The following is a 57,671-nucleotide window of genomic DNA, read 5'->3' on the forward strand; positions in this document are numbered from 1 at the left end:
AAACAAGCTAACTTCTTAATAGAGAACAGACTTGTTGATGTAGCTATAGTAGGAAATGCTCAAAATTCTAATGAAGTACTTCAAAAGGTATTAAAAGCGAATAACGATAAAGAAATAGATTTATGTATAAACTGTGTAAACGTGCAAAATACTGAAATGAGTTCTATATTACCAGTTAAAGATGATGGGACAGTATACTTCTTCTCTATGGCAACGGCATTTACAAAAGCAGCTCTTGGAGCTGAAGGTGTAGGTAAAGATGTAAATATGGTAATAGGTAATGGATACACTAAAGGTCATGCTGAGGTAACTATAAATGCTTTAAGAGAAAGTGAAACACTAAGAAACATATTTAAAAAACTATATATATAATAGGGGGATATTATGAATAGAAAAATATTTACAGATATTAGTGAAGAATTATGGAATGATTGGAAATGGCAAGTTAAAAATAGGATAACAACTGTTGAGGACTTAAAAAAATATATACCACTAACAGAAAGTGAAGAAGATGGAATTATAAAGTGCTTACAAAACCTAAGAATGAGTATAACTCCTTACTATTTATCATTAATTGATCCAGAAAATCCTAATGATCCTATAAGAAAGCAAGCAATTCCAACATCAAACGAGTTATCAAGATCAAGTGCAGATTTAGATGATCCACTTCATGAAGATGGAGATTCTCCAGTACCAGGGCTTACTCATAGATATCCAGATAGAGCATTACTTTTAATAACAGACCAATGTGCAATGTATTGTAGACACTGTACTAGAAGAAGATTTGCAGGTCAAATGGATGATGCACAACCATTAAATCAAATAGATAAGGCAATAGAATATATAAGAAATACACCAGTAATAAGAGATGTATTATTATCAGGTGGAGATGCTCTTTTAATGAGTGATGAAAAATTAGAATACATTATAAGTAAGTTAAGAGAAATACCTCATGTTGAGATAATAAGAATAGGAAGTAGAGTTCCTGTAGTTATGCCACAAAGAATAACTGATGACTTGGTTAATATATTGAAAAAATATCATCCAATTTGGTTAAACACTCACTTTAATCATCCAAATGAAATAACAGAAGAATCAAAAGCAGCATGTGCTAAAATGGCAAATGCAGGTATACCTTTAGGAAACCAAAGTGTTTTACTAAAAGGGGTAAACGATTGCATGCATGTTATGAAAAAATTAGTTAATGACTTAGTAAAAATAAGAGTTAGACCATATTACATATATCAATGTGACTTATCTAATGGAATAGAGCACTTTAGAACTCCAGTATCTAAAGGTATAGAAATAATAGAAGGTCTTAGAGGTCATACTTCAGGATATTGTGTTCCAACATTTGTTGTAGATGCACCAGGTGGTGGTGGTAAAACTCCAGTTATGCCAAACTATGTTATATCTCAAAGCCATGACAAAGTTATACTTAGAAACTTTGAAGGAGTTATAACAACTTATACAGAGCCTTCTCATTACGAACAAACATGTGAATGTGAAGTTTGTAGTGGTGAAAAAACTGTTCATAAAGTAGGAGTTGCAGGACTTTTAAATAATGAAAGAATGGTACTTGAACCAACTGAATTAGATAGAAAGAAAAGAGAATTAATAAACCATTAGATAAAAGAGATTATAAGTTTTTATTATTAAAATATTAAGAAAGTTATACTTATCTGTAATGGATAAGTATAACTTCCTTAATATAAAAAAGGAATTAATGTTATGGATATACTAGAAAAAATATTAAAATATAAAAGTTTATCTATTATAGGCAATTACAAAAATGTTGGAAAAACAACAACACTAAACTATATAATAAAAGAAATATCAAAATATAATACAATCCTTGGTCTTACATCAATAGGAGTTGATGGAGAAAGTCAAGATATTGTCACTAAAACTAAAAAGCCTAGAATTTATGTAAATAAAGGAAGTATAATAGCCACAGCTAAAAGTTGTGTGTTAAATAGTGATATCACTAAAGAAATAATAGAAGTTACAAATATAAATACACCACTAGGTGCTGTAATTATATTTAGAGCTTTAAGTGATGGATATGTAGAATTAGCAGGACCATCTATAAATAATCAAATTAAATATATATGTGAAAGATTAAAATTATATGGAGCCAATCTAAGTATAGTAGATGGTGCATTATCTAGAAAAACTTTAGGATCACCAAGCATTACAGATGCAACTATCTTTTGTAGTGGTGCGATTTTAAATAAAGATATAAAAAAAGCAGTAGAACAAATTGCTTACGAAGCTAATGTATTAAATACTGATAACATATATGATGATGAATTTTTCAAAATATATAATGATATAAAAGAAAATAAAGTTAGTATAGTCAATAGAGATTATACACATAAAAGCCTTAATATAAGTACAACTTTAAATGCTCATAAAGAAGTTTATGATGCTATTGATGATGATACTAAGTACGTAGTTATTAATGGAACTCTTACAAATAGTTTAATAGATAACCTGATAAAAAGTGGCTATAAGTATAGAAATATAACTATATTAATTAGTGATAGTACAAAAATATTTTTAGATAAAGAAACTTATGATAAGTTTACAAAGCTCAAAGGCTGTATAAAAGTTGTAAGCAAAGTAAATCTAATAGGTATAAGTATAAATCCAACTTCTATTAATGGATACAGCTTTAATGAAGAAGATTTTATAAATGATATACAAAGTAAAACTAAATTAAAAGTATTTAATGTTATGAATTAAAGATAAAGTAAATTATAAATTTCACAGTGAATGTTTTGGTAAAAAAGAAGGTGGTAGTATTAAACAGTTTATAAATGATGAATTAAACATAGTCACATCATTTGGAAATCAAGAAAAAAAAAATATAAAGATGTTTAAAAAAAATAATTCTAATGATCTTGTAAAAGAATTAGATTATATAGAAGCTATAAAAAAAAGCACATTAGAAAATAAAGATACTTATGAGGAAATACAATATATATTTTGCAAAATAAAAGATATAAAAAATACTGTAAAAAGATTAGAAAATAAAGATATATTAGATGAAATAGAACTTTTTGAAATTAAAAACTTTGCAATAAATACTGTAGAAATAATCAAAAACTATAATAAATTAAATTTACAAATAGATTATATAAACTTTAAAGATTTAGAAAAAATAATAGAAATATTAGATCCAGATAACTTAAAATTATCAACATTTCATATATACGATTCATATAGTAATGATTTATCACAAATTAGAAAGTCAAAAGCAATTCTAGAAAATAAAATATTCACCGAAGTAGACATAGAAAAAATAGAAAAACTAAAAATAGAGCGATTAGAAAAAGTAGTACAAGAAGAAAAAGAACAAATTAAAATAAAAAAACAATTAAGTAATAGCATTTATTACTATATAAAAGATATAAATACAAATATTAAATCCATAGGTAAATTAGATTTTTTAATAGCTAAGACTAATTTAGCAATAAAATATAATGCTATAAAGCCAAGTATAAACAATGAAAATAAAATATACTTTAAAAATATTATAAATCCAAAGGTTAAAAGCATATTAAGTAAAGAAAACAAAAATTATATGCCGATAAGTATAGATATAAATAAGAAAATAACACTTATAACTGGTGCTAATATGGGTGGCAAAAGTGTTAGCATGAATACTATTGTACTTAATTTATATTTATTCCAATGTGGATTTTATGTATTTGGTGAAGAAGCTAACTTATGTGTATTTGACTTTATATATTTGATAAGTGATGATATGCAAGATATAAGTAAAGGGCTTAGTACATTTGGAGCTGAGATTATAAAGCTGAAAGAAATAACAAAGCTTATGAAGCATCAAGATGGGTTTATAGCCTTAGATGAATTTGCAAGAGGAACTAATCCAAGTGAAGGGAAAATACTTTTAAAATCAATTTGTACATACTTTAAAAGATTTAACTCTATAAGTTTAATATCAACTCATTATGATGAAGTAATGCAAGAAAACATTGACCATTATCAAGTAGTTGGACTTAAGAATGTAGATTTTGAAGGTTTAAAACGTCAAGTAAACTTAAAATTTTCAAGTAAAGGGAGCAGTAGTAAAAGTATAGGCATACTTCAAGAAAACATGGATTACAGGCTAGAAAAAGTAAATAAAGAAGCTAAAGTTCCAAAGGATGCTTTGAATATTTGTAAGCTACTTGGATTAAGTAATGAAATAATAGAAATAGCACAGAATATTCAAGAAAAACAATACAAGGGGGATAAAAATGAGTAAATTAAATTTGAATTTTGAGGTAGTTAAAAAAGCTCGTAAAAGTGCACAAAACATTGCACTAGATACACAAGAGTTTATAAATAAGCACACTACAGTAGCAGTTGAGAGAACTGTTTGTAGATTACTTGGAATAGATGGAGTAGATGAGTTTGAGGTACCACTACCTAATGTTGTAGTAGATAATATTAAAAACTCACAAAATAATAGTGGACTAGGATTAGGAGCAGCTTATTATATAGGTAATGCAATGTTAAATACAAATCTTACACCACAAGAAATAGCAGAGAAAGTTTCAAATGGTGAATTAGATCTATGCAGCCTTAAAGAACATGATGTATTTGAAGTAAAACTTAAAATAAATGAAATAGCTAAAAAAAGTGTAGCTAAAATAAAAGAAAATAGAAGCAAAAGAGAAAACTACCTTAATGAGTATGGAGATAAAACTGGACCATATTTATATGTAATAGTTGCAACAGGTAATATACATGAAGATATAATTCAAGCAAGAGCAGCAGCTAAACAAGGTGCTGATATAATAGCAGTTATTAGAACTACTGGACAAAGTTTACTAGATTATGTTCCATATGGTGCTACAACAGAAGGATTTGGTGGAACTTATGCAACAGGTGAAAACTTTAGATTAATGAGAGAAGCACTTGATGAAGTAGGAGAAGAACTAGGAAGATATATAAGACTTTGTAACTACTGTTCAGGATTATGTATGCCAGAAATTGCTGCACTTGGAGCACAACAAAGATTAGATGTTATGCTAAATGATGCCTTATATGGAATATTATTTAGAGATATAAATATGAAAAGAACTATGATAGATCAATACTTCTCAAGAATTATCAATGGATTTGCAGGAGTTATCATAAACACTGGCGAAGATAATTATTTAACTACGGCAGATGCAGTAGAAGAAGCACATACAGTATTAGCATCACAATTTATAAATGAGCAATTTGCATTAATTGCAGGATTACCAGAAGAACAAATGGGACTTGGTCATGCATTTGAAATAAGTCCTGATGTGGAAAATGGATTCTTGTATGAACTTTCACAAGCTCAAATGGCTAGAGAAATATTTCCTAAAGCACCTCTTAAGTATATGCCACCTACAAAGTTTATGACAGGGGATATATTTAAAGGTCAAGTACAAGATGCATTATTTAACATGGTAACTATTATGACAAATCAAAAATTACACCTACTTGGTATGCTTACAGAAGCTATACATACACCTTTTATATCAGATAGAGCATTATCAATAGAAAATGCAAAATATATCTTTAGCACAATGAAAGACTTTGGAGATGAAATAGAATTTAAAAAAGATGGAATTATGTGTCAAAGAGTAGATGAAGTTTTAAATAAAGCTTGTGATTTAATTCATGAAATAGAAAAAGAAGGATTATTTAAAACTTTAGAACAAGGTAAATTTGCAGGAATAAAAAGACCTATAGATGGTGGAAAAGGATTAGATGGAGTATTTATGAAAGAAGCTAATTACTTTAATCCATTTATAGAACTTATGCTAGGAGGTGGCTTCTAATGAGCGGACTATATTCAATGCAAGCAAAGGAATTTGATAAAAATTTAGACTTAAAAAATTTAAAACCTTATGGAGATACTATGAATGACTCTAAGGTACAAGTAAGTTTTACTCTACCTATAAAAGATGATGAACAAGGCATAGAAGCTGCAAAACTTACTGCTAAAAACATGGGGCTTAGTGATATTAACGTTGCTCATCATAAAGCTTTAGATAAGGAATTTACTTTTTATGTTGTGTATGGAAGTTTAGAAAACGGTGTAAACTATGAAGAGATCCATGTTGAAGTTGCACAAGAAGAAACTATGGATAAATACCAAGTAGAAGAATATATAAAAGAAAATATAAAAAGAGATATAGTAATAGTTGGAGCAAGTACAGGAACAGATGCTCATACTGTAGGAATAGATGCAATAATGAATATGAAAGGTTATGCAGGTAATTATGGGCTTGAAAGATATGACATGGTAGAAGCTTATAACCTTGGTAGTCAAGTTCCAAATGAAGAATTTATTAAAAGAGCAGTAGAACTTAAGGCAGATGTGCTTTTAGTTTCTCAAACTGTAACTCAAAAAAATGTTCATATAGAAAATTTAATAAACTTAGTAGAATTACTAGAAGCAGAAGGACTTCGTGACAAAGTTGTATTAATTTGTGGAGGTCCAAGAATTAGCCATGAACTTGCAAAAGAATTAGGATATGATGCAGGATTTGGGCCAGGAAAATTTGCACAAGATGTTGCAAGTTTTGCAGTAGTTGAAATAATAAATAGAAAGTTAACATAAAATTCAAAAAAGTAACATAATTATCAGAAGATTTAGTATAATTAAATAAATATATTTATTTAAAAATTTAATTTTAATTAGGAGGAAATATTTTGGAAAAACAGCCAAAAGTTAGTAGAAAGGCAACCGTAGGGGAGGCAGCGATAGTAATAGTATTTTTAATATCAGTATTAGCTTATTCATTAATTAAATTAGATGCAGACCCTCAAATACCACTTATACTAGGGTCACTTGTAGCAGCGCTTATAGGAATATTTAGGCTAGGATTTACATGGAAAGAATTGGAAGAAGGTGCTCTAGATACTATAAGAATGGCAATGCAAGCAATACTTATACTTTTAGTAGTAGGGACGTTAATAGGAACTTGGATACTAAGCGGTACAGTACCATCTATGATTTATTGGGGACTTAAAATACTATCACCTGGAATATTCTTATTTGCAACATGTATCATATGTGCAATAGTATCACTTGCAACAGGTTCTTCATGGACTACAGCAGGAACAGTAGGTATTGCACTTATAGGAATAGGCCAGGGATTAGGAATACCAGCACCGATTGTAGCAGGATCTATAATATCTGGGGCATACTTTGGAGATAAAATGTCACCATTATCAGATACTACAAATTTAGCACCTGCAATGGCAGGAACAACACTATTTGAACATGTAAAACACATGATTTATACAACAGGACCATCACTTTTAATAGCACTTGTGTTATATGCAATTATAGGTATGAAATATGCAGGTAAAGAACTAGATATAAGTCAAATAGAACTTATAAGAACTACATTAGAAGGAAGTTTTAAGACGTTATCACCAGTGCTTTTAATACCTCCAGTAGTAGTTATACTTATGGTTATATTTAAAATGCCAGCTATACCAGGCCTTATAGTAGGTACATTATTAGGCGGAATATTTGCAGGAATTTTCCAAGGTTCAGATCTAGCAACAATAATAGATGCATCTCACTATGGATATGTATCAGAAACTGGAGTTGCAGCTGTTGATGATTTACTAACTCGTGGAGGATTAGATAGTATGATGTGGACAGTTTCACTTATACTATGTGCATTAACATTAGGTGGAATACTTGAAAAAACTGGAATGCTTGAAGCTTTAACTGTAGCATTACTTAGTATGACAAAAGGAACTTTTGGTTTAGTATTCGCAACAATAATATCTTGTATAGGAGTAAACTTAGCAACAGGAGAGCAGTACTTATCAATAGTTTTACCAGGAAGAATGTATAAAGATCAATATAGAAAAAGAGGATTACATCCTAAAAACTTATCAAGAGCTCTTGAAGATAGTGGAACATTATCATCTCCACTTATTCCATGGAACACATGTGGAGCTTATATGTTTGCAACACTAGGAGTACATCCACTTGCTTACTTACCATTTGCATTCTTAAACTTAATAAATCCATTAGTATCACTTTTCTATGGTGCAACAGGTATAACTATGGAAAAATTATCACCTGAAGAAATGAAAATAGTAGAACAAGAAATAAAAGACGGTTTATTATAAAAAATTTGATTACATAATATAAGAGAAATATTTCACATAAAAGAGAGAGTCACTTTAATGAATTTAATCATTAAGAGACACTCTCTTTGTTTTATCTCCTAGAATTGTATATTTTTTCAATAACATTTAAAATCTCATACATAACCCAAGCACAAAATGCTAAAACAAATACTCCCATCATAACTAAATCTAGCTTAAATACTTGACTTCCATAAACTATCAAATATCCAATACCATATCTTGAAACTAAAAATTCACCAACTATAACTCCTACCCAAGCCATACCAATATTAATTTTTGTAAGATTTATTAAATTACCAATATTTGAAGGTATTATTAATTTAAATAATATTTGAGACTTTTTAGCACCAAAGCTTCTTAACATTTTCACTTTTTCTTCATCAACATTTGTAAAATAATTATAAGAAGATAAAATCGTTACAACTACTGAAATAGTAACAGCAGTAACAACAATACCAGTAATACCAGCCCCTGCCCAAACTATAATAATAGGAGCTAGAGCAGTTTTAGGAAGTGCATTAAGTACTACTAAAAATGGATCTAATATTTTTGATAATTTCTCAGACCACCACAGTGCTATAGCGATTAATATACCTAAAACAGTACCAATGACAAGACCTAAAATAGTTTCATAAACAGATACACCTACATGTTTTAGAAGTTCTCCATTTTGAAGATAGGTAACAAACAAGTGGTATATATTACTAGGTTTGCTAAATAAGAATGTATTTATTATTTGAAGATCAGCAAGAAATTCCCAGAGTACTATAAATCCTAATAGTAGTAGCAATTGATATATTAATACTTTTCTTTTTTGTTTTTTAGCATTTTTAAAATATTGAATATATCCATCAGTATCTTTACTTAGTTTCATGAGAATCAAGCTCCTTCCAGAGTATGTCAAAGTATTTTTGGAAATCTAAAACTTTACGAGTTTGTAGAGGAGTTAAATCTTCATTTTTTCTAAGTTCTATATCATGAATACTTTTTACAGTTGCAGGTATCTTAGATAAAACAATAACTTTATCACTCATAGATATAGCTTCACTTATATCATGTGTAACTAGTATTGCAGACTTATTTTCATTTTTAATGATTTTGTAAACATCATCACTTACCAAAAGTCTTGTTTGATAATCAAGTGCCGAGAAAGGCTCATCAAGTAGTAATACATCAGGATTTACAGAAAGAGTACGAATAAGAGATACTCTTTGTCTCATACCACCAGAAAGTTCCTTTGGATACATATTTCTAAATTCCCATAGTCCGTAAGTTTTTAGAAGTTTTTCAACTTGTGCTATTGATTTTTCGTTTTTGTTATTTTGAATTTCAAGGCCAATTGTTATATTATCCATAATATTTCGCCATTCTAGTAAATGGTCTTTTTGAAACATATATCCGATTTTTCCGTTTATGTTGACTTCACCGCTAGTTGGTTTTAGAAGTTTTGTTAGTATGTTTAGGATGGTTGATTTTCCACAGCCACTAGGTCCAAGTAGAGTTAGGATTTGACCTTCGTCTAGTGAGAAATTTATGTCTTTTAGGACTCCTAGTTCTCCATCTTTGGTGTAAAAGGTCTGACACAGGTCAGCAACTTTTACTATTTCATTCATATGAGTCACCCCCAAAAAGATTTTTGCTATATATTATAGTATTAAGGTTTTTGAGGATTTGTACCAAGTTTTATACATATATTAAAAATATATAACCTTAGTATTATAAAAATTAGATGTATTTAAAACATGAAAACTATGTATTAAATACATCTAAAATGCAATATGGAATATATGTTCTTTTAATGCTTAAAAAAATATTCATCTATATTTTATTATTAAAATTTCTATTTGAATGCTTAAACTTAAGTTCAACAAATTTAACAGGAACGTATTCGCAACTAGCTATATATTCACTACGACGCCCCATATACTTATCAAACACGTTATCATCTAATAAAAGTTCAGCGCCAAAAGAATTGGCTTCAGTTTCATATTTTTCTAACCTAAAATTAGTATATGTAGCTAAAAATAATGCATTCATAGTAGGATGAAGTACAGCATGTCCTAACTCGTGTGCATACACCTCACGCTTTTGATATTCATTTAAGTCAGGATGTATAAGTATTACCTTAGTTCCATTAATCATACCATAAGAGCCCCTTATTAACTCTATATCGGTATAATCTGGTAAATACCCTAATTTAATCCCCATACTATCTATTAATTCTTTTGGGTATGAAGTATCATAGCAGTATGTAACTCTTCTAACCATTTCTTTTATATAATTTATATTTATGTAAAAACCACCTTATAAACCCTTCTATCCTAACTAGCAAATACATACTAAGGGCAAGAGGGAAACCTACAGAAGCTATGAGAGTTTGGATTTCTGAATTCATCATGAAACACATCCTTTCTGTATATTAGAAAAGCTATGCATAAAGGGGGAGTCCTTAAGCATAGCTTTTGAATTTAATACTATCCTATAACTAAGTCATAAGGAGTAGTATCTGTAACAACAACTTTAGCTTCAACAGCTGCCACTAAATCCATTCCATTTGGAGCAAATATGTTTTTAACAACTATTAAATCCATAACAGCTTTTATTTCAGCTTCTGTTATATCTTCTCTAGGATCATCTACAGATAAAGATATTTTTTTCTCATCCTCATCTTTAAAAGTCATAAGTAATCTTCTAGTAAGTTCCATGTGTAAGTCCTCCTTTCATTAAAATTTAACTTAAATACTTAGGCACCAAGTATTGTATTATCTTGCTTGATTACATCCATTACAGGATATGCTTGAAGGATTGTTTATTTCAATAACAGCCATATAGTTTTACATCCTTTTAAATTTTTTAGAAGTTTGGTTGCTTCTTGATATAAGTATAGGAAATTAAGATTTTAGGAGATATTAAAGTATTTTAGAAAAAAAATTTATAGGAAGTTATTAATGCTATTAGGTATCGTAGACTTCAACCAAAGAAAATTGCATATATTAGGCGTCATAACTTAACAGTAATGATGTTGCAAAAATGAGTAGTAGTTTATAAATATATTCTTAGAGTATAGTATTAATTTACTCCAATTATTACTAAGGTTATAATGTAACTATAGTTCGAAATTGTTATATATTGCGAACAAAAAAGAAAGTCTAAAATAAGACTTTCTTTTCTAATAAGATATAATTTTATTTTGGATAAAACATTAACACAAAGGCTTTAGCTATAGTATCTGTTTCATTGAAATAATAATGAGCTTTATCAGCTACAAAATGTATTACTTCTCCTTCGCTTGCTGTAAATTTTTCCCCATTTAAATTTAAAGTTAATGTCCCTGAAGTTATTAGAGCATATTCCTCAACCCCTTCGTAGTGAGCTGCTTCCTCTGTTTTAGATTGTGAAAGATATTCATTAAAATATATTTCAAGCCTCTTATCCTCATCAAAGTTTATTAAAGGATAGGCAGAATATCCATGTTCTCCAATAGCATTTTCTTCTGCAATTTTATATATTCTCGCTGTATGTGCATTTTCTTCTTTTAAAAAATAATTCAAAGGCATTTTTAAACTATTTGCAATATTCCATAGAATCGTTATAGATGGATTTCTAATTCCTCTTTCAATTTCACTTATCATACTTTTACTTACACCTGCATTAATAGATAGTGTATCTATAGTTAATCCTCTAGTTTTTCTTATCTTTTTTAGATTTTTTCCAATGTTAGTATTGATATCTCTCATAAAGTAATCTCTTCCTTTTAAATTTATTAAAACTTGACAAAAGTATTTTACTGTTTTACAATTCGATATATAGAATAAAAATACGTTATATCGAATTATGATTTATATTTACTTTTATATAATAAACTATAATCATTTTTTTGTAAAAAATAAAAATTAAAAGATAATAATATTATTGTTTTGTTTTCTAAATTAAACTCTCATTCTTTTATTATATATTTTTTCAATAAATTTTCAAATTATAGTTTTAGTATGATATATACAAAAGGAGATGAATTTAGTGCAAAAAATATTATTTGTAACAGATTTATATTATGAGGCAAAGGGTAGGCTTTATTATGAAGAAGATTTATTCCTTACTTCTGAATTAAGAAAAGATTTTAATTTAGTTATCTGCTATCCTAAGGATATGAACAATTTTAATGAAGATTTTGATTTAACTATATTTAGAAATGCAGGACCAGCATCTAATTTTAATGAGGAATATGAATTATTCCGTAAAAAAATAGTATCTAATAATCTTAAAACATATAATTCTTTTAACGGTAAAGGAGATATGAATGGAAAAGACTATTTAATTGAATTAACAAATAAAAATTTTCCTGTTATCAAAACTATTGATAATTTGAGTTCTTTTAACAATCTTCCAGAAGTAGAAACGTATGTTGTAAAGCCAAAAGATGGTGCAGATTCTATTGGTATGGAATTTGTATCGAAGGAAGAACTTTTCAAAACAGTTGATTTAAATGATAAAAATACTTTAATTCAACCATTAATAAATTTTAAATATGAAGTATCATTCTACTTTATTGATAAAGAGTTCCAATATGCGCTTTATGCTCCAGATAAAGCAAAAAGATGGGATCTTAAAGAGTATACTCCAACTAAAGAAGACTTAGAATTTGCTCAAAGTTTTATTGAATGGAATAATTTAAATCATGGAATTCAAAGAGTTGATGCTTGCAGAGATGAACAAGGTAAACTTTTATTAGTGGAGTTAGAAGATTTAAATCCTTATCTTTCACTTCTAGAAATTTCTTCTGAGTTACGTGATAAATTTATTAAAGAATTAAAAGTATCTCTTCAAAAAGTACTTTAAAATATAATCTGTAGTAAACTTACTTCGCAATATTATTAAATTACGAATCAAGACAGCAATAACATTAAAAATTATTACTCTCTTTTTAAGTGTTCAAAAAAACATTCCTTTTACTGTACATATAGGCTAATTGCATATTTAGAGGGAGTTTTTTACTACTTAAGATATGCCCCTTCTAGATTATTTATAAAAAATAAGTTTCTAGGTAGTAAATAATTATTTAAAAGGATATTATCTAGAAATAAAGAATATATATAAGCCATATATTTAAGGTGGGGGAGATGATAATATGATTTTAAAGTTGAAAGATGAGCATAGAAATATAGTCTTAAATTATGTAGCAAAGGAGCCTAGCCTAAATTTATTTATAATAGGTGATATAGAGCAATATGGATTTGATAAAGATTTTCAAGAAGTATGGGGAAATTTTGATGATAAAAATAATTTAAAAGGTATTTTATTAAGGTATACAAATAATTTTATACCGTATATAGAAAATTTAGATGAAGATGTATCTGAATTTAAAGAAATTATAAGCTCATATAAAGGTGAAAAATTTATATCAGGTAAAGATACTATAATAGAGAAATTCAAGGATGTACTAAATAATTATGAAGAAAGAATTACATATTTTTGTGAACTAAGAGATAATAAAAAACTTCTACCATGGGATTATAGTATAAAATTGGCAAAAGAAGAAGATGCAGAGAGAATAGATGATTTATTAAGCACAATAGTAGAATTTTCTGTACAAGATAGTGTTGATACAATAAGAAATAAAATTAAAGATAATAGTAAAATAGCTTATTATATAGAAAATGATAATAAAGAAATGATAACTATATCACAGATAACAGCAGAAAATAGTAAATCTGCTATGGTAGTAGGTGTAGCAACTAGGAAAGAATATAGAGAACAAGGATATATGAGTAAATGCTTATCAAAATTATGTAGTGATTTCATAGAAAGAAATAAGTCTTTATGCCTATTCTATGATAATCCAAAGGCAGGAAAAGTATATCATAAAATAGGATTTAAAGAAGTAGGAATATGGACTATGTTAGTTGAAAAAATATAGTTAGTTTGAAAGTAAGACTCAGGAATTAAAAAATGAAAATATATAGCACCTTTATATGTGCTTTTATAATATAATAAAAAATATTTAGGTGTTATAACTTAACGGTATTGGTATTAGTAAATACTATGTTCTTTTGTTGTGCTACAATTCAATTAAAGGGGGGATTTCTAATGAATATAGTCATAAGGCCTGTAAGGATAGAGGATTCAGAAGATATAAATGAACTTAGAAGAATGAAAGGGGTTATGGAAAATACATTAGCAATGACTAGTGAAAGAGCCTCAAGAACTAAGAAATTTACAGAAAATCTTAGTAATGATGACTATGTACTTGTTGCAGAGGTAGAAGAAGAAAATATAAAAAAGGTAGTAGGATTAGTTGGTTTACATTTAAATACATCTCCACGATTAAGGCATAGTGCTAGTATAGGAATAAGTGTAAATACTCAATATCAAAGCAAGGGAATAGGTAGAAAGTTATTAAATGAAATTTTAGATATAGCAGACAATTGGCTTATGTTGGTAAGAATAGAACTAGGTGTTTATTGTGATAATGAAAAAGCTATAGATTTATATAAGTATCTAGGATTTGAAATAGAAGGCATAAAAAAATATTCATCTATTAGAAATGGTAAATATGTTAACGAATATATTATGGCAAGGTATAATATAAATGAACTTATATAAAAATTTAGTAAATTAAGAACAAAGCCTATAATTTTGATATTCCATAGTTCACAATTTTATTAAATTAAGAATAAAAAAGCAGTAATAATATTAAAGATAATTACTGTTTTTTTGTGTTCAAAAAAGCATCACTATTCACGCACAAAACCTTAAATAGCAATAATGAAGCATTGATAAGTGGGGTCGATATTAGCTAAATTAATAATAGTTTAAGCATACTCAAAAGGATATAGGTAAATTTGTTTCTACACAAATTGATATGCTCCATTAAATTAATAAAATCCAAATATCTTATATGTAAAAGATATCTGGATTTTTATTTTAATTAGATATATCCTCATTTTTTGTTAATGCTACACCATTTTCTATTGAAGGTTTATTATATAAATCATTTTTAAACCCTTGTATGAATCCATTTGGCATTCTGCTTAAGAAAAATACTACCATTATACAAGAAAGTGGCTTATCAACTATATTACTGATAATTCTAGGAATGAATGCTGATGTGAATAGGCTTTGCCCTGTTTGCATCAGAAAACCAACTAAGAAATCAGCTCCACTACCACTTATTCCTCCAAACATTAAAACAGCTATTGGAGTGCCAACAAGTGGACATACAACTGCTAATATAATACCTACTATAATAGCTTCTTTATACCCAAATCCTTTTTTCTTTGCAGTATATCCTACTACAACACCTAATACTATATTAACTAAACCAAAAGGAATATTTGTAGGTCCTGATATAATTCCCAATACAAGGTTAGTACATCCTCCTATTAAAGCTGCTGAAAATGGTCCTAGAACTATAGCTCCTAAAATTGTTCCTACTGTGTCTAAAAACAACAATGGTATATTTAGCATATCTACAAACATACCAAAAGCTATATTTACAACTATACACATAGCGCTAAACGTCAATGCTTTTGTTTTCATAATTTTGCCTCCTATTAAAATTTAATACTAAACTAGATCAATTTATGTAACTAAGGTTCTATAGAAATCAAACTATAATGCCTTAGTATATAAAAAAATTATTGCTATATAATTGTATATCAATGCGAATAATTTAAAAAATAGTAAATATCAATATCTATATGTATAATAATAGACATAATCTATAAACTACAAATTACTTTAAGTTGTATAATTATTTTATAAATTTAAAAAAAAGGATGAAGAATATGAAAAGAGATAAAAATATAGTTGTAGTTTGTCATTGTATATTAAATTGTAACTCAAAGGTAGAGGGTTTGTCTGAGTATAGAGGAGCGCTGGATTTTACTAAAAAATTAGTTGATAGTGGTATAGGTATAATTCAACTTCCTTGCCCCGAAATGATGATTTATGGTATTAAAAGATGGGGACATACTAAGGAACAATTTGATAATTTATTTTATAGAACTCAATGCAAAAATATGTTAGAATCATATGTTATGCAGTTTGATAGTTATATTAAAAGTAAATATAATATAAAAGGTTTAATTGCAATAGATGGAAGTCCTAGTTGTGGTTATAATAAGACATGTTCTTCACGTTCATGGTTTGGAGAGTTAAGTGGCTGTCCAAATTTAATTGATAAAATTCATGACGTTAAATGTATTGATGGTATGGGTATATTTATGGAGGAACTTGTGAATATGCTAAAACAATACAATCTTGATATCCCTATAATTGGCCTTGATGAAAGTAATTTAGAAAAAAGTGTAGATAATATAATTAGAAAACTTGATATATAAATTAATTAGTAATTAATAGATTTATATAAATAATCGATCGGATATCGACCGCTGCATAGATTTGATGGGCGGTCGATTTGTTTTTATGAGGTTAAAGAATCTTTTAATGGTAATTATAAAGAGTTATCAAGAAAATTTGGTATAAGTGAAGTTCAGGTTAGAAATATTATAAATTTTAAAAGTTAGTTAAACTAGATGATTTCTAGTTAGCTCATTGGTTATTCGAAGAGATTGCCCCTCTATATTAGGACAAATATCAAACTTGTATTGTGATAATTATTATTTATAAAGTGTTTAAAAATAACTACAAAGGGGTATATATACGATAAGTAGGCATCCAGAGCATGAAAGTGTGATTAAAGAGAGTATTAGTAATGTGAAGTATGAAATTCAAAGTTTGGTTAAGCTTTTTGATAATAAGCCTACAAGTGAAGGAGAGAAGGTTGTTTTTAAAATATACTCATGATGTGGTGGCTAGTTTGCAAGTAGCACTGTGTAAGTTTGTGAGGGAAACAGATATCGATTACATAGAAGATTTAGAGTAAAGTGTATTATAATGGTATTATTTTTATTAATATTTACAAAATACTGCGATAGGGATAGAGCTTAGGAGGAGAAAAAATGGCATATAAATGGTCTAATGATTTACAAACAGGTAACATGCAAATTGATACAGAACATAAAGAATTGATAAAAGCAATCAATGATTTGTTGGAAGCTTGTAGTGAGGGTAAGGGTAGAGCTGAAATAGAAAAAACAGTAAACTTTTTATCTTCTTATACAAAAACTCATTTTAGACATGAAGAAGTGTTACAAAATAAATACAACTACCCTGATTACAATAATCATAAAAAGTACCATCAAAGTTTTATAGAGGCTGTTGAAAGTATACGTGAAAAACTTTTAGCAAATGGTCCAAGTATTGTTGTAGTTGGTGAAGTTAATTCTAAAGTTGGAAACTGGATAATTAACCATATAAAAAGAGAAGACACTAAGGTGGCAGAACATATAAGAAATAATACTAAATAATTGAAGAAAAATAGATATGATAGAAATATAAATAAAAGAAGCTTCGGATGGAAAGTATGTTTAACCGTATCACAAGTGAGTGATACGGTTTTTTAAGATGTATATGGAGGCTTAATAAAAGTTATTGTAAATAAACATAAAAGAAGCGTGGTTTAACAATATTTAAATTAGAACATAATAATTTACTATCCTCCTTGGGGGGGAGAACGGTGAATCATACCATAAATAACTACGATTTTTTGAATAAATCTAAGATTAAAGGTAAATGTTAAAATTAATTATTTGTTGAATTTTAGGTTATTTTAAAATAATATGTTAATATATATAATTTAGGAAGGATTGGAAGTAAAATGAAAGAATTTAGGGAATATATCAATATTACATTAGAAGAATTAGTATTTGCTTTTTCAAATGTATTAAATTTGGTAGACATAAGGCTGCACGACCATCATAAACAGGTGGCTTATATTGCCTATGAAATAGCAAAAGGATTAAAGTTACCAGAGAAAAAGATTAAAGAAGTAATAATGCTTGGTTTAATCCACGATATTGGAGCATTTAAACAAGAAGAAATAGATAATATAATTAATTTTGAGGATAAAAATGTTGAAGCTCATTCAATTAGTGGCTATTTACTATTAAATACAATAGATTCTCTGAGTTACATGGCAGAAACTATTAGATGGCACCACAGACGCTGGGAATATGGAAAAGGTTTCAAAGGTATTAATACTCAAACTGCAATGATAAGTCAAATTATTTACCTTGCAGACAGAGTATCTGTTTTAATAGATACAATACCACAAAATATTTTATTCAAGTCAGAGGAGATTTTAAATACAATAGAATATGAAAAAGATAGTAAATTCAATCCTGAATTAGTTGATACGTTTAAAAAAATTTCTAATCAACCTTCATTTTGGATAAATATGGTCACTCAATACAAAGAACCTATTTTAAAGAATGTTTTAAATTTTAAAAATTCACAAGTAACTTATGAAGAATTCATGGATTTGAGCAAATTATTTATCTACAGCATAGATTTTAGAAGCAGGTATACGGCAGCCCATTCAATTGGGGTTGCAGCAGTAGCTGAAAGATTATCAAAATTATGTGGCATGTCTGAAAATGATTGTAAGATGATAAAGATAGCAGGGTATTTTCATGATATTGGTAAACTTGTTATACCTGTTGAAATATTAGACAAGCCAAGTAGACTGACAAAAGAAGAGTATAATATTATAAAGCAGCATACATATTATACATATCACATATTAGATAACATTAAAGGAATGGAAAAGATAAGAGATATTGCAGCTTATCACCATGAAACGCTAGATGGAAAGGGTTATCCATTTGGAATAAATAAGCACATGCTTAGTAATGAAAGTAGGTTGATGGCTGTGGCTGATATATTTACAGCATTAACTGAAAAACGACCTTATAGAGAACCTATGAAAAAAGATGAAATTGCCAATATTCTAAGAAATATGGTGAATAAAAACAAAATAGAGAAGGATGTAGTAGAAATAGCTATTGATAATTATGAAGAACTCTATGAACATAATAAGATTAATCAAAGTGAGGCAATAAAAGATTTTTATTCTATTCAAAATAGATTTGGCAGTGACTTAAAGACACTCGATGGATTTGCTGTAACTTCCAGTACATAGGAGGAAGAAATCAAATAGAGATACTTTTTATTTCTATACATTTTTATTTGCCATTTAATGCACCTTTCTATGTAGTATTTACACTTAAAGTACGGATATGTATAATAAACAATATATAAAATATATCTAAAGATTATGATAGATGTGTTTATTACAAGATATAAGAAATTTATTAAAAGCATATACAGACATAAGTGGATGATTTGTTTTTGTAAAGCAGGATGTATATGAATGACATAATAACTGTAATTTTCAACTTATTTATGCTTCCATTTGAGAAATTATCACTACATAAAAGAAGAAAAGATATAATTTCAAAAGTAAAAGGTAATGTATTAGAAGTAGGATCAGGTGGTGGAGTGAATTTTAATTACTACGATAAAGAAAATGTACAGAGTTTAACAGTGATGGATTTGAAATTTAACAAATTTATAAAAAATCATGAGCTAAATAATGAAATTAACATCAACTACCTGTTAGGAAATATAGAAATAATTCCTTTTGAAGATAATACATTTGATAGTGTAGTAGGTACGTTGATATTTTGTTCTGTTGAAAATCAAAAGCTTTAAAAGAGTATTAAAACCAGCAGGTAAGCTATATTTCTTAGAACATGTAATGCCAGAGGCGAAGCATTATAGAAAGATAGCTAATGCTTGTAATGGCTCATGGAAGAAGATAGGAAAATGTAATATAAATAGAGAAACATATAAGCGTATAAGAGAAGCTAATTTTAAAATAGAAGAATTTGAGATGTTTGGAAAGGAGTGTTTTATATTTGTAAAGGGTATAGGTATAAAGCCTAATAACTAATAGACCCTAAAGTGATACAATATTGATTCCTAATAATTCATTTATGGGAAGGGAAATGTGTAGTTAGATAGTTTATGCCAGTGTTCAGAGTATAAGTTCCAATTTGAAAGAATTTAAACTTGAGGATTTTGGATGTTTAGTTATAGATGCTTGTGTCATAATAGGACTAAATACGGGAAAGTTAGATGGAATAGGGGTTTAGATGTGATTAAATGATTTATTAGCCCAATAAATCATTAAAATATTGAGAAAAAAGCGAGGTATATCCATCTCGATTGCCTCACAATCAGGTGACACTCTTTTGAACATAAAAGAATCCCCTAGTAGTATCCAGATTTTATGATTTAATCTGTTAACTTTAAGGGGATTATAACTTATTGTTGTAAAGAATACACGATTTAAAGTAACTTAATCAGCTCTTCTAACTCTTCAGATAAAATTTTTGCAAGCTCAAAATCAGTATCTATTAAAGCCAATGCTATTTTCGTTTCAACTGATTTTTTCTTTTGTTCAATTTCTAAATAGTCTTTATCAAAATGGCTAGCATAAATCATCTTTCTAAATTTTCGCATACTCATTTTTCTAATTGTTTTATCTTCAATCATTAAAACATAATCCATACAGTTAATTATAAAATGGTAATCATGAGAAATCATGAGAATCGCACCAGTATAGCTTTCTATGGCTTTTTCAAGTGCTATTTGTGAATAGGTGTCTAAATGACTTGTCGGCTCATCTAGAAGCAACATATTTGCTTTGCTAGCAGAAACTTTAGCCAATTGAAGTATATTCTTTTCTCCACCAGATAAAGATCCTATCTTTTGATCAATGACATCTTCCTCAAAACCATAGTTTGAAATATATGATCTAACATCTCGATAAGTTTTAAATCCTGCATCGAAGAACTCTTCAAGTATTGTATTAGACTCATTTAGTATTTCTCCTTGCATCTGAGATAAATAAGCCACTTCAACGTCATTATTTATTTCAATGGAATCATGATTATTTTTAAAGATTTCTCTCAATAAAGTCGTTTTTCCGACACCGTTTGTACCAATAAGAGCTACTTTATCAGTAGATTTAATCTCAAAGTTAACATTTTCTAAAAGCATTTCATCAAAGGCAACACTGTAATCATTAACTTTTAAAGCAATAGTTTCTTCGATTTTATTATCAGTAGCTAAATTGATATCAGGTTGCTTAATATCTACAAATGGCGCTTTAATTCTACGTTCTTCTAATCTTTCTTGGATTTTAACTCTAGCTTTTAGAGCTCTCCCATTAGAAGCTTCAGCATTATTAGTTGCGATAAATCTTAGTTTATCGATCAAGATCTCGTTTCTCTCAATTTCTTCATCATCAGCAATAGCGAGTTCTTGTAACTCAATTTTAGTTTGAAGTAATGAGAAGTTATAATCAATATATCTTCCATCAAATTCTTGGAGCTCCATGTTTTCAAGGTGCACAATTTTGTTAAAACAATGATTCAATAGATATCTGTTGTGCGTAATAATTAACATTGTTTCTTTGTGAGAATTAATTAGACTTTTAAGAGAATTCAGGTTTTCAAAGTCTAAAAACACATCTGGTTCATCCATAATCATCAAGTCTGGTTTATTAAGCATTTCCTTAATCACTTGAATAAGTTTGAATTCCCCACCACTAAGTTCAGATATCATTCGATCTTTATGCTTGATTAGGTTTGCAAGATTTAGTTTCTTATTAATGTTGCTTTCGAAATCATCCCCATCAATTGCATCAAATGCGTCTAAAACTTGTTGGTACTTTTCTAGTAAAGTATCAATATCCGAAGATGTTTCCATTTCAGTACAAATAGATGTTATTTCATTTTGTAGCTTAATAAATTCTTCCCCTATATATTCGAAAACTGTAGTTTCTTTTGTTTTGTCTAGTTGTGAAAACTGACTTACATACCCAATTCTACAATTTGGGTCCATCTCTAACTTACCATCGAACATATATCTTTCTGGATCCATAATTATATCTATCAGTGTACTTTTTCCACTACCACTTGTTCCTATAAAAGCGCAATGTTGACCATCTTCTAATGTAAATGAAATCTTATTATATAGATCTTTTTGCGGAAATGAGTAGGACAAGTTATCAACCTTTATCATATTATTACCTCTCTTTATCATTTAAAAAGAGCCTATAAAAATAAGCTCTTCAATATATAATCAATCTCAATTTTGCAATTGATTATATATGCAGTAACGACATTATTTTTGGATTTACTTTTGATAGCATAACACTTTTTACAACTAATTTCAATCCTAAGTTTACCTTAGGAATGACAGCTACTCCAGAGAGAAGTGATAATAACAGTATATTTGATTTATTTTATAATAATGTGGCATTAGAAGTTAGATTACATGAAGCTTTGGAAGAAGAACTTGTTATACCTTTTCATTATTTTAGACTTACTGATATAGATGGTGTAGATTTAAGTGATGTTGATATAGATGATATAGTAGAGCTTACGAAAAGATTAAAGGTAAATGAAAGGGTAGATTTTATTATAGATAAGATGAACTTTTATGGCTATGATGGAGAGCGTAGAAAATGCTTAGGATTTTGTATAAGTATAGATCATGCTAATTACATGGTTGATGAGTTTAATAAAAGAGAAATAAAAAGTGTATGCCTAAGTGGATCAGACTCATCTGCAAAAAGACAAGAAGATGATAATGGCCTTTTAGAGGTTATATTTACTGTAGACATATTTAATTAAGGTGTTGATATACCAGAAATTATAGATTTAAGCATTAAACAAGAAGATAAAGATGTTAATGAAGAAGTAAGTTACAAAATGGAATTAGGAAATAAGCTAGAGGATTTTGTAGCTCGTGAGTTTAGTTTAAAACAAGTAAGAAAGTTAGGAATATAAATGGCATACTTAAAAATGATAAATATCCATTTGCACTAGCTAATATTGATAGAGCTGTTGTTGGTGAAAAAGCATTCTTAGAATGTACGGTCACAAATAGCTATGGTAAGAAGATGTGGCAAAAAGAAGTTCCGATACATTATCAAATACAAGTATTTCACTATATGGCTGTAAGTGGTGCTACTCATTGTTATATAGCAGCATTAATTGGAAATGAAGAACTTATAATTCATAGGTTAGATAAAGGTGAAGAAATTATAGATGAAATTATGAAGTTAGAAGAAATGTTTTGGGACAAGTGTGTGCTAGGTGAAAATATACCTTCGCCAGATGGTAGTTTAGATTATTCAAAAGTTTTACAGAAATTATATAAAGATAGTAAAGAGGAAGATTTTATTTTTTCTAAAGAAGAAAGTTTTTCCAAGTTAATCACATCCTTAATTATATATACGCTGATTATAGATTATTTTCCATAAAATTACAATTGAGGAAGCACAAGCAGATAATGAAACTTTAAACTAAGATATAAATATTAGATTATATAAATTAGTACACTATGGGGAAAAAGAAAAACAAAAAGAAAAAGGAGAGGGAGAAAAAATGCATTGGAGTATGGAAGATGAAAAATTATCAAAAGATGGTATAAACCGCATACGTAAGTTTAAGATTTTATATGAACAAAATGTAGGTTTAATTAATGGTATTGTTGGTGAATGGTTATTTGAGATTTTAGAAACTGTGGATTATGAGTTATTTAAAAAAGCTATAGAAATTGCTACTGATAGAGGTAGATGCAATAAAGGTTATATTAATGGGATACTTAAGCAATGGAATGATAACAACATAAAAAGCATTGATGATTTATGTGCATATGAGATAAGTATTAAAAATAGGGGAGAGAGTGGTTATGGAAAATATAAGAGTGAGCCTACAAAGTCTAAATGTGCCAGAGAACTTGAAGCAGAGGATGGTCAATTTATCAAAAGCCAAGTGAAGAACAACTGGCAGAAGCAAGAGAGTGGATGCATAGATAATGAGTATAGGTGTGTTAAGTGTAGAGACTTAACTTTTATACTAGAGGATGGAGTTGCTACTGTCTGTGAGTGTAGAGCGCTTAGAGAAGCTGAAGACATACTTAAAAAGAGTGGAATAAGTGATGAGTTTAGGAATAAGAGTTTTAATAATTTTAATTATGCTTATGATATTCAAACTATTGATGCTTATAGAAAGGCTAGTGGTTATGTTAAGGAATTTGAAAGTATTAAGAATAGTAGGAATAATTCTATAATGTTTATGGGACAGGTTGGGTCTGGTAAGACTCACCTGAGCCTTGCTATTGCTAATGTGTTGATGGATAGTGGTGTTGGTGTTGTTTATATGCCTTTTGGGGATGTGATTATTAAGGTTAAGCAAAATATCATGGATGATGTTTATTATCATAGGGTGATGAATAGGTATAAGAATGCTAGGGTGCTTTTGATTGATGATTTATTTAAGGGTAGATTGAGTTCAAGTGATATTAATATTGTTTTTGAGATAATTAATCATCGCTATTTTAATAATTTGCCTATTATTGTTAGTACGGAGAAGAGCTTTGATGAGTTAATTGAGATTGATGAAGCTGTAGGTAGTAGAATCGTTGAGATGTGTAAAGGTTATTTGGTGCAGATGAAGGGTAAGAAGTTGAATTACAGGATTTATGGGCAATAAAAAACAGGCTCCGATGCCTGTTTTTAAAGGAATTTAAAATATGAAGTTTAAGAAAAAATATAATTTTGATTAGTTTCAATATAAAGGATTATTTAGATTATATCCTAATACTTGAAAGTTATACATTTATTGCTAAAAAAGCTATGCCTAAAGGGGGAGTCCTTAAGCATAGCTTTTGAATTTAATACTATCCTATAACCAAGTCATAAGCAGTAGTATCTGTAACAACAATCTTAGCTTCAACAGCTGCCACTAAATCCATTCCATTTGGAGCAAAGATATTTTTAGCAACTATTAAATCCATAACAGCTTTTATTTCAGCTTCTGTTATATCTTCTCTAGGATCATCTACAGATAAAGATATTTTTTTCTCATCCTCATCTTTAAAAGTCATGAGTAATCTTTTAGTAAGTTCCATATGTAAGTCATCCTTTCATTAAAATTCAACTTAATGGTCTAGGCACCAAGTATTGTATTATCTTGCTTGATTATATCCATTACAGGATATGTTTGAAGTCCCATTATAGCAGTACCTACATCAAATACATCTTGGGCAAAAGCATCGTATTTTAATGAAGGATAAGATTTACTTCTAGTTTTAGTTTTACCATCTACCATACCTAAATCTAATTTTACTTTTAAGCTTGAAGGATTGTTTATTTCAACAACAGCCATATAGTTTTACATCCTTTGATTTTTTTAGAAGTTTGGTTGCTTCTTGATATAAGTATAGGAAAATAAGATTTTAGGAGATATTAAAGTACTTTAGAAAAATTTTTTATAGGAAGTTTTTAATGATGTTAAGAAATTTAAGCTTTACTTTGAAATTGGTGCATAACATATGAATTAAAGTGATATCAATGTATTGGTAAAATAAGAAAGTGACAAAAACATAAGACGACAACGACAATGTTACCTATTTGGGTATCAGTTCAATTATAGGTAATTTTTTGTACAAAAAAATTAAAAGTGCATATATATAATAAATAGATATTATAAAGGAGAAGATATTATGACTAAAGATTTACCCAAAATAGAGCTACATTGCCATTTAGATGGAAGCGTTAGACCAAGTACAATAATAGATATAGCTAAATGTGAAAACATTGAATTACCTTCATATGAAAAAAAGAAATAAAAAAGCTTCTTCAAGCACCATTAGATAGTGAATCTCTTAATGAATACTTAACAAAGTTCGAATTACCGAATAAAGTGATGCAAAGTAAAGAAAGTTTAGAAAGAATTGCTTTTGAACTATTAGAAGATGCAGCTAAGGAAAATGTAAAATATATAGAAATAAGATTTGCACCACTTCTTCATACACAAAAAGGATTAAGTATTAAAGAGATAATCAAAAGTGTAATATGTGGTATAAAAAAAGCAGAGAGTATGTATGAAATAAAGGGAAATATAATACTAATCTGTCTAAAAAATATGAGTATAGAAGATAACTTATTAGTTGTTAAAGAAGGAAGCATATTCTTAAATAAGGGTGTTGTAGGCATAGATTTAGCAGGACCTGAAGAAGAAGGATTTTCTAGAAAGTTTAAGTCACTAATAGATGAAGCAAGAGAATACGGTTATAGAATTACTATACATGCAGGGGAAGCTGCAAGTGGTGAAAATGTAATTGATGCTATTACTTTATTAAAAGCAGAAAGAATAGGTCATGGTGTAAGAATACAAGGCATGAAAGAAGCTTTAGAATTAGTAAAGTATGAGAATGTTACCCTTGAAATGTGTCCAACTAGTAATATTCAAACTAAAGCTGTAGAAGATTTCTGTAACTATCCCTTGTATGATTTTTATAAAGATGGTATTAAGGTAACTATTAACACAGATAACAGAACTGTATCTAATGTAGATTTAAACCATGAGATAAATTTAATATTTTGTAATTTTAAATTATATAAAAATGATTATAAAAAAATTTACTTATATGCTGTAGATGCTGCATTTACTGATAGAAAAACTAAAAAATGGCTTAGAAGTTTTATTTAGTAAATCTTGGAATGAAAAATACTCATGGTTAGGGATAAAGCTTATAACTACATCTGAAATAAGAATAACATGTGCCATAGATAGTAATGATAAGCAAGTTGTAATAGATAAAACAGCTAGAGAATTTGATTTATAATAAAAATATAGAAAACTTAACATATGACTTAATTTAATTTGAAAATAAAATTAACATTCTTCAATCCCCATTGAATATTAAGAATATAAATATTATCATCCATAAATAATATTTATACTCCCATACTCCCTTTTGAAAAGACTGTAACGGAAACAGTCTTTTTTTATGCTCTAATTAATATAGAGCATAAGATACTTACTATTAATTTAGTAGGTGATTTTTGTGTTAAACAAAACAATTTATTATTTGTTCATGTTTACTTAATAAAATCCCTATATTCATCGATATAGAAAATCACACAACCACAATTAGGACATACAGATGCTTTAGGTTTAGCAGATACGCTATTAAAAATCCCTTTAACATGTTTCTTAATTTTAATTCCATAAAGACCACCTTCAACATTAACACTACAATCATCTATCATTTCAGTCTGACATTGATTACATATTCTTTTCATTTTACTCTCCCCATTCAATGAATTATTTTTGATTTAGATAATAATTATTCATTATATAATATTATACAATATTTATAACAAACTATTAGCATTTTATAGAAAAATCAGATTCTTGTGAAGAATATTCACCAGCAAGATAATTTAGGAAAACAAAGAAGACGTTGTCTATGAATGTTGTGTGATGAAAAAAATGGAGTTCTACTTAAGGCAAAAGCATTGGCTACCCAACCTATTTATAAAACCATCTAGAACATCAATGATGTTTTTTCTTAATTTTAAGTAATAATATTAAACTTAATGTGATATATATGTAATATAAGGATATAAATATATCACATTAACGAGGGGATTTATTTATGAAAGGGGTAAGCAAGTATTCAATTTTATTTGCACTTTTTGGATTTTTAGGTTTTAAAGAATTAAACGGTGACCCACTAGGGCTTTTATATTTTGGGTTCTTTGGCCAACTTTCTCACATTTGGTGGAACAAGCTAGGTAATTGTGAAGATGAACGCTTAATTTATAATAAACATCGAGCAGGTTCCATAGCATTTTCTACAGGCTTTGTCCTAGCAGTTGTAGCAAGTGTATTAATTAGGCTATATACAGTAGATGTACTAACACTTTATAGAATGCAAGTATTAATACTAGCACTTACTTTTGCAATATCTGTGAATTTATGGGCATTTTTAACTTATAAATTTGATCTAGGGAACTAAAAATTATGACAAAATTTACTAGTAATTTAAAAAAATATCGTCAATTTAATGAATTAACTCAAGAAGAATTAGCTAATAAAGTTAATGTTAGAAGAGAAACTATAGCTCGTTTAGAGAATGCAAAATACAATCCTTCACTTGAATTGGCAGTTAGAATTTCAAAGGAATTAAATACTCCGATTGAAGAACTATTTATTTTTGAATTTTAACTAGTTACCAAGTTTAGGTTTATAGTTAGGGGAAATTTTATATGTACGAGTATAAATTTATAGAAGTGCCATTAAAGAAAGGGTTTAAAGTTAAATCTGGTGATACTTTTAAAGAATGTAAAAATATCATTCATGAAGAATCTAAAAATGGATGGAGATTAAAGCAAGTTATCATTCCAGCAAATGAAAATACTGGCTTTTCAACTCCAGGTGTATCAGCTCCGTATTGTTATCAAATTGTGTTTGAAAAAGAAATAAATTAATTAATCTTTAAATAATTTTAGGTGTCATAATTTTACAATATTGGTTTATTTATTTAGATAAGCTATTTCAATATATTAATTAGAGTCATAACTTATTATAAATATTAATTTTCACCAACACAGCTAAAAAACTAAGATTGATTAGTAATTAATAAGTTAATGTTAAAAGAAAATCATGGAGAAAAAGTGCTTTTGACAAATGCAAAGAAATTGAAACTGAGTTGATTTTTCTTGGAGATTATAATATTAGAGGGTGCACTGGGTGTGAAGGATGTAAAGACACATACAAATGCGTAATAATGGATGATATGCAGAAATTATATCCACGTATACTAGAGGCAGATGCTATTATTACAGGTTCATCTACATACTTTTATAATATAACCGCAGATATGAAAGCTTTTATTGAAAGGTTTTATTGTTTTCAAGTCTTTGCAGAAGATGACCGTTCAGTTTGGTCAAGTATCAATGAAGTATTAGGTGGGAAATATGCTGTGGTTATATCTATCTGTGAACAAAATGATGAAAAAGACATGGGATTTACCGCTGAAGCTATGAGCAAACCTCTTGAAGGCTTAGGATATAGAGTAGTAGAGACTGTTAAAATTCTAAAATTGTTTAAAAAGGGAGATGTACTGCAAAATCAAGATGCTTTAGAGGAAGTAAAAAGAGCTGGAAAAAAACTAAAAAAAACGATTAAGCTAAGAAAAGAAACAGAGGAAAAACTTAAATTACATTAATCATAGAAGACACCTTATTACCAAAGGTGTCTTTTCCTTTATAGTTAGTTGGTAAATTTATAACATCTAAATCATCACAGCAAGCAGGATCTAAAATAGTAATAGCTCTAGGTTTTGTAGGATATTTCTTTAAATAACCTTTTCTCTCAAGAGTATTCAAATGAGAATGAACTGTTGATGTAAATCTTAAGCCTACACCAATACATATATCCCTTATACTTGGTGGATACCCTTTGAGTTCAATTTGTTTTTTTATATAATCTAATATTTATAATTGTTTAATGCTTAAATCTTTACTCATCTATAACTCCCCTTAGCACTTATGTATTTTGGTAATATATAGTATAACATAAGAACGGGTGAAATGAAACTAATGTTCTCGATGAATGATGAAATTTCAAGTCATAGTAACGATTGTAAAAAATAATATAGACATATAAAGTAATGTATATTAATGTTAATGCAAACGCATATTCGTAGTGCGAAGGGGAATAATTATGATTTTAAGAAAACTTAACTAAAAAAAGCAAGTGAAACAATTGAAAAAGGTAAGAAAGATAATATAGGTATAGATACTGACTATGATATTTATATAATGATTTCATTTTTAAAAGATTGTAGTAGATTACATAAACTATAAAGAAAATACAATAACTATGAAAATGGAGGCACTCATAATGAGTGTCTTTTATGATACAATTAAAGAAGTATTGAACATTTTAGGGAGAGATTAAATATGGGAAAATACAGTGAAGACTCATTAATTGTTCATGATTATTTCTATTATAACTATGCAAAGAGTTTAATTTACAACTAAAAAATAATCACACAAAAACATGAGTGAAATAAATAGATATGGTATTTTGGAGGGAAATTACATGTACTTAGAGGGCAATATTATATCATTTACAGAACTGGGAGAGAACTATGAAGGAATAATAATTGAAAAAAGAGATGATTCATCATTAATAGTATTTGATATATATGGTAATATAAAAACTATTTATAGAAATGATGTTATTAATACTAATGTAGAAATGAATCTAAATTCAATAAATAATTTACTTAAATATTACAAACATAATTTAGAACAAAAGAAGCAAGAAGAAATGATTAAACAATATCAAATAGAAGTACAAGAAATTAATAAAAGATATTCTGAAAAAATCAGAAAAAATAAAAACAAAATAGAAGAAATAAAAAGTGTAAAAGTAGGACTAATAAATAACTTAGATGTGTATACATATACAAAAATAAATGAAAGATTTGAAGAAATATTAAATCATAAAGAAAAGGGTTATGAAATTTTCACAGATTTCAAACATAGCCTAAAAGAAGTAGTTTTCAATAGACTATATACCTTAGCGGAAGAAGGGACTTTTGACATTGATAAACTAGAATTTATAAACTATTTTAGCGATGGTCAGCCATATACACAACATCCAGAATACTGGAGTAGTGAAGCTAAAAATCAAGCAAAGATGTTTATAAGAAAAATTGACAAGGAATTAGGAATAGATGCAAGTATTTTATATCATACAAAACTAGAAATAGAAGATAGAATAATTTTTGGTGGAGCATTAAAGGATTTGACTTTAGAGAGAAATTATAAGTTTATCCCTAAGAAGCTTAGTAATAAAAAAGAGGAAATAGATGAAGTGATTTTTGAAATTGCAAATTTTGCTAAGGAATATCTATTAGAAAAAGAGGGTACAGATAAGTTTCCCTGGCAAGAAGGATATAAAAATGTGAACGATAATAAGGTATTGATATTTCCTTGGAGAGACAAAGTAAAATAATATAACTGATGCTATTTCAATGGGGATGCTATAACTATATTAGTAGGTGAAAAATAAAGGAAGTTGTTTTCATTTCCTAATCCATCTAAAAGAACAAACAGTCCAGAAGCTTGTGGGCTTAGGCACTTAGCACTAGAAGTAAAGGATATAGAAAAAGCAGTTAAAGAACTAGAAAGTATAGGTATAGAAGTAGAGCCTATAAGAGTAGATGAATTTACATCTAAAAAATTCACATTTTTTAAAGATCCAGATGATTTGACTTTGGAGTTATATCAAGTCTAATCTTCTAATCTTATTAGATATAGTATATTACATTGAATTGAATATTTTGTAGATATCCGAAGTAGGAGCAAAAACCTCTCCTACTTCAGCTAACCTTTGGAACATTAGTGAAAAAGTAGATAATTACTTTTTAGATAAATACAAAGCTTTTATAAAATAACTTAAGAGCAATGATAAATCTAAAAGGGAAGAAGTAGTTAAAGAATTTAATAAAATAAAAGAATATGGAATGATCCGATTTTGTACGTTCCACCAATCTTATTTATATGAAGACTTTGTAGAAGGATTAAGAAGTGATAGTAATGGTGGATTTGCTCCTAAGATAGATACAAAGTGGGAAAAGATTGATAGAAATAGTAACAGGCATGGAGTAAAGAGAGAAGATTTTTATCATATTTATATCTATAATAATTATAGATATAAATATAGTTTAAGCAAGAAGACTCCTGTTCAGAATAGAGAAAGTAACTTAGTAATTAAGTGATTAAAAGGAGTCTTTATTTATTTTTTACAAATTATTACTTTGTTTTAAATTATTGTATTCTTTTTATTATTCAATAGGCATGATAAGTTGTTCTTTATCAAGTAGTTTAAAAGATATTAAAATATATAGCAACATATTTTTATTATCAAAATCTATATTTGTAAATTCCTTGATTCTTTCCAATCTATATAAGAAGGTACTACGATGAATGAATAGAAGCTTAGCAGATTTAACTGCATTAAGATGGTTTTCTAAATAAGTGAGTAGAGTGTGGTAATACTGTGTATTATTTTTTTCATCATAAGTTTTCAAAGTAAGTATTTTCTTTGAACAAACTAAATGAGCGGGAAGGTGACTTGTACAACATTCAAGTAAATAAGAATAGGCTATATCATCAAATCGATAAATCCAGTTAAAAGGACGGTGCTTTATACCAAAATCCACAGCAATATGAGATTGAGTATAATATTGAAGGATCTAACTAAATCCAGTAAAACTATTACTAATACCCGCTTTAAGGTAACAATCACGTAAAAAATAAGTAAGTTTACTAGTTACATCATCAATAGTAGTATTAAATTTTGTAAGATTAACAAAAACTACAATTTCATTATTATATGAGCAAGCAGAGGAGTCTTTAAGTAGTGATTTAATACGGCTACAAATAGAATTTATTGTTAGATTATTAACATCTAATGAACTTAATTTTATATTTATACAAAAGTATGTATGATTAGGTAACCAACCAAACTCAGAAAAGCCTTGCTCAATAAGTCTGTTATCTGATATTTCCTTTGAAAGTATTCCTGAAATAATAGTATCTAAGGTATTGAGTGTATGAGATTTCAGTAGGTTAAGTCTTGAAAATACTAATTTAATATACTGTGAAAAATGTTCTAAAAGAGCAGCATCTTCTTCATGTAATTTAGATAGACTTTCTGCAACGATAATACGATGAGAATACTTTCCGTGGTTAAAGAGATTAATACATAATGAACGTCTACCTGTCACATGGTTAGGAAATATAAAAGGGTCAACTAAATCTTTAGCAGCATTATACTTAGGATCTAATTTGAATAAATTTATATACTCAAAAAAACTATCCGAATCTATTAATTGGGCAACATCAGGAAGTTTATTAACGACATCAGAATAAGCCAACATAGTAAAATCTGCAGATTGTAGGAGAATAGGGTTATTAAATACATCAAAGCTACAGTCTATCATAGATTGTATCGTTCCATCTTCATTAAGAATCTTCTGAAGTGAAGAATCCCATTCATCATAAATATCAAAAATGCTTTGAACTGTGTTAAAAATCTCAAATGGAGAAATATCTTTTTCTAATTCTAATACATTATCAGATGAAAGTTTACCATCTCTTAAAGTAGGTCCAATGCTTATTATAAGTGTGGATTTAGGTATATTATCTAATATGGAACCATGACAAATATAAACTTTATTACTAAGGATATCGTCACCATTATTGTAATATATAGGACGTTCTAAATTCAATTCGTGAGGTACACATCCTTTATAAGTAAAGTAATATAAATTCTGCAATTTTCTAATTAAAATTGCTATACTAATTTTCATAACACACCCCCATAGTACTCTTAGTACATATTGTAGGAAAAAATACTTAAAATATCAATATAGTTGTAGCATTTACTCAGAATATTTTTTCTCTTATAATTATATTAATAAAGAAAATATTTAATATTTTATAACTTTAGGGGGACAAAGAAATGATTATAATAGGAGAAAAGATTAATGGATCCATTCCAGTGGTCGCAAAAGCTATATCAGAAAAAGATACAGAATTTATTAGAAACAGAGCAAGAATACAGGCAGAAGCAAATTCAACATATATAGATGTATGCGCATCTGTTGAAGAAACTATTGAAGTAGAAACTTTAAAATGGTTAATAGACTTAGTTCAAGAAGTTACTGATGTACCAATCTGTATAGATAGCCCAAGTCCACAGGTATGTGTATCTGCAATTCCTTTCTGTAACAAACCAGGTCTAGTAAATTCAGTTTCATTAGAAGGGGATAAAATAGATTTAATATTCCCTGCTATTGCAGATTCAAAGTGGGAATGTATTGCTCTACTTTGTGATGATAAAGGAATTCCTAATTCAGTAGAAAGAAGAATGGAAGTATTTGAGGGAATTATGAAAAAAGCAAAAGAATACAATATAGATCCTTCTCGTATACACATAGATCCACTTGTAGTTACTCTTGGTACTGATGGGGAAGCATTAACTACATTTGTAGAGTGTTGCAGACAAATCAAAGCACAGTATCCAACAATACATATAACTAGTGGATTAAGTAACATTTCATTTGGCCTCCCTGCTAGAAAAAATATAAATCAAACTTTTATGGTATTAGCTATGAATGCTGGTATGGACAGTGCTATTGTTGACCCAACTAACAGAGATATGTTAGGCATGATTTATGCAACAGATGCATTACTAGAAAATGATGAGTTCTGCTTAGAATATATTGGAGCATATAGAGAAGGACTTATAGGACCTCTTGCTAAAGTTAAACAAGTTTAGTACTGTATTTAAAACTTTTAATTAATCAAATGATTACGAGATTTTTATTAAATAATTATAAAAGTCTTTATGATAATTAAAATTAAGAGAGGTATTAATAAATGAAAAAAATTAATAGTAAGATAAAAAGGTTTTGGGGAATAAGTGAAGTTGGTTTCTCCTTTATGAGTACAGCTGAAACCGCATTTTTTATGATTTTTTTAACCGACGTAGCAAGACTTCCTTTAGCAATGTCTGCAGCAATTGCTTCAGTTTCAGGAATAGCTGATGCAGTAACAGCAATGCTTGCAGGTGTCATTATAGACAAAGTAAACTTCAAAAGTGGTAAATACCGTCCATGGTTAATCTACTGTCCTCCAGTTGTAGTTGTGTTCTTTGTTCTTATGTTTACAAAAATAGGTGGAGATACAACAGCTGCTTTAATATGTGGGTCAGGGTATATTATAAGTCATGGTGTATGGAATATATGCTGGACAGCAAATAGAACCTTAGTTGGAGTTCTTACAGATGATGCTGAAGAGAGAGCATTTCTTTCAGCAAGAATATCTTCAGGTTCAAGTACAGGAAAGATTATAGCATCATATTTGGTTCCAGTACTTAGTGTATTTTTCTTAGGTCTTTTCTCTAGTTCAAATAATGAAGTTGTTGGGTATACAATGACCGTATTAGTTGCAGCATTGACTTTCTTTATATGTTATATAATTCACTTTACAATCACAAAAGGATATGATGAGCCTTTAACTGAAGAAGAAAAATCAATTGCTGTATCAAGTGCAAATAGAATTTCCTTTGGTGATATGGTAAGAGGTGTTGCATCAAATCCACAATTAATACTAGTTCTAATATATGATTTCTTAAAATTAATAGCTTACTACACTATAGTAGCATCTATTGCATATTATGCTAAAGTAGTTCTAGGAGCTCCAAATAGCATGTCGTTTATATTAGTAGTATTTAATATAGCAACATTAATAGGTACTTTACTTTCACAAAAAACAGTTAAAAAATTAGGCAGTAAGAATACAAACTTTGTTGGGATGATTGGTTTTATAGTATGTCATGGAATATGCTATATACTACCAACTAGTACATTTACATTTCTAGCTTTATTAGGTTTAGGTCAAATATTCTTTGGAATAGCTTATGGAAATACAACAAGCTTATATTCTACGTGTGGAACATACAGTGAATACAAAACAGGAAAAAATACAAAAGGTATCATAATGTCATTTTGCTCTTTAGCTATAAAAATTTCTATTGCAGTAAGAGGTGTTGTTATAACATCTGTATTAGCCTTTATTAATTATAGTCCAGATCTTGCAATTACAGCATCAACTCAAAATGGAATAAAAACACTATTTTTCTTAGTACCAATAGCTTTCCTTGTAGCATCTTTAATACCATTAATTTGGTTTAAAATTAAAGATAGTGATATTGAAATAATGGAAAGAGAGATTGCACAAAGAGCTAAAAGCTAAAAATATAAATTTATAAATATATTTATTGGAGGTTTCTACCATGGGAAAATATCCTTTTAACAAAGAAAAAGAATTAAGAGACATAGGAACAATACCTGCAATTCCCCCAGTTTATGGCATGCTATCACACCCAACTAGAAAATTTGATACTCCTATAACAGCAAGAGAAAACTTTTTAAGAATATGTAATAATGAAAAACCACTTTGGTTACCAACTATGCTAACTGATTTTAACTTTATTCAACCTATAGTAATGCCAGACGCAAAAGCAAGAATAGAAGGGGGATTTGACTGGTTCGGAATAGAGTGGGAATATGAACCATTAACTAATGCTGCTATGGTAAAGCCAGGGACTAGAAGACTTAGCGATATTACTAATTGGGAAGATGAGTTAGTATTTCCTGATTTAAAAGAAATAGACTGGCAAAAGGATTATGAAGAAAACTACAAGTTAGTGTTAGATAAAAACAGACCAACAATATTTACAATTGTAAATGGGTTATTTGAGCGTACTGCAGATTTAACAAGTTTTGAAGATGCTTTCTGCTATTTACTAGAAGAACCAGAAGCTCTTGAAGCTTTTTATACTAAATTAGCTGATTGGCATATAGAATTAATAAAAATAGCAAAAGAAGTTTATGGTGCGGATATAATCACTTTCCATGATGATATGGGTACTCAAAAAAGTTCTTTCTTCTCTCCAGCAACCTTTGAAGAAGTAATGCTTCCACATTATAAGAAAATAGTTGATGCAACTCATGAAATGGGGCTTTATATAAACTTCCATTCATGTGGGTCAGTTTTAAATCAAATTGAGAATTACTGTAAAGTTGGATTTGATTTCTGGGAAGGTCAAGATGCTTGTAATGATAAATATACAATAATGGATAAATATGGAGATAAACTGGGTCAAATAGGAGCCTTTGCATTAGAGCCGACTTTATCAGATGAGGAGTTTGAAAAAGCTTTAAAAGAAAGAGTTCTTACTTTAGGAGCAAGTGGACGCTATATTATGTGGTTCCGTGAGCCTACTTTAGAGCGTATGGCAAAAGGATATGAAATAATATATTCAACATCACGTGAAATGTTTAGTAAGTAGGAAGTATAGGGTGAATGATAAATCTAATCAAAATAATGTTAAGGGGGATTAATATTATGTCAAAGATACAAGAAATATCAAAAGCTGTTCAAAGTGGTAAATCTAAAATAGTTGGTGGATTAGTTCAAGAAGCACTAGGTCAAGGGTTTAATCCATCAGAAATACTAAATGTTGGTATGATTGATGCTATGAGTATAGTTGGAGAAAAGTTCACGAAAAATGAAATATTCGTACCAGAAATGCTTGTTGCAGCACGTGCTATGAAAAAGGGAGTAGAGGTTCTTAAACCACATCTTGCAGGAGATGGGTCATCATCTGTAGGTAAAATGGTTATAGGGACTGTATCAGGAGATTTACATGATATAGGTAAAAATTTAGTTATTATGATGATGGAAAGTACTGGATTTGAAGTAATAGATCTTGGAGTAGATGTACCAGTTGAAAAGTTTGTAACAGCTGTGAAAAACAATCCAGATATAGTTGTAGTTGGTGTTTCTGCACTACTTACAACTACAATGCCTGCAATGAAAGATACTGTTAAAGCACTTTTAGAATGTGAATGCAGAGACAGAATAAAAGTTATGGTAGGTGGAGCTCCTATAACTCAAGAGTTCGCAAATGAAATAGGTGCAGATGCATATACAGAAGATGCAGCATCTGCAGCACAAGTAGCTAAGTCATTTGCTACATGCGCATCAGCTTAAAAACCTATGATTAACTAAAATAATAAGGAGTATTTGGATTATATATGATTGTATATCTCTAGATACTCCTTATTATATTTTTGAAAATTAATAGCAATAAATTAATGGTTGGGAGTGTATAGTGGTGAGTGAATTTAAAGTATTATTTAAACCTCAAGATATAGAAATAAAAGTAAATCAAGGAATCTCCATATTAGAAGCACAAATTAAAGCAGGCCTTCAACCGGAGGCACCCTGTGGTGGACAGGGTAAATGTGGTAAATGCCTTGTTGAAATAATCAGAGGAAAAACTAGAGAGACTGTAAAAGCCTGCACTACCTATGTAAAAACAGATATGGTAATAGATACAGCTTCTAAATTTAATGGGCATAGCATTTTAACTCAAGGTATTGAGAGAAAAATTGAAGTAGACCCTATTATTAAGACTATTAATGTAAAGGTTGAAAAATGTAAGGTAGGAGATAACAGTTCAGACTGGAAAAGACTAAAAGATGCAGTAGCTACAACCACTAATATTGATGAAAGTTTAATTCCTGTAAATGTTTCAGTGGTATCAAATTTATCACAATTCCTAAATAAAAATAATCATGAAGTAAATGTAGTAATGAGTGAAAATGAGATAATAGATTTGAGATTAATAGAAAAGCCTTGGTATACAGTAGCCTTTGACATCGGGACTACTACTATTGTAGGTTATTTACTAGATGGGAAAACAGGAAAAGAATTATGTGTAGTAAGTATGCTAAACCCTCAATCGCAGTTTGGTACAGATGTAATTATGAGAGCACATTATGCTATAGAACATGGTGTTCATAATTTAAGCAGTTTAATTAGAAAAGCTTTAAATGATTTAATAGAGGAATCCGTTAATAAATCAGGAATAAATAAAAGTGAAATATACCTTATATCTATTGTAGGAAATACTTGTATGCATCATCTACTTTTGGGAATTTCACCACAATCTTTAGTTCATTCTCCTTACAATGCTTCTCTTAGTGAAGGACTAATATTAAATGCAAGAGACTATGATATTACAATAAATAGTAATGGAAAACTTATGGTACTTCCAAATATTGCAGGATTTGTAGGTGCGGATACTGTAGGAGTACTAATAGCAACAGAGTTTCATAAACTAGATGCTCTAACACTAGTCATAGATATTGGCACAAATGGAGAACTAGTTATGGGAAATAAAGATAGAATGATTACCTGTTCGACTGCGGCAGGACCTGCCTTTGAAGGTGCTAAGATACAGTGCGGTATGAGGGGGGCAGAGGGAGCAATAGATCATATAGAATTTAATGAAGATAAGTTAGAATACACTACAATAAAAGGAGCAAAACCAATAGGTATTTGTGGGTCTGGGCTTATAGATATTGTAGCAAATCTTCTTAAGATTGGTTTTATAGATGATAGTGGAAAATTATGCTCATTAAGAGAGCTTGAAGGAAGTAATAAGATAGATGATTACAATCGAATTTTAGAAATAGATTCGATGAAATGCTTTGTTATAGCCTTTGAAAATGAGTCTGGAAATGGAAAGAAAGTATTTTTAAGTCAAAAGGATATTAGAGAGGTACAACTAGCAAAAGGAGCAATATCAGCTGGGATAAATCTTATGGTAGAGAAGCTAAAAATTAAATTAAGTGATATACAGCAGGTCTTTATTGCAGGAGCCTTTGGAAACTATATGTCACCACAAAGTGCATGTGATATAGGATTAATACCAGCGCAGCTAAAAAATAAAATAAAGCCTATAGGGAATGCTGCAGGCCAAGGATCTAAGATTTGTGCCCTTAATAAGTATGAATACAAGACAACTTTAAAAATAGCTAAAGATACAGAGTTTTTAGAACTAGCCACAAATCCTAATTTCCAAGAATACTTTATTGATGAATTAGAATTTCCACAAATTATAGAAAGATAAGGTGAAAAGAATGAAAAATATAGAACATATCAAAAAGAGAGCACTAGAAGTAGGCTTCACTGTATCAGCTAATTTAGACTGTACGACCATAAAGCCAATGAAAGAAGTGAGAGAAATGTGTTCATCAAATAAATGTAATAAGTATGGTAAAAACTGGGCTTGTCCTCCAGGATGTGGAACTCTAGAAGAGTGTACTAAGAATATAAATAATTATAAATATGGTATAATTGTTCAGACTGTAGGGGAACTAGAAGATTCCTTTGACTATGAATCTATGATGGAAATACAAGAAAAGCATAACCAAATGTTTAAGAATATCACAAAAGAACTAAGAGAAGAATATCCTAATTTAACAGCACTTGGAGCAGGTTGTTGCCTTCAATGTGGAGAATGTACATATCCTCATAGTGCATGTAGATTTCCACAGAAAGCTATTTCATCCATGGAAGCTTATGGAATGTTAGTTAGTCAGGTTTGTAGTGATAACAATATACCTTATTATTATGGAACGGGAACACTAGCTTATACTGGATGCTTTCTTATAGAATAAAATTTTTGGATATAGACTTATATTCTTCTAAATTTAAGTTAATTTATGTGTAATTAATTTTTTTTGATTTTATTATATGTTTAGCTTGCCTAAAAATTCATCAAATTTATATACTGATAGAAAAATACCAATGAAATCACTATATAAACCTTTGGAGGAAATCAATTTATTAAGTAAAGATATAGTAAAAAGACAGGCCCCGATGCCTGTCTTTTGAAGAAATTATGAGAAATAAAAAATGCTTTAATGAAGTATCTAAGTATTCAGTGGATATTTATATTATATCCTAATATTTGGAAATTATACACTTATTTGATAATAATTATATTTTTTGATAATTATTTTACTTAGCCGATATAAGTAAAAAGGAAGACCTCCTACTTATTTTCAAATTCTTCTTTAATTGTTTTTAATAAATCTTTATCCATTATTACCTCATATCCACTTAAAGCCATTGCAGCGGCACCTTGAATTATTTTTTCATGGGCCTTTTGGGTAATAGTATTATCTGCAAACTCTTTAGTATGGGCTACTATTCCCTCCTTTATGCCTATATAAGGGTGTATTGCCGGTACCACATGACTTACGTTGCCCATATCTATAGACCCTAAACCTGATCTATTCTCTTCTAAATCATCTACCTTCATATATTTCATGTTATCTTTAAAAATCTTTGATAAGATCTTATTAGTTCTCATATCATCATAACTAATCTCATAATTTCTAATATTTAATTTAGCTCCCGTCATTAAAGAAGCACCTTTAGCTATATTTTTTACCTTTTCTACCACTTCATTTAAATACTTCCTTTCTCTTGATCTTACATAAAATTGAGCTACAGCCCTTTCTGGAACTATATTAGCTGCCACACCACCTTCTTTTATGATTCCATGGATTCTAACATCTGATTTTAAATGTTCCCTTAAAGCATTTATACCATTGAAGGTCATAATAACTCCGTCTAAGGCATTTATTCCTGCCTCTGGTTCAGCTGCAGCATGACTAGCTTTACCTGTAAATTCAAATTCTATAGCATCCATGGCTAATGAAGTTCCACTATCAAAACTCTTTTCCCCTGGATGAACAATCATAGCCACATCTATATCCTCGAATACTCCTGCATCTACCATATGTACCTTTCCACCATCTGTTTCTTCAGCTGGAGTTCCTAATACCACTATCTTCCCTCCTATTTCATCTACAACCTTACTAAGACCAATGCCTGCTCCTACTCCCATAGTACCTATCATATTATGTCCACATCCATGTCCTATATCTGGTAGAGCATCATATTCACATAAAAATCCAATAGTAGGACCATCTTTTTTACTATCATAAACTCCTTTAAATGAGGTTTTTTGATTAGCAATGTTACTTTCCACTGAAAAACTATGTTTTTTTAGAATGTCCATCAATAACTTAGAACTTTTAAATTCCTCATTACCAAGCTCTGGATGATTATACATAAAGTCATTTATATCTACAAGTTCATCCCTTATTTTATTAATCTCACTTACAATAATGTCTTTCATAACACTTCCTCCTTTATGATTTTGTATATATATACATTGTACTCATTTGAAAGTACCCTTACAACTAAAAAAGGACACGGTATTTGTTTGCTTCAATAGAAGTCTAACTTATCACTCATCTTTTCTAATCCTACTAATTCTTTATAGTCTGCAACCTGATGTTTATTTTCTTCTAATTTACTCATTATTTTTTCAATTTCTTCCTCAGTAAAATTTCAGCTACAAGCACTTTTATGACTTCTGCTTCAATAGCTGTTAAGTCCACATACATAGAAGTAAATTTAACTAGCACAATGAGTCATATAAATAAGGATATATTAATCACAAGACTAAATGTGTATTTAAAATATATATTATTTTTACAATTTGTAACGTAAGTTACAGAAGGTTAAAAGATATTAGTATATACTTTAGAATATAGTAATCACACAGGTAAACATGACTGACACAAATATTAGCAAAGATATAAATGAGTTATATTTTATTATAATTTAAATAGAATTTCAAATGGGTATATAAAATAAATATTAATTGGAGGAGTTATTATGGAAAATAAAATGTTTTGTTTTCAATGTCAAGAAACAGCAGGATGTAGCGGGTGTACAAAATTTGGAGTATGTGGTAAGTCACCAGATTTAGCTAGAATGCAAGATTTATTAATATATACAACAAAAGGATTATCAGAGGTTACAACAAGACTTAGATCTGAAGGAAAAGATATAACAGGAGAAGTAAACCATTTAATAACTATAAACTTATTTACCACTATAACAAATGCAAACTTTGATGATGCTATATTCTACTCTAGAGTAAAAGAAACTTTAACTACTAAAGAAGCTTTATTAGCTAAATTAGGCAATAAAGAGAACTTATCAGAAGCAGCATTATGGAATGCAACTTCAAATGCAGAAATGGATGTAAAAGTAGGTCTTTTAAGTAAAATAAAAGATGCTATATTAGGAAGTGGTAAAGAAGAAGTTACTGCTGAAATAGATTCTATATTAGATAAAAAATCAACTAAAGTAGGAGTATTAGCAACTAAAGATGAAGATGTAAGAAGCTTAAGAGAGTTAATAATCTACGGATTAAAAGGTCTGTCTGCATATATGAAACATGCTAATGCTTTAGGATATGATGGTGAAGAAGTAAATGCATTTATGCAATCAGCTTTAGCTAAGACTTTAGATGATAACTTAAGTATAGATGAATTAATAGCATTAACTTTAGAAACTGGAAAAGTTGGAGTAGATGGTATGGCTCTACTTGATAGTGCCAATACAGGAACTTATGGACATCCAGAGATTACTAAGGTTAATATAGGAGTTAGAACAAATCCAGGAATACTTGTATCTGGACATGATTTAAAAGACTTAGAATTATTATTAAAACAAACAGAAGGAACTGGAATTGACGTTTATACTCACTCTGAAATGTTACCAGCTCATTATTATCCAGCATTTAAAAAGTATTCTCACTTTGCAGGAAACTACGGAAATGCTTGGTGGAAGCAAAAAGAAGAATTTGAGAGTTTCAATGGACCAATATTAATGACTACAAACTGTATAGTACCACCAAAAGATAGCTATAAAGATAGATTATACACTACAGGAGCTGCTGGATTTGTAGGAGTTAAACATATAAAAGGTGAAAGTGAAGACAATAAAGATTTCTCAGAATTAATAGAGCAAGCTAAAAAATGTCCATCTCCTACAGAAATAGAAACAGGAGAAATAGTTGGTGGATTTGCACATAATCAAGTATTTGCATTAGCAGATTCAGTTGTAGATGCAGTTAAAACTGGAGCTATAAAGAAATTCTTCGTTATGGCAGGATGCGATGGAAGAGCTAAATCAAGAAATTATTATACAGAATTTGCTGAGGCACTACCAAAAGATACAGTAATTCTTACTGCAGGATGTGCAAAATACAAATACAATAAATTAAATTTAGGCGATATAAACGGAATACCTAGAGTATTAGATGCAGGACAATGTAATGATTCTTATTCATTAGCACTTATAGCATTAAAGCTTAAGGAAGTATTTGAATTACAAGATATAAATGAATTACCAATAGCATTTAATATAGCATGGTATGAGCAAAAAGCTGTAATTGTACTGTTATCATTATTATACTTAGGGGTTAAAAACATACACTTAGGGCCAACACTACCAGCATTTTTATCACCAAATGTAGCTAAAGTATTAGTTGGAAACTTTGGGATAGGCGGAATAACAAATGTTGAAGATGATATAAAGATGTTCTTAGGAGACAGTGCTAATGCATAACAACTAAAATATAGTAGCTGTATAAACTAATTAAATTAGTGATATACAGCTACTTTTATATCCGAATATTAAAAAAGGGGCAAACATGAATAATATAGAGCTATTTAAAAATATAAAAGAAAAAAGTGAAATAGAGCTTAGAAAAATACTTAAGGAACGAAAAATATCTAAAAAAGAAATACTATTTAATGAAAGAGATATAATAGATAAATTATACATTTTGAAAAGTGGAAAAATATCTGTTTTTAAAATGACTGAAAATGGAGACAGAAAAATAATATTCATACTTAAAAATGGTGAAATGATAAATGAGCTAAGCTTTGATAATACAAAACCCACTACAGTTGGTTGTGAAGCCTTTGATAAATCTATAATACTTGAATGTAGGATCAAAGATTTTATTAAAATTATGGAAGAGGATTTTACATTAACTAAAAATGTATTGTTACATATTCAAAACACAAACAGAAGACTTTATAGACAGCTTAAAAACTCAATATCAATACGTATAGACAAAAAGTTAGCAGCAAAGCTTTATAGAATGGGAAAAGAATTTGGTGTTTGTAAAGGTGAATGGACGTTACTAAATGTCAATGTAACAATAACTTATCTAGCAGATATGCTAGGGTGTAAAAGAGAAAGTTTATCAAGGGCTATGAAAATACTACAAGATAAAAAATTAGTAAAAATAGAGAATAAAAAAGTATATATAAAAAGAGATGAGCTTTCTAGCTATTTTAAATCAACTTAAAACAATTTAATAAAAACTAAAATAATTAAGTATCTATATTAGGTACTTTTTTTGAATATTGTGATAAATGTCACAGCTCAGAAGGTGGGTAATGTGTTAATATTTATTTAACAAAGTTTAGGAGGGAGAATATATGAAAATAAAGTTAGATAAATCAAGCTTTAATGAAGGTTTAAATAAGTTAAAATCAGAGTATAAAATATTAGCACCTAAAACTACGCCTTTCAAGGGAACGTTTTCCGATACGGATATAATAAAGTATGAAGAAATAAATAGCATAGAAGAAATAGAATTTAATAAAAAGTCAAACTTTTCAGCAAAGGAAACAATTCTACCAATAACACAAGTATTATTTTACTTTACTGAAAAAGAATATAAAGCTAGTGATATAGAGGACAAAAAACTTTTAGTTTTTCTAAGAGCATGTGATTTAAATGGAGTAAAAAGAATAGATGAAATATATCTTAGAAATGGAATAGAAAGAGACTACTTTTATGAAAGACTAAGAGAAAAAGTTAAATTTGTACTTATAGGATGTAGAGAAAGTTTTAGAAACTGCTTTTGTGTAAGTATGAATTCAAACAAAAGTGATGACTATTCAATGGCACTTAATCTAAGAGACGAAGAAATATACTTAGATATAAAAGATGAAGCATTAAATGTATTTAGTGGCGAGGATACCGATTTCATAGTTGATTTTGTTAAAGAAAACATCATAAATCTGGAAATTCCTAAAAACTTGAATTCAGTAGAATTATCAAAACACCCTATGTGGGATGAATATGATACAAGATGTATAGCTTGTGGTAAATGTAACTTTGTTTGCCCAACATGTACATGTTTTACGATGCAAGATATATACTACAAAGAAAATGAAAACGTTGGAGAAAGAAAAAGAGTATGGGCATCATGTCAAGTAGATGGATATACAGATATGGCTGGAGGTCATGCTTTTAGAAAGAAACAAGGAGAAAGAATGAGATATAAAGTTATGCATAAAATACATGATTTTGATAAAAGGTTTGGATATCAAATGTGTGTAGGTTGTGGAAGATGTGATGATGCATGTCCGCAGTATATATCACTTTCAGAGTGTATAGACAATATTTCAGATACTATATTAGCAAAAGAGGGGGCAAAGTAAATGAATCAATATATACCAGTTGCTGCTAAGATAACAGATATTATTAAGCATACAGATATAGAATGGACATTTAAGGTAAATTGTAATACTAATAATGTTTTGCCAGGGAAGTTTTATGAAATATCAATACCTAAATTTGGAGAAAGTCCTATATCAGTTTCAGGATATGGTAATGATTATGTAGACTTTACTATAAGAAACGTAGGGAAGGTAACTAGGGAATTATTTAACTACAACATAGGAGATAACTTCTTTATCAGAGGGCCTTATGGAAATGGGTTTGATGTAGATTTATACGAGGGAAGAGACGTAGTCGTTGTAGCAGGTGGTAGTGGATTAGCACCTGTTAGAGGGATTGTAGAGCATTTTTATAATAACCAAGATAGATGTAAAAGCTTTAAGTTAATAGTAGGATTTAAATCTCCTAAAGATATATTATTTAAAGATGATTTAAAAAGATGGAATGAAAAGTTAGATATATTAGTTACAGTAGATGGAGCAGATGAAAATTACCAAGGAAATGTTGGATTAGTTACAAAATATATTCCAGAACTTAACATAGAAGATAAAAACAGAATGTCAGCAATAGTTGTAGGACCTCCTATGATGATGAAATTTACAATTGGAGAGTTTTTAAAAAGAGATATAGCTGAAAATAATATATGGGTTTCATATGAAAGAAAGATGTGCTGCGGTGTTGGTAAATGTGGACATTGTAAGATGGATGACACGTATATATGCATAGATGGACCCGTGTTTGATTATTCTTATGCTAAAAATCTTATAGATTAGGAGAATGTTTATTATGATAAGAGATTTAAATACTAAAAAAGTAATGAAAAATGCTTACAGAATAACTAAAAATAAATACGAAACTTCTCTTAGAGTTAGAATTCCAGGTGGATGTGTAGACCCAGAGAGTTTAATGATAGTATCAAAGATTGCTAATGAGTATGGTAATGGTCAAATCCACATAACAACTAGACAAGGCTTTGAAATACTTGGTATAAAAATGGAAGATATGCCCAAGATTAATGAAATAATACAACCTGTCATAGAAAAGATGAATATAAACCAAAGTGAAAAAGGTAAAGGCTATTCTGCAGCAGGAACTAGAAATATATGTGCTTGTATAGGAAACAAAGTCTGTCCAAAGGCTCAATATAATACCACAGAATTTGCAAGAAAAATAGAAAAAGCAGTATTCCCAAATGACTTACATTTTAAGATAGCATTAACAGGATGTCCAAATGACTGTATAAAAGCAAGAACTCACGATTTTGGGATAATAGGTATGACTTTGCCATTATACGAAAAAAATAGATGTATATCTTGTAGTGCTTGTGTTAAAAAGTGTAAGAAATTATCAACTGGTGCACTTAAAATGGAAAATTATAAAATAGTAAGAGACCACGATAAGTGTATAGGATGTGGTGAATGTGTACTTAACTGTCCAACTAGTGCATGGACTAGAGATGATAAGAAATACTACAGACTTGCTATAATGGGTAGAAGTGGTAAGAAAAACCCAAGATTAGCAGAAGATTTCTTAGTATGGGCAGATGAAGAATCTATAACGAAGATAATACTTAATACTTATAAATATGTAAATGAGTATATAGATAAAAATGCACCAGGTGGAAAAGAACATATAGGATATATTGTTGATAGAACTGGATTTATGGAATTTAAGAAATGGGTACTTGAAGATATTGAATTAGATGACATAGTGAAGGTAAGTGAAAATATATATTGGAGTGGAATAAAGTATTAATATAATTTTAGGGGGAAAAACATGCACAATGAAACTTTAGAAAAATTAACTAATGCTGCAAAGAATAAGATAAATCTACTTAATAATAGTAAAGCAAAATACTTGGTATCTTCAGCTTTTGCTGGACTTTACGTAGGTCTTGGAATAACACTAATATTTACAATAGGAGGACTATTAACTGCAGCTAATTCTCCTATGACTAAAATAATGATGGGTGTTTCATTTGCCATAGCATTATCTTTAGTAATTATGACAGGCACTGAACTATTTACAGGTAACAATATGGTAATGGGTGCAGGAGCATTAAACAAAGGGGTAAGTGGTAAAAGTGTCGCAAAGGTTTGGGTGTATAGTTATGTAGGCAATTTAATAGGTTCACTTCTTGTAGCAGGATTTTTTGTAGGCACTGGACTTGTAGATAAAGGACCTGTAATGGAGTTTTTTGCTACTACTTCAATAGCAAAAGCGTCAGCACCATTTATGCACCTTTTCTTTAGAGGTATATTATGTAATATATTAGTTTGTGCAGCGGTATTATGTTCATTTAGAACTAGTGATGATAGCGCTAAGTTGATAATGATATTCTTATGTTTATTCACCTTTATAACTTGTGGATTTGAACATAGTGTGGCTAATATGACTATATTTGGGGTAGTGTTGTTCTCACCAGCTATACAAGGAGCTACTTTAATGGGATCTATATATAACTTATTTGTAGTAACACTTGGTAATATAGTAGGTGGAGCTATAGTTATGGGGATTGGAGTTTATATACTTGGAAGTGAGAAACAAAAAGTTAGCAACAATTTAAGTAATAAATCTATATAATATATAAAAATAGGCTGTCTTAGAATAGAGTTTAACTGTAACAATAAAAACTATTCATAAGATAGCTTTTTTAGTTAGAACAAATAAGGAGACTATACATAATAGTTAGTGCTGTTGCAGCAGGAATGAGTACAGCTGCAAAGTTAAAAAATATTCAACTTGAGAATGTTTCTACATTGAAGAGTATGGATGATGGAATAAAATATATTTATATATGATTGAAAATAATAAACCTATATGAAATTAATAATTAATAGGTTTATATAAAAATATCCAAGAGTGCAAAAGAACGCACACTTGGATTTTTTTTAGTTTGTTACTATATAGATATATTAAAAAATCATCTGTATAAACAGATTTATCATAATTCATACATAATTGTATTTGTTTTTTACGATTCTATTTACCAGTAAATAGAATCGTAAAAAGACAGGTACCGATGCCTGTCTTTTAAAAAAATTATGAAAAATAAAAAATGCTTTAATGAAGTCTATAAGTATTCAGTGGATATTTACATTATATCCTAATATTTAGTAATTATACATTTATCCTCATTTTCTGTTAATGCTACACCATCATCAACTATTGATTTATTTACAAAAGATAACAAAGTTGATGAAATACTATCAGCTAACTAAGGATGATTTACCAGAATCATTAAGAGATGTTGTTGATGTTATAGAATTAAATAGTGGGAAAGAATTAATTAGAATAGCTTGAAAAAGCAGTTCGCAAACAAGTTGTTTAAAGAGGTAACAAAGTATTAATATTATCATAATATATATAGGTGGAGATAAACTCTTATTTAGGATACGCATAGTTAGGATGAACATAAATATTTTTAAAAATTGTATTAAGGTGGGAAATATTATGGAGAATATAATTAAATTGGTGAGTTTTAAATCCGTACAAAATAATAATTACTTATCAATATCTAAAAATCAAAATATAGTAATGGCTAATGATATTAATTTAAATACTTTATTTAATTTGATACAAATTTCGCCTTTTAACGTAGTATTACAATTACAAGATGGATATTATATTACTGTTGATGAGGATAATACTTTAAAAGCTAATGTCCTGGATAAGACTCAAGCTTCTGTTTTTAGATTAAATTTTATTAATAAAAAGGAAGTAAGTTTAAAATGTGATAATGGACATTATATATGTGTTGATGATGATGATGTATTAAGAGCAAATGAATATAGGAGAACTAGCAAATCTAAATTTAAAATTAAACAATTAGTTTCAAAATCTAAAGAACGTCAGTCTGTTACGATTTATGAACATGCTAATTACCAAGGGAAATCTCAAGATTTAAAAGTTGGGAACTATAATATCGACCAATTGACTATTGGAAATGACCAATTAAGTTCTATTAAGGTTCCTAAAGGATTTGTTGTTACGTTATATGCAGATGCTAATTTTAGTGGAAAGACAATGACAGTAACACAAGATACTCCTTATGTAGGTAATGAATTTAATGATATGGCTTCTTCTATTAAAGTAGAACAGATTAGTAGTGATGATAAAGTTGTAAAAATTTATACAGATGCTAATTATCAAGGAAAATCTCAAGATTTAAAAGCTGGTAACTATAATATAAATCAATTGACGATAGGAAATGACCAATTAAGTTCTATTAAAGTGCCTAAAGGATTTGTTGTTACGTTATATGCAGATGCTAATTTTAGTGGAAAGACAATGACATTAACACAAGATACTCCTTATGTAGGTAATGAATTTAATGATATGGCTTCTTCCATTAAAGTAGAACAGATTAGTAGTGATGATAAAGTTGTAAAAATTTATACAGATGCTAATTATCAAGGGAAATCTCAAGATTTAAAAGTTGGTAACTATAATATAAATCAATTGACGATAGGAAATGACAAATTAAGTTCTATTAAAGTGCCTAAAGGATTTGTTGTTACGTTATATGCAGATGCTAATTTTAGTGGAAAAACAATGACTGTAACACAAGATACTCCTTATGTAGGTAATGAATTTAATGATATGGCTTCTTCTATTAAAGTGGAATCTATTAGTAGTGATGATAAAGTTGTGACAATTTACGAAAATGCTAATTATCAAGGCAAATCTCAAGATTTAAAAGTTGGTAGTTATAATTCAAATAGATTGACTATAGGAAATAACAAATTAAGTTCTATTAAAGTACCTAAGGGATTTGTTGTTACTTTATATACAGATGCTAATTTTAAAGGAAAAACAATGACTGTAAGAAAAGATACTCCTTATGTAGGTAATGAATTTAATGATAAAACATCTTCTATTAGAGTAAGATTATCTGATCGTTAAATAAAATATGGTTTAAATAAAAAGAAATGGTGAATTATAGTGATACAAATGAATCTAGAAATATAAAAAATGATATTTTGAGCAACGTATGTGACTGAAATTGAAAACAATGACCGTACTGGAAGCAGGTCGCATTAGACGAAATTTAGAATATCAAGACAAAAAAAGAGAGCCATTAGAATTATTTCTAAGGCTCTTTTCTTATTAGTAGATACATTTTTTATTATATTATATTATATTTCCATCTGTAGATATTATAAATTCATTGTATGAAGCTTTTGTGTTCGAATTTGAGATAGCTTCTTTTACTGCACGAACTAATCCTCCACAGCAAGGAACTGACATTCTTGTAACTGTTATACTGTTTATATCTTTTGTTTTGAATATTTCTGTAAGTTTATCTATATAATATTGGTTGTCATCAAGTTTTGGACAGCCAATAACCGTAATTTTATTTTTCATAAATTCATTGTGAAAGTTTGAGTAAGAATATGCACAACAGTCTGCTGCTATTAATATATCTGCATTATTCCAAAAATCCGCTGCAGGACTTACAAGCTTTAACTGTACAGGCCATTGATTTAATTGAGACTCAGTAGTATTTATTTCTTTAGGAGCTGATCCTTGACATCCGCATCCTGAATTAGTTTTCAATACCTTACTTGCAGATCCAGGGCAGCCAACTGATTGCTTTTCTTGCTTAAGGGCATATCCCTTTCTAGATGAGTCAAATTCTGTAGTTTCTTTTTCTTTTAATTTTATTGCATCAACTGGACATGCTGGTAAACACATTCCAAGTCCGTCACAGTAAGAATCGCTCATTAACTTTGCTTTACCATTTACAACTTGTATAGCTCCTTGGTGACATGCATTTGCACATAATCCACATCCTATACATTTTTCTTGATTTATTTCAATTATTTGTCTTTTCATTTTTAAATCTCCTTTCGATATGTTGTCTTTATATGTACATTATACACTATGTTTTAGGTAAATTAGAGAACGTACGTTACGGAAAATAGAATTTTTTCATCGATAATTTGTCAAATGTAGTGCAGCACTTTAAGCCTACCTATCATATTTTCGAAAAAAGTTACCAAAGTTGATTCAATTACGTATCATTTAGTAATTCTATGTTAACATATAATTACTGTAACAATATACCTTTACACCTATTGTAATTATAGTCTTTAATCTAACAATTATAATAAAAGACTATTTAAAGATAAGACTTCAACATAGTAAAAGCTTTAAATAGTCTATAGATTAATATTATCTAACTGTGCTCATGATACATTGTAAATTATAAATGTTCATTCCCTCGCGCAAAGTTGTTTTTCTTGAGGTCTTTAAATATCGCTTTATTTCGGAATGAGGCGGATAATTTTATCATCATCTATATCAGGATTACCTCTGCCATCCCTATTACTTGTTGTCAGGTAAAGTGATCCATCTTTCCCCTGAATAACTTCACGCAAACGACCATACTCATTTTTCAACCATGATTCTACATTCTTAACTACCGTTCCTTTTCCATTCAATGAGATAGCAAGCAGTTGCTGCCCGCGCAAAGTAGCAATGAGTAATTCTCCTTGCCATGGTCCTTGATTTGCGAAGGTAATACCAGAGGGTGCCCATGTATCTTCTCCGCTGTGTATCAAAGGCTTTTGTATCATAACTTCCGTGGAGTCTTCATTTCCTTGAACTAGAGGCCAGCCATAATTAGCTCCTGGTTGTATTATATTTATCTCATCATGCGCCGACTGTCCATGTTCTGATGCATACAAGACATTTTTTGAATTCCACGCTAAGCCTTGCGGGTTTCGATGACCTAAGCTATAAACAAGGGAATTAATAATTGGATTATCTTTAGGAACCGTGCCGTCTAATTCTATTCTCAGTATTTTTCCGGCTGTACTTGTGGGATCTTGTGCTAATTCAGGATTGCCTGCATCTCCCGTTGTTATATATAATTTCTGATCTGGACCTATCCTTAGCCTTCCTCCATTGTGAATTCGTCCACCAGGGATTTTATCCACAAGAACCTGGTCAATGGATGCATTGTTATTGTTTTCAACCAATCTGACAACACGGTTATAGATTCGATTACCTTCTGCATATGAATGCATAACATACATATAATGGTTTTGCGAATAATTTGGGTCTAGAGCAATACCCATCAAACCGCCTTCTTCCTGACTTACAAAGGGTGCACTAAATGTGATGAGAGGCTGTGGCTGAAGTTTACCATCTTTAATAATTCTAATTGCCCCAGACCTCTCCGTAAAATATAGGTTGCCTTCATCGCTTATCTCTATGGCCCAGGGTACATATAATTTTTCAGCGATAACTTTAATTTCATAAGGAAATTGCCTTGATGTTATTGCCTTTGCTTTGGCAAAAATATTGTAAATTACTTTTTTCATGCTGCTATCCTCCAAATTTAAATGAATGCATACTTTAAGAAAAAGTGACAGCTTAAATCATAAAATTTGTCACTTTTTATCTTTATTATTTATCTAATTACTATATTATTCGTTTACTAGGATAATGGTACCATTTTAATATTTTAAATCTTTAAATAAAGACATATATTAATAAAAAAATTTGAATAAACATATAATGTTAAATAAAAAAATTGGAGGTAGATGCTAATATGTTTAAAAATGTAATTGTAAAAAGACCATCAAAATCTATAGTAAAGGGAATAACCTCAGCACCAGAATTAGGAAAACCAAATTATGAGCTAGCTTTAAAGCAACATGATAATTATATAGAAGCTTTAAAAAGTTGCAAAGTACAGGTTACAACTTTAGATGCAGATGAAAGATTTCCAGATTCATGTTTTATAGAAGATACAGCAGTAGTTACAAAAAACTGTGCTATAATATGTAACCCTGGAGCAGAATCTAGAAATAAGGAAATAGAAGCTGTAAAAAAAGTTATGAAACAATTTTTCAAAGAGGATAAAATAGAATATATAACATACCCAGGTACTATAGAGGGTGGAGATGTTATGATGGTTGGAAATCATTTTTATATAGGAAAATCTCTTAGAACTAATGAAGAAGGGGCAAGACAGTTTATACAAAAATTAGAAAAACATGGGCATACAGGTTCCATAGTAACATTAGAAGAAGTACTACATTTAAAAACGGGATTGGCATATTTAGAAAATAATAATTTATTAGTTGCAGGGGAGTTTATAGAAAAAGAAGAATTTAAAAAATTTAATAAATTGATTATATCAGAACATGAAAGTTATTCAGCTAATTGTATATGGGTAAATGACAAAGTTATTGTTCCATATGGTTATGAAAGAACTAAAAAAGTTATAGAAGATGCAGGTTACGAAGTAGTAGTAGTTGACACTTCAGAATATAGAAAGTTAGATGGCGGATTAAGTTGTTTATCTCTTAGATTTTAGAGTTAATTATAAATCAAAATTACAGGGGGAAATATGGACAGTAGAGCTGTTATAGAAAATATTGTATGGAATTATCTTTGGGGAATGCCTCTAATTATATTACTTCTGGGAACAGGTTTTTATTTGACTATTAAATCAGGATTCTTTCAATTTAGATTTGTAAAGTCTATATCAAAAGAGATACATACACAATTATTCAAAAGAAATGCTTCAAAAGATTCAGGGATGATTTCTTCTTATCAAGCTATGAGTATGGCCATTGGTACTACTATTGGTGTTGGGAATATAGGTGGAGTAGCAACTGCAATAGCTATAGGCGGTCCTGGAGCTATATTTTGGATGTGGATGGCAGGGTTATTTGGAATGATTATAAAAATGAGTGAGATAACCTTAGCGGTTTATTATAGATCTAGAGGACTTGGAGATGATACGTTTGGTGGTCCAACGTATTATATGAAAAAGGGAATTGGATGTAAAAAAGGATTTAAAAAATTTTCTAAGGTTATTATTGGTATATTTTCATTAGGGTTTATAACAGCTATATTTATAAATATACAAACATACACAGTTTCAGAAGCTGTTGCAAATACTCTTGATATGAATATGATGGTTGTAGGGATTTTTTATACATTGGTGTTATATGCAATGATTGCTGGAGGATTAAAATCTATTAGTAAAATAGCATCTTATCTTGTTCCATTAATGTGTATATTTTATATTGGGGCAGGAATGGTTATAATTATAAGTAATATTTCTCAATTGCCAAATGCAATGGGTATGATAGTTTCAAGTGCATTTACAGGAACAGCTGCCTTAGGTGGATTTGCAGGAGCAACTTTTTCAATAGCAATAAAAACAGGAATGTCAAGATCTGTATTTTCAAATGAAGCAGGTTGGGGTTCAGCACCAATGATACATGCAACATCAAAGATAGATCATCCTATTAAACAAGGTATACTTGGAGTATTTGAAGTTTTTGTAGATACGTTGATAATATGTACAATAACAGCCCTAGTAATTATAGTAACAGGTCAATGGAGTTCTGGTTTAGATGGTGCTACTCTTACTTTAAGCGCTTTTGAAGTTGGATTAGGGCCTATTGCTAGAATGATTTTGGCAGGGGCAACGTTTTTATTTGGAATAACTACATCTTCTGGAATATACGTTCAAATAGAAGTTGTATTAAGATATTTATTAGGGGAGAAACCATTAAAAGATAGATTACTAAAATTATACAAGTGGTTCTATCCTATACCTGCATTAGGTTTTGTATATATGTCTGTATATTTAGGATATGATGGTGCTACATTATGGTTATTATCCGATATAACAACTGCTTTACCTATATTTGCTAACATATTAGCACTACTCATATTAACGCCAAAGTTTATAGAACTTTTAAATGATTATAAAGCCAGATATTTAGGCTTAGGTAAAATTAATGTTAATACTAAGTTATTTTATGATGATACAAAATAGAAATTAAATTATATAATAGTAAAAATAGATAATAAAGTCAAAAGACCTCGTGTTTTATGAGGTCTTTTAATTATGAAAAAAAATGAATTCCTAGAAGTCAAAGTAGGTGGAAAATCATTAAATTTATCTACAATTGAAATTGAAATATAAGTGAAGATATTTCTACAAAATATTTTTAGATGAATATAATTAAATCTATTTACATCCTCTTATCTTAAGTCTGAGTTTTTTACTTCATACCGATTATATTTTTTGATAATTCATTAATACTATCAGATGAAATTTGTAGTTTTCCTTCTATTCTAACTAGCAAATACATGCTAAGAGAAATAGGCAATTAAAGTTTTTATGGTAAATTTACCCCACAATTAAAAGAACTATTAGAATTTGAAAGAACTAATATGTTAGAAAGATAAAAAGAAGGAATTGCAATAGCTAAAGAGGAAGTAATATACAGAGGTAGATACATAAATAGAGAACTTAATAAAAGTCAATTGGCTAAAGAATTAAAAAAATATAAGGAGGATTAAGAATAATGAAAACTTTGAAACTAGACAATGACCAAATTAGCTTAATAAAAAGAGCAATAGATAATTACAATGAAGGTATTGAGAACGAATATTTAAGACTTGTAAACACAGTAATTACAGAGGAGCAAAGAAAACTACATACGCAGGAGAGAACGATAATTGATAGCCTAAATGCTAAATTAGATAGAAAGTAAAACAATGTGTATCTCATGTGAGGATATTATAAAATATATAAAGCACTTACTTTTTAGTAGGTGTTTTTTGTGTTCAATACTTCTTATCAACATTAATTTTCATCAACATAGCTAAAAAAATAAGATTTATTTACAATATACGTATCTTTAAAACCTTTAGATATAGCTTCATTATGTAAATATTACTTTCTTATATACTCATATATATTTTTATAGTATATTATTAATAGAGCGTATAAATTAAAGAGGTTTTCTGAAAATTAAAAAAAGAGAAATACCTAGAAATAATATGAGTAAGTATGTAAGGATGTGTTTAAATGAATATGCAAAAGTACGATCCAGATAATCCAAATCTAGTTAATTCTATTGTATGTGCAATAGATATATTAGGTTTTTCCCAAATGATATCAAATTCGTGTAGAGATGGATATGGTAACAAGTTACTTAGAGAAATTAACTATCTTATAAATAAAAATAAACAATGTATTATTCCTAACAAGTATAGTCAAGGTAAGATAAAGATTTTTACTGATAATATGGTTGTTGCCTACCCAATAAAAGATGATGGAGAAGAAGAGTTAGATGAGATACTTCAAAATGTATCAGAATATCAATTTAACTTAGCTTTGGAGGGTCTTTTTGTTAGAGGTGGCGTAAGTGTAGGCGATTTTTATATAAATGAAGATATAGTTTTTGGACCAGCTCTTCTTGATGCTCATCATACAGAAAGTACAATTGCCTGTTATCCTAGAATTATCTTAGATGAAAAAACAGTAATAAGATTACAGAGATATATAAACTATTATGATGTTGCTCCACAAAAAGGTAAAATACTTATTGATAATGATGGTCAATGGTTTTTGAATTATCTAAATACTATATTTAAATATTACACAGAGTGTAATAATGAATATGAATTTGAAAGAGTACAATATGAACTATTACTTAGACATAAAGAAAAGATTGAAGAACTACTATTGATGTATAAAGAAAATATGAGAGTTTGGGATAAATATGTTTGGACTGCAAATTATCATAATTATTTCTGTGATTTACATTTTCCAAATGAGAAAGATTTAAAAATATCTAGAAAAATTTTACTTTCATGGCCTAGACAAATTTCAAATAATGATTTTTAATAATTTTTTATGTGAATTATCTTTATTAATATGTTAGTGACTCTATATAATGTTAAGTCTTGTTAGCTAGAGAAAATAAAGGATTGTTAGTTTATGTATAATATATCAAAGGATTAAGAAAACTATAATAGACTAATTAACAATCAATAGCTAAAATTTAGGAGGCATAAAAATGACAAAAAAACTAGCAAATCCAAATGC

General features: G+C 29.0%; 61 protein-coding genes and 4 pseudogenes (1 of these 65 running past the window's edge). 46 read left to right on the forward strand and 19 right to left on the reverse strand.

Annotated elements, in window-relative coordinates; all coding sequences use genetic code 11:
• The 7 genes and pseudogenes from AC11VW_RS03440 to nhaC form a co-directional block, all read left to right on the forward strand.
• Positions 1 to 372: pseudogene (locus AC11VW_RS03440) on the forward strand (L-erythro-3,5-diaminohexanoate dehydrogenase); the annotation flags it as partial.
• A 12-nt stretch (positions 373 to 384) separates the two neighbouring features.
• A complete protein-coding gene (gene kamA / locus AC11VW_RS03445) occupies positions 385 to 1,629 on the forward strand; it encodes a lysine 2,3-aminomutase (protein WP_484299994.1) in 1,245 nt (414 codons plus the stop codon).
• A gap of 102 nt (positions 1,630 to 1,731) precedes the next feature.
• Positions 1,732 to 2,748, forward strand: coding sequence for a lysine 5,6-aminomutase reactivase subunit KamB (gene kamB, locus AC11VW_RS03450; RefSeq protein ID WP_484299995.1), 1,017 nt, complete (start codon positions 1,732 to 1,734; stop codon positions 2,746 to 2,748).
• A 70-nt stretch (positions 2,749 to 2,818) separates the two neighbouring features.
• Entirely contained in the window at positions 2,819 to 4,276 is a 1,458-nt protein-coding gene (gene kamC, locus AC11VW_RS03455; RefSeq protein ID WP_484300057.1) for a lysine 5,6-aminomutase reactivase ATPase KamC, read from the forward strand.
• Positions 4,269 to 5,831 carry a lysine 5,6-aminomutase subunit alpha gene (kamD, locus tag AC11VW_RS03460; RefSeq protein ID WP_484299996.1) on the forward strand — a complete coding sequence of 521 codons (1,563 nt, stop codon included), beginning with the start codon at positions 4,269 to 4,271 and terminating at the stop codon, positions 5,829 to 5,831. Before kamC ends, kamD begins: the two co-directional genes overlap by 8 nt.
• Complete coding sequence (kamE, locus tag AC11VW_RS03465) at positions 5,831 to 6,616, forward strand: lysine 5,6-aminomutase subunit beta (RefSeq protein ID WP_484299997.1); 786 nt, start codon at positions 5,831 to 5,833, stop codon at positions 6,614 to 6,616. Before kamD ends, kamE begins: the two co-directional genes overlap by 1 nt.
• A gap of 92 nt (positions 6,617 to 6,708) precedes the next feature.
• On the forward strand, positions 6,709 to 8,151 hold the full coding sequence (gene nhaC, locus AC11VW_RS03470) for a Na+/H+ antiporter NhaC (protein ID WP_484299998.1): 1,443 nt from the start codon (positions 6,709 to 6,711) through the stop codon (positions 8,149 to 8,151).
• Between the two features lie 91 nt (positions 8,152 to 8,242).
• Here the strand turns inward: nhaC and AC11VW_RS03475 are convergent, their stop codons facing one another.
• The 6 genes from AC11VW_RS03475 to AC11VW_RS03500 form a co-directional block, all read right to left on the reverse strand.
• Positions 8,243 to 9,046, reverse strand: a complete 804-nt coding sequence (locus AC11VW_RS03475) for an ABC transporter permease (protein ID WP_484299999.1) — start codon at positions 9,044 to 9,046, stop codon at positions 8,243 to 8,245.
• Positions 9,033 to 9,785 carry an ABC transporter ATP-binding protein gene (locus AC11VW_RS03480; RefSeq protein WP_484300000.1) on the reverse strand — a complete coding sequence of 251 codons (753 nt, stop codon included), beginning with the start codon at positions 9,783 to 9,785 and terminating at the stop codon, positions 9,033 to 9,035. The genes AC11VW_RS03475 and AC11VW_RS03480 overlap by 14 nt, the downstream gene beginning before the upstream one ends.
• Positions 9,786 to 9,990: 205 nt before the next feature.
• Positions 9,991 to 10,440 carry an ImmA/IrrE family metallo-endopeptidase gene (locus AC11VW_RS03485; RefSeq protein WP_484300001.1) on the reverse strand — a complete coding sequence of 150 codons (450 nt, stop codon included), beginning with the start codon at positions 10,438 to 10,440 and terminating at the stop codon, positions 9,991 to 9,993.
• On the reverse strand, positions 10,433 to 10,579 hold the full coding sequence (locus AC11VW_RS03490) for a YvrJ family protein (protein ID WP_484300002.1): 147 nt from the start codon (positions 10,577 to 10,579) through the stop codon (positions 10,433 to 10,435). Before AC11VW_RS03490 ends, AC11VW_RS03485 begins: the two co-directional genes overlap by 8 nt.
• A gap of 67 nt (positions 10,580 to 10,646) precedes the next feature.
• A complete protein-coding gene (locus AC11VW_RS03495) occupies positions 10,647 to 10,877 on the reverse strand; it encodes a DUF2922 domain-containing protein (protein ID WP_484300003.1) in 231 nt (76 codons plus the stop codon).
• A 480-nt stretch (positions 10,878 to 11,357) separates the two neighbouring features.
• The gene (locus AC11VW_RS03500) at positions 11,358 to 11,909 is read right to left on the reverse strand and encodes a helix-turn-helix domain-containing protein (RefSeq protein WP_484300004.1); all 552 of its coding nucleotides are present in this window, start codon (positions 11,907 to 11,909) and stop codon (positions 11,358 to 11,360) included.
• A 271-nt stretch (positions 11,910 to 12,180) separates the two neighbouring features.
• Here AC11VW_RS03500 and AC11VW_RS03505 point away from each other — a divergent pair, with 271 nt between their 5' ends.
• From AC11VW_RS03505 to AC11VW_RS03515, 3 genes are all read left to right on the forward strand, one after another.
• Positions 12,181 to 13,008 carry an ATP-grasp domain-containing protein gene (locus AC11VW_RS03505; protein WP_484300005.1) on the forward strand — a complete coding sequence of 276 codons (828 nt, stop codon included), beginning with the start codon at positions 12,181 to 12,183 and terminating at the stop codon, positions 13,006 to 13,008.
• A 289-nt stretch (positions 13,009 to 13,297) separates the two neighbouring features.
• Complete coding sequence (locus AC11VW_RS03510) at positions 13,298 to 14,086, forward strand: GNAT family N-acetyltransferase (RefSeq protein WP_484300006.1); 789 nt, start codon at positions 13,298 to 13,300, stop codon at positions 14,084 to 14,086.
• A 170-nt stretch (positions 14,087 to 14,256) separates the two neighbouring features.
• Positions 14,257 to 14,772 carry a GNAT family N-acetyltransferase gene (locus AC11VW_RS03515; protein WP_484300007.1) on the forward strand — a complete coding sequence of 172 codons (516 nt, stop codon included), beginning with the start codon at positions 14,257 to 14,259 and terminating at the stop codon, positions 14,770 to 14,772.
• A 321-nt stretch (positions 14,773 to 15,093) separates the two neighbouring features.
• Here AC11VW_RS03515 and AC11VW_RS03520 read toward each other — a convergent pair whose 3' ends face one another.
• Entirely contained in the window at positions 15,094 to 15,708 is a 615-nt protein-coding gene (locus AC11VW_RS03520; RefSeq protein ID WP_484300008.1) for a CD3073 family putative ECF transporter S component, read from the reverse strand.
• 248 nt (positions 15,709 to 15,956) lie between these two features.
• Between AC11VW_RS03520 and AC11VW_RS03525 the strand changes: the two genes are divergently transcribed.
• The 5 genes from AC11VW_RS03525 to AC11VW_RS03545 all read left to right on the forward strand — a co-directional run bounded on the left by AC11VW_RS03525 (position 15,957) and on the right by AC11VW_RS03545 (position 20,026).
• Positions 15,957 to 16,511 carry a CD3072 family TudS-related putative desulfidase gene (locus AC11VW_RS03525; protein WP_484300009.1) on the forward strand — a complete coding sequence of 185 codons (555 nt, stop codon included), beginning with the start codon at positions 15,957 to 15,959 and terminating at the stop codon, positions 16,509 to 16,511.
• A gap of 621 nt (positions 16,512 to 17,132) precedes the next feature.
• Positions 17,133 to 17,540: a bacteriohemerythrin gene (locus AC11VW_RS03530; protein WP_484300010.1), complete on the forward strand. Its 408-nt coding sequence runs from the start codon at positions 17,133 to 17,135 to the stop codon at positions 17,538 to 17,540.
• Between the two features lie 350 nt (positions 17,541 to 17,890).
• Entirely contained in the window at positions 17,891 to 19,213 is a 1,323-nt protein-coding gene (locus tag AC11VW_RS03535; RefSeq protein WP_484300011.1) for an HD domain-containing phosphohydrolase, read from the forward strand.
• Positions 19,214 to 19,440: 227 nt separating this feature from the next.
• A complete protein-coding gene (locus AC11VW_RS03540; protein ID WP_484300012.1) occupies positions 19,441 to 19,785 on the forward strand; it encodes a methyltransferase domain-containing protein in 345 nt (114 codons plus the stop codon).
• Complete coding sequence (locus AC11VW_RS03545; protein WP_484300013.1) at positions 19,766 to 20,026, forward strand: hypothetical protein; 261 nt, start codon at positions 19,766 to 19,768, stop codon at positions 20,024 to 20,026. The genes AC11VW_RS03540 and AC11VW_RS03545 overlap by 20 nt, the downstream gene beginning before the upstream one ends.
• A 398-nt stretch (positions 20,027 to 20,424) precedes the next feature.
• Here the strand turns inward: AC11VW_RS03545 and AC11VW_RS03550 are convergent, their stop codons facing one another.
• Positions 20,425 to 22,164 carry an ABC-F family ATP-binding cassette domain-containing protein gene (locus AC11VW_RS03550; protein ID WP_484300014.1) on the reverse strand — a complete coding sequence of 580 codons (1,740 nt, stop codon included), beginning with the start codon at positions 22,162 to 22,164 and terminating at the stop codon, positions 20,425 to 20,427.
• Between the two features lie 173 nt (positions 22,165 to 22,337).
• Between AC11VW_RS03550 and AC11VW_RS03555 the strand changes: the two genes are divergently transcribed.
• The 3 genes and pseudogenes from AC11VW_RS03555 to AC11VW_RS03565 all read left to right on the forward strand — a co-directional run bounded on the left by AC11VW_RS03555 (position 22,338) and on the right by AC11VW_RS03565 (position 24,644).
• Positions 22,338 to 22,778 (forward strand): DEAD/DEAH box helicase, encoded by a 441-nt coding sequence (locus AC11VW_RS03555; RefSeq protein WP_484300015.1) that lies wholly within the window; start codon positions 22,338 to 22,340, stop codon positions 22,776 to 22,778.
• Positions 22,779 to 22,918: 140 nt separating this feature from the next.
• Positions 22,919 to 23,410 (forward strand): annotated as a pseudogene (locus AC11VW_RS03560) (YqaJ viral recombinase family protein); the annotation flags it as partial.
• A gap of 124 nt (positions 23,411 to 23,534) precedes the next feature.
• On the forward strand, positions 23,535 to 24,644 hold the full coding sequence (locus tag AC11VW_RS03565) for an ATP-binding protein (protein ID WP_484300016.1): 1,110 nt from the start codon (positions 23,535 to 23,537) through the stop codon (positions 24,642 to 24,644).
• Positions 24,645 to 24,831: 187 nt separating this feature from the next.
• On the opposite strand, the gene AC11VW_RS03570 is transcribed toward AC11VW_RS03565, so the two are convergent.
• Entirely contained in the window at positions 24,832 to 25,062 is a 231-nt protein-coding gene (locus tag AC11VW_RS03570; RefSeq protein WP_484300017.1) for a DUF2922 domain-containing protein, read from the reverse strand.
• 38 nt (positions 25,063 to 25,100) lie between these two features.
• On the reverse strand, positions 25,101 to 25,319 hold the full coding sequence (locus AC11VW_RS03575) for a DUF1659 domain-containing protein (protein ID WP_484300018.1): 219 nt from the start codon (positions 25,317 to 25,319) through the stop codon (positions 25,101 to 25,103).
• A gap of 337 nt (positions 25,320 to 25,656) precedes the next feature.
• On the opposite strand from AC11VW_RS03575, the gene AC11VW_RS03580 reads away from it, so the two are divergent.
• Genes AC11VW_RS03580 through AC11VW_RS03590 form a run of 3 tightly spaced genes read left to right on the forward strand, consistent with a single transcriptional unit; the run spans position 25,657 to position 26,781 of the window.
• Positions 25,657 to 25,782, forward strand: a complete 126-nt coding sequence (locus tag AC11VW_RS03580; protein ID WP_484300019.1) for a hypothetical protein — start codon at positions 25,657 to 25,659, stop codon at positions 25,780 to 25,782.
• Positions 25,779 to 26,645, forward strand: coding sequence for an adenosine deaminase (add, locus tag AC11VW_RS03585; protein ID WP_484300058.1), 867 nt, complete (start codon positions 25,779 to 25,781; stop codon positions 26,643 to 26,645). The genes AC11VW_RS03580 and add overlap by 4 nt, the downstream gene beginning before the upstream one ends.
• Positions 26,593 to 26,781, forward strand: coding sequence for an ACT domain-containing protein (locus AC11VW_RS03590; protein ID WP_484300020.1), 189 nt, complete (start codon positions 26,593 to 26,595; stop codon positions 26,779 to 26,781). Before add ends, AC11VW_RS03590 begins: the two co-directional genes overlap by 53 nt.
• A gap of 256 nt (positions 26,782 to 27,037) precedes the next feature.
• Here the strand turns inward: AC11VW_RS03590 and AC11VW_RS03595 are convergent, their stop codons facing one another.
• Positions 27,038 to 27,241 carry a nucleic acid-binding protein gene (locus tag AC11VW_RS03595; protein WP_484300021.1) on the reverse strand — a complete coding sequence of 68 codons (204 nt, stop codon included), beginning with the start codon at positions 27,239 to 27,241 and terminating at the stop codon, positions 27,038 to 27,040.
• A gap of 356 nt (positions 27,242 to 27,597) precedes the next feature.
• Between AC11VW_RS03595 and AC11VW_RS03600 the strand changes: the two genes are divergently transcribed.
• The 4 genes and pseudogenes from AC11VW_RS03600 to AC11VW_RS03615 form a co-directional block, all read left to right on the forward strand.
• Positions 27,598 to 27,960 carry a hypothetical protein gene (locus AC11VW_RS03600; protein ID WP_484300022.1) on the forward strand — a complete coding sequence of 121 codons (363 nt, stop codon included), beginning with the start codon at positions 27,598 to 27,600 and terminating at the stop codon, positions 27,958 to 27,960.
• Between the two features lie 5 nt (positions 27,961 to 27,965).
• The gene (locus AC11VW_RS03605; RefSeq protein WP_484300023.1) at positions 27,966 to 28,169 is read left to right on the forward strand and encodes a helix-turn-helix transcriptional regulator; all 204 of its coding nucleotides are present in this window, start codon (positions 27,966 to 27,968) and stop codon (positions 28,167 to 28,169) included.
• 41 nt (positions 28,170 to 28,210) lie between these two features.
• Positions 28,211 to 28,432: a DUF4177 domain-containing protein gene (locus AC11VW_RS03610; protein ID WP_484300024.1), complete on the forward strand. Its 222-nt coding sequence runs from the start codon at positions 28,211 to 28,213 to the stop codon at positions 28,430 to 28,432.
• A gap of 206 nt (positions 28,433 to 28,638) precedes the next feature.
• Positions 28,639 to 29,172: pseudogene (locus tag AC11VW_RS03615) on the forward strand (flavodoxin family protein); the annotation flags it as partial.
• Here AC11VW_RS03615 and AC11VW_RS03620 read toward each other — a convergent pair.
• Complete coding sequence (locus AC11VW_RS03620) at positions 29,159 to 29,332, reverse strand: hypothetical protein (RefSeq protein WP_484300025.1); 174 nt, start codon at positions 29,330 to 29,332, stop codon at positions 29,159 to 29,161. The pseudogene AC11VW_RS03615 and the gene AC11VW_RS03620 sit on opposite strands and share 14 nt — an antisense overlap.
• Before the next feature lie 3 nt (positions 29,333 to 29,335).
• Positions 29,336 to 29,440, reverse strand: a pseudogene (locus tag AC11VW_RS03625) (LexA family protein); the annotation flags it as partial.
• Between the two features lie 610 nt (positions 29,441 to 30,050).
• On the opposite strand from AC11VW_RS03625, the gene AC11VW_RS03630 reads away from it, so the two are divergent.
• From AC11VW_RS03630 to AC11VW_RS03640, 3 genes are all read left to right on the forward strand, one after another.
• Positions 30,051 to 30,971, forward strand: coding sequence for a hypothetical protein (locus AC11VW_RS03630; protein WP_484300026.1), 921 nt, complete (start codon positions 30,051 to 30,053; stop codon positions 30,969 to 30,971).
• A gap of 63 nt (positions 30,972 to 31,034) precedes the next feature.
• Positions 31,035 to 31,253, forward strand: a complete 219-nt coding sequence (locus AC11VW_RS03635; protein WP_484300027.1) for a VOC family protein — start codon at positions 31,035 to 31,037, stop codon at positions 31,251 to 31,253.
• Positions 31,254 to 31,482: 229 nt separating this feature from the next.
• Complete coding sequence (locus AC11VW_RS03640; RefSeq protein WP_484300028.1) at positions 31,483 to 31,737, forward strand: hypothetical protein; 255 nt, start codon at positions 31,483 to 31,485, stop codon at positions 31,735 to 31,737.
• Between the two features lie 66 nt (positions 31,738 to 31,803).
• Here the strand turns inward: AC11VW_RS03640 and AC11VW_RS03645 are convergent, their stop codons facing one another.
• Positions 31,804 to 32,181: a helix-turn-helix domain-containing protein gene (locus tag AC11VW_RS03645; protein WP_484300029.1), complete on the reverse strand. Its 378-nt coding sequence runs from the start codon at positions 32,179 to 32,181 to the stop codon at positions 31,804 to 31,806.
• A gap of 33 nt (positions 32,182 to 32,214) precedes the next feature.
• Positions 32,215 to 33,333 (reverse strand): hypothetical protein, encoded by a 1,119-nt coding sequence (locus AC11VW_RS03650; RefSeq protein WP_484300030.1) that lies wholly within the window; start codon positions 33,331 to 33,333, stop codon positions 32,215 to 32,217.
• Positions 33,334 to 33,485: 152 nt separating this feature from the next.
• Between AC11VW_RS03650 and AC11VW_RS03655 the strand changes: the two genes are divergently transcribed.
• From AC11VW_RS03655 to AC11VW_RS03680, 6 genes are all read left to right on the forward strand, one after another.
• Positions 33,486 to 34,304, forward strand: a complete 819-nt coding sequence (locus AC11VW_RS03655) for a methyltetrahydrofolate cobalamin methyltransferase (protein ID WP_484300031.1) — start codon at positions 33,486 to 33,488, stop codon at positions 34,302 to 34,304.
• Between the two features lie 101 nt (positions 34,305 to 34,405).
• The gene (locus AC11VW_RS03660) at positions 34,406 to 35,782 is read left to right on the forward strand and encodes an MFS transporter (protein ID WP_484300032.1); all 1,377 of its coding nucleotides are present in this window, start codon (positions 34,406 to 34,408) and stop codon (positions 35,780 to 35,782) included.
• A gap of 40 nt (positions 35,783 to 35,822) precedes the next feature.
• A complete protein-coding gene (locus tag AC11VW_RS03665) occupies positions 35,823 to 36,881 on the forward strand; it encodes a uroporphyrinogen decarboxylase family protein (RefSeq protein ID WP_484300033.1) in 1,059 nt (352 codons plus the stop codon).
• Between the two features lie 56 nt (positions 36,882 to 36,937).
• Positions 36,938 to 37,585 carry a corrinoid protein gene (locus AC11VW_RS03670; protein WP_484300034.1) on the forward strand — a complete coding sequence of 216 codons (648 nt, stop codon included), beginning with the start codon at positions 36,938 to 36,940 and terminating at the stop codon, positions 37,583 to 37,585.
• 124 nt (positions 37,586 to 37,709) lie between these two features.
• Positions 37,710 to 39,512: an ASKHA domain-containing protein gene (locus tag AC11VW_RS03675; protein WP_484300035.1), complete on the forward strand. Its 1,803-nt coding sequence runs from the start codon at positions 37,710 to 37,712 to the stop codon at positions 39,510 to 39,512.
• Positions 39,513 to 39,522: 10 nt separating this feature from the next.
• Positions 39,523 to 40,062 (forward strand): DUF2284 domain-containing protein, encoded by a 540-nt coding sequence (locus AC11VW_RS03680; RefSeq protein WP_484300036.1) that lies wholly within the window; start codon positions 39,523 to 39,525, stop codon positions 40,060 to 40,062.
• 377 nt (positions 40,063 to 40,439) lie between these two features.
• Here the strand turns inward: AC11VW_RS03680 and AC11VW_RS03685 are convergent, their stop codons facing one another.
• Positions 40,440 to 41,594, reverse strand: a complete 1,155-nt coding sequence (locus tag AC11VW_RS03685) for a M20 family metallopeptidase (RefSeq protein ID WP_484300037.1) — start codon at positions 41,592 to 41,594, stop codon at positions 40,440 to 40,442.
• A gap of 545 nt (positions 41,595 to 42,139) precedes the next feature.
• On the opposite strand from AC11VW_RS03685, the gene hcp reads away from it, so the two are divergent.
• The 7 genes from hcp (at position 42,140) to AC11VW_RS03720 (ending at position 50,701) form a co-directional block, all read left to right on the forward strand.
• Positions 42,140 to 43,882: a hydroxylamine reductase gene (hcp, locus tag AC11VW_RS03690; protein WP_484300038.1), complete on the forward strand. Its 1,743-nt coding sequence runs from the start codon at positions 42,140 to 42,142 to the stop codon at positions 43,880 to 43,882.
• A gap of 85 nt (positions 43,883 to 43,967) precedes the next feature.
• On the forward strand, positions 43,968 to 44,633 hold the full coding sequence (locus AC11VW_RS03695; RefSeq protein WP_484300039.1) for a Crp/Fnr family transcriptional regulator: 666 nt from the start codon (positions 43,968 to 43,970) through the stop codon (positions 44,631 to 44,633).
• 133 nt (positions 44,634 to 44,766) lie between these two features.
• The gene (gene asrA, locus AC11VW_RS03700) at positions 44,767 to 45,777 is read left to right on the forward strand and encodes an anaerobic sulfite reductase subunit AsrA (RefSeq protein ID WP_484300040.1); all 1,011 of its coding nucleotides are present in this window, start codon (positions 44,767 to 44,769) and stop codon (positions 45,775 to 45,777) included.
• Positions 45,778 to 46,569, forward strand: coding sequence for an anaerobic sulfite reductase subunit AsrB (gene asrB, locus AC11VW_RS03705; RefSeq protein WP_484300041.1), 792 nt, complete (start codon positions 45,778 to 45,780; stop codon positions 46,567 to 46,569).
• A gap of 13 nt (positions 46,570 to 46,582) precedes the next feature.
• Complete coding sequence (gene asrC, locus AC11VW_RS03710; RefSeq protein WP_484300042.1) at positions 46,583 to 47,551, forward strand: sulfite reductase subunit C; 969 nt, start codon at positions 46,583 to 46,585, stop codon at positions 47,549 to 47,551.
• Between the two features lie 21 nt (positions 47,552 to 47,572).
• Positions 47,573 to 48,379 carry a formate/nitrite transporter family protein gene (locus AC11VW_RS03715; RefSeq protein ID WP_484300043.1) on the forward strand — a complete coding sequence of 269 codons (807 nt, stop codon included), beginning with the start codon at positions 47,573 to 47,575 and terminating at the stop codon, positions 48,377 to 48,379.
• A gap of 870 nt (positions 48,380 to 49,249) precedes the next feature.
• The gene (locus AC11VW_RS03720) at positions 49,250 to 50,701 is read left to right on the forward strand and encodes a beta/gamma crystallin-related protein (RefSeq protein WP_484300044.1); all 1,452 of its coding nucleotides are present in this window, start codon (positions 49,250 to 49,252) and stop codon (positions 50,699 to 50,701) included.
• Positions 50,702 to 50,929: 228 nt separating this feature from the next.
• Here the strand turns inward: AC11VW_RS03720 and AC11VW_RS03725 are convergent, their stop codons facing one another.
• Together AC11VW_RS03725 and AC11VW_RS03730 are read right to left on the reverse strand one after the other, a co-directional pair.
• Complete coding sequence (locus AC11VW_RS03725; RefSeq protein ID WP_484300045.1) at positions 50,930 to 51,634, reverse strand: ATP-binding protein; 705 nt, start codon at positions 51,632 to 51,634, stop codon at positions 50,930 to 50,932.
• Between the two features lie 428 nt (positions 51,635 to 52,062).
• On the reverse strand, positions 52,063 to 53,127 hold the full coding sequence (locus AC11VW_RS03730) for a PQQ-dependent sugar dehydrogenase (RefSeq protein WP_484300046.1): 1,065 nt from the start codon (positions 53,125 to 53,127) through the stop codon (positions 52,063 to 52,065).
• Between the two features lie 230 nt (positions 53,128 to 53,357).
• On the opposite strand from AC11VW_RS03730, the gene AC11VW_RS03735 reads away from it, so the two are divergent.
• On the forward strand, positions 53,358 to 54,128 hold the full coding sequence (locus tag AC11VW_RS03735) for a dimethylarginine dimethylaminohydrolase family protein (RefSeq protein ID WP_484300047.1): 771 nt from the start codon (positions 53,358 to 53,360) through the stop codon (positions 54,126 to 54,128).
• A 33-nt stretch (positions 54,129 to 54,161) separates the two neighbouring features.
• Entirely contained in the window at positions 54,162 to 55,607 is a 1,446-nt protein-coding gene (locus AC11VW_RS03740) for an alanine/glycine:cation symporter family protein (RefSeq protein ID WP_484300048.1), read from the forward strand.
• 229 nt (positions 55,608 to 55,836) lie between these two features.
• Here the strand turns inward: AC11VW_RS03740 and AC11VW_RS03745 are convergent, their stop codons facing one another.
• Positions 55,837 to 55,944 carry a YvrJ family protein gene (locus AC11VW_RS03745; RefSeq protein ID WP_484300049.1) on the reverse strand — a complete coding sequence of 36 codons (108 nt, stop codon included), beginning with the start codon at positions 55,942 to 55,944 and terminating at the stop codon, positions 55,837 to 55,839.
• Positions 55,945 to 56,142: 198 nt separating this feature from the next.
• Here AC11VW_RS03745 and AC11VW_RS03750 point away from each other — a divergent pair, with 198 nt between their 5' ends.
• From AC11VW_RS03750 to AC11VW_RS03760, 3 genes are all read left to right on the forward strand, one after another.
• Positions 56,143 to 56,331 (forward strand): hypothetical protein, encoded by a 189-nt coding sequence (locus AC11VW_RS03750; protein WP_484300050.1) that lies wholly within the window; start codon positions 56,143 to 56,145, stop codon positions 56,329 to 56,331.
• Positions 56,332 to 56,648: 317 nt separating this feature from the next.
• Complete coding sequence (locus tag AC11VW_RS03755; protein WP_484300051.1) at positions 56,649 to 57,470, forward strand: hypothetical protein; 822 nt, start codon at positions 56,649 to 56,651, stop codon at positions 57,468 to 57,470.
• A gap of 172 nt (positions 57,471 to 57,642) precedes the next feature.
• Positions 57,643 to 57,671: the beginning of a small, acid-soluble spore protein, alpha/beta type gene (locus AC11VW_RS03760; RefSeq protein WP_484300052.1), read on the forward strand. Its footprint extends 196 nt past the window's final position; the window shows 29 of its 225 coding nt (coding positions 1–29); the start codon lies at positions 57,643 to 57,645; its stop codon lies off the right edge, out of view.

It is taken from the genome of Romboutsia sp., from assembly GCF_056995035.1.

Coding starts and splice junctions, on each gene's coding strand:
- kamA (WP_484299994.1), top strand. CDS start 385: ATGAATAGAAAAATATTTACAGATATTAGTGAAGAATTATGGAATGAT.
- kamB (WP_484299995.1), top strand. CDS start 1,732: ATGGATATACTAGAAAAAATATTAAAATATAAAAGTTTATCTATTATA.
- kamD (WP_484299996.1), top strand. CDS start 4,269: ATGAGTAAATTAAATTTGAATTTTGAGGTAGTTAAAAAAGCTCGTAAA.
- kamE (WP_484299997.1), top strand. CDS start 5,831: ATGAGCGGACTATATTCAATGCAAGCAAAGGAATTTGATAAAAATTTA.
- AC11VW_RS03475 (WP_484299999.1), bottom strand. CDS start 9,046: ATGAAACTAAGTAAAGATACTGATGGATATATTCAATATTTTAAAAAT.
- AC11VW_RS03480 (WP_484300000.1), bottom strand. CDS start 9,785: ATGAATGAAATAGTAAAAGTTGCTGACCTGTGTCAGACCTTTTACACC.
- AC11VW_RS03485 (WP_484300001.1), bottom strand. CDS start 10,440: ATGGTTAGAAGAGTTACATACTGCTATGATACTTCATACCCAAAAGAA.
- AC11VW_RS03490 (WP_484300002.1), bottom strand. CDS start 10,579: ATGTGTTTCATGATGAATTCAGAAATCCAAACTCTCATAGCTTCTGTA.
- AC11VW_RS03495 (WP_484300003.1), bottom strand. CDS start 10,877: ATGGAACTTACTAGAAGATTACTTATGACTTTTAAAGATGAGGATGAG.
- AC11VW_RS03500 (WP_484300004.1), bottom strand. CDS start 11,909: ATGAGAGATATCAATACTAACATTGGAAAAAATCTAAAAAAGATAAGA.
- AC11VW_RS03505 (WP_484300005.1), top strand. CDS start 12,181: ATGAATTTAGTGCAAAAAATATTATTTGTAACAGATTTATATTATGAG.
- AC11VW_RS03510 (WP_484300006.1), top strand. CDS start 13,298: ATGATTTTAAAGTTGAAAGATGAGCATAGAAATATAGTCTTAAATTAT.
- AC11VW_RS03515 (WP_484300007.1), top strand. CDS start 14,257: ATGAATATAGTCATAAGGCCTGTAAGGATAGAGGATTCAGAAGATATA.
- AC11VW_RS03520 (WP_484300008.1), bottom strand. CDS start 15,708: ATGAAAACAAAAGCATTGACGTTTAGCGCTATGTGTATAGTTGTAAAT.
- AC11VW_RS03525 (WP_484300009.1), top strand. CDS start 15,957: ATGAAAAGAGATAAAAATATAGTTGTAGTTTGTCATTGTATATTAAAT.
- AC11VW_RS03530 (WP_484300010.1), top strand. CDS start 17,133: ATGGCATATAAATGGTCTAATGATTTACAAACAGGTAACATGCAAATT.
- AC11VW_RS03535 (WP_484300011.1), top strand. CDS start 17,891: ATGAAAGAATTTAGGGAATATATCAATATTACATTAGAAGAATTAGTA.
- AC11VW_RS03540 (WP_484300012.1), top strand. CDS start 19,441: ATGAATGACATAATAACTGTAATTTTCAACTTATTTATGCTTCCATTT.
- AC11VW_RS03550 (WP_484300014.1), bottom strand. CDS start 22,164: ATGATAAAGGTTGATAACTTGTCCTACTCATTTCCGCAAAAAGATCTA.
- AC11VW_RS03555 (WP_484300015.1), top strand. CDS start 22,338: ATGACAGCTACTCCAGAGAGAAGTGATAATAACAGTATATTTGATTTA.
- AC11VW_RS03565 (WP_484300016.1), top strand. CDS start 23,535: ATGCATTGGAGTATGGAAGATGAAAAATTATCAAAAGATGGTATAAAC.
- AC11VW_RS03570 (WP_484300017.1), bottom strand. CDS start 25,062: ATGGAACTTACTAAAAGATTACTCATGACTTTTAAAGATGAGGATGAG.
- AC11VW_RS03575 (WP_484300018.1), bottom strand. CDS start 25,319: ATGGCTGTTGTTGAAATAAACAATCCTTCAAGCTTAAAAGTAAAATTA.
- AC11VW_RS03580 (WP_484300019.1), top strand. CDS start 25,657: ATGACTAAAGATTTACCCAAAATAGAGCTACATTGCCATTTAGATGGA.
- AC11VW_RS03590 (WP_484300020.1), top strand. CDS start 26,593: ATGCTGCATTTACTGATAGAAAAACTAAAAAATGGCTTAGAAGTTTTA.
- AC11VW_RS03595 (WP_484300021.1), bottom strand. CDS start 27,241: ATGAAAAGAATATGTAATCAATGTCAGACTGAAATGATAGATGATTGT.
- AC11VW_RS03600 (WP_484300022.1), top strand. CDS start 27,598: ATGAAAGGGGTAAGCAAGTATTCAATTTTATTTGCACTTTTTGGATTT.
- AC11VW_RS03605 (WP_484300023.1), top strand. CDS start 27,966: ATGACAAAATTTACTAGTAATTTAAAAAAATATCGTCAATTTAATGAA.
- AC11VW_RS03610 (WP_484300024.1), top strand. CDS start 28,211: ATGTACGAGTATAAATTTATAGAAGTGCCATTAAAGAAAGGGTTTAAA.
- AC11VW_RS03630 (WP_484300026.1), top strand. CDS start 30,051: ATGTACTTAGAGGGCAATATTATATCATTTACAGAACTGGGAGAGAAC.
- AC11VW_RS03640 (WP_484300028.1), top strand. CDS start 31,483: ATGATCCGATTTTGTACGTTCCACCAATCTTATTTATATGAAGACTTT.
- AC11VW_RS03650 (WP_484300030.1), bottom strand. CDS start 33,333: ATGAAAATTAGTATAGCAATTTTAATTAGAAAATTGCAGAATTTATAT.
- AC11VW_RS03655 (WP_484300031.1), top strand. CDS start 33,486: ATGATTATAATAGGAGAAAAGATTAATGGATCCATTCCAGTGGTCGCA.
- AC11VW_RS03660 (WP_484300032.1), top strand. CDS start 34,406: ATGAAAAAAATTAATAGTAAGATAAAAAGGTTTTGGGGAATAAGTGAA.
- AC11VW_RS03665 (WP_484300033.1), top strand. CDS start 35,823: ATGGGAAAATATCCTTTTAACAAAGAAAAAGAATTAAGAGACATAGGA.
- AC11VW_RS03670 (WP_484300034.1), top strand. CDS start 36,938: ATGTCAAAGATACAAGAAATATCAAAAGCTGTTCAAAGTGGTAAATCT.
- AC11VW_RS03680 (WP_484300036.1), top strand. CDS start 39,523: ATGAAAAATATAGAACATATCAAAAAGAGAGCACTAGAAGTAGGCTTC.
- AC11VW_RS03685 (WP_484300037.1), bottom strand. CDS start 41,594: ATGAAAGACATTATTGTAAGTGAGATTAATAAAATAAGGGATGAACTT.
- hcp (WP_484300038.1), top strand. CDS start 42,140: ATGGAAAATAAAATGTTTTGTTTTCAATGTCAAGAAACAGCAGGATGT.
- AC11VW_RS03695 (WP_484300039.1), top strand. CDS start 43,968: ATGAATAATATAGAGCTATTTAAAAATATAAAAGAAAAAAGTGAAATA.
- asrA (WP_484300040.1), top strand. CDS start 44,767: ATGAAAATAAAGTTAGATAAATCAAGCTTTAATGAAGGTTTAAATAAG.
- asrB (WP_484300041.1), top strand. CDS start 45,778: ATGAATCAATATATACCAGTTGCTGCTAAGATAACAGATATTATTAAG.
- asrC (WP_484300042.1), top strand. CDS start 46,583: ATGATAAGAGATTTAAATACTAAAAAAGTAATGAAAAATGCTTACAGA.
- AC11VW_RS03715 (WP_484300043.1), top strand. CDS start 47,573: ATGCACAATGAAACTTTAGAAAAATTAACTAATGCTGCAAAGAATAAG.
- AC11VW_RS03720 (WP_484300044.1), top strand. CDS start 49,250: ATGGAGAATATAATTAAATTGGTGAGTTTTAAATCCGTACAAAATAAT.
- AC11VW_RS03725 (WP_484300045.1), bottom strand. CDS start 51,634: ATGAAAAGACAAATAATTGAAATAAATCAAGAAAAATGTATAGGATGT.
- AC11VW_RS03730 (WP_484300046.1), bottom strand. CDS start 53,127: ATGAAAAAAGTAATTTACAATATTTTTGCCAAAGCAAAGGCAATAACA.
- AC11VW_RS03735 (WP_484300047.1), top strand. CDS start 53,358: ATGTTTAAAAATGTAATTGTAAAAAGACCATCAAAATCTATAGTAAAG.
- AC11VW_RS03740 (WP_484300048.1), top strand. CDS start 54,162: ATGGACAGTAGAGCTGTTATAGAAAATATTGTATGGAATTATCTTTGG.
- AC11VW_RS03750 (WP_484300050.1), top strand. CDS start 56,143: ATGAAAACTTTGAAACTAGACAATGACCAAATTAGCTTAATAAAAAGA.
- AC11VW_RS03755 (WP_484300051.1), top strand. CDS start 56,649: ATGAATATGCAAAAGTACGATCCAGATAATCCAAATCTAGTTAATTCT.